Source organism: Kitasatospora sp. MAP5-34 (assembly GCF_029894335.1).
Classification (GTDB): Bacteria; Actinomycetota; Actinomycetes; order Streptomycetales; family Streptomycetaceae; genus Kitasatospora.
Genome location: NZ_JARXZC010000040.1, coordinates 1 through 57,671 on the forward strand (window position 1 = coordinate 1; position 57,671 = coordinate 57,671).

At 71.6% G+C, this 57,671-nt stretch carries 42 protein-coding genes and 1 pseudogene (1 of these 43 running past the window's edge); 10 read left to right on the forward strand and 33 right to left on the reverse strand.

Annotated features, from left to right (window positions below):
* Positions 1–306: 306 nt before the first annotated feature.
* The 9 genes from P3T29_RS26485 to eccD all read right to left on the reverse strand — a co-directional run bounded on the left by P3T29_RS26485 (position 307) and on the right by eccD (position 11,389).
* A complete protein-coding gene (locus P3T29_RS26485) occupies positions 307–1,992 on the reverse strand; it encodes a ribonuclease J (RefSeq protein ID WP_280719157.1) in 1,686 nt (561 codons plus the stop codon).
* Positions 1,993–2,160: 168 nt separating this feature from the next.
* Positions 2,161–3,060: a 4-hydroxy-tetrahydrodipicolinate synthase gene (gene dapA / locus P3T29_RS26490; RefSeq protein WP_280719158.1), complete on the reverse strand. Its 900-nt coding sequence runs from the start codon at positions 3,058–3,060 to the stop codon at positions 2,161–2,163.
* A 217-nt stretch (positions 3,061–3,277) separates the two neighbouring features.
* A complete protein-coding gene (gene thyX, locus P3T29_RS26495) occupies positions 3,278–4,027 on the reverse strand; it encodes an FAD-dependent thymidylate synthase (protein ID WP_280719159.1) in 750 nt (249 codons plus the stop codon).
* Between the two features lie 42 nt (positions 4,028–4,069).
* Entirely contained in the window at positions 4,070–4,531 is a 462-nt protein-coding gene (locus tag P3T29_RS26500) for a tetratricopeptide repeat protein (protein WP_280719160.1), read from the reverse strand.
* 7 nt (positions 4,532–4,538) lie between these two features.
* Complete coding sequence (gene dapB, locus P3T29_RS26505) at positions 4,539–5,282, reverse strand: 4-hydroxy-tetrahydrodipicolinate reductase (RefSeq protein WP_280719161.1); 744 nt, start codon at positions 5,280–5,282, stop codon at positions 4,539–4,541.
* 13 nt (positions 5,283–5,295) lie between these two features.
* Entirely contained in the window at positions 5,296–6,648 is a 1,353-nt protein-coding gene (locus P3T29_RS26510; protein ID WP_280719162.1) for a pitrilysin family protein, read from the reverse strand.
* 97 nt (positions 6,649–6,745) lie between these two features.
* The gene (locus P3T29_RS26515) at positions 6,746–8,953 is read right to left on the reverse strand and encodes a polyribonucleotide nucleotidyltransferase (protein ID WP_280719163.1); all 2,208 of its coding nucleotides are present in this window, start codon (positions 8,951–8,953) and stop codon (positions 6,746–6,748) included.
* A gap of 469 nt (positions 8,954–9,422) precedes the next feature.
* Complete coding sequence (rpsO, locus tag P3T29_RS26520) at positions 9,423–9,713, reverse strand: 30S ribosomal protein S15 (RefSeq protein WP_280719164.1); 291 nt, start codon at positions 9,711–9,713, stop codon at positions 9,423–9,425.
* Between the two features lie 212 nt (positions 9,714–9,925).
* A complete protein-coding gene (eccD, locus tag P3T29_RS26525; RefSeq protein WP_280719165.1) occupies positions 9,926–11,389 on the reverse strand; it encodes a type VII secretion integral membrane protein EccD in 1,464 nt (487 codons plus the stop codon).
* A gap of 433 nt (positions 11,390–11,822) precedes the next feature.
* On the opposite strand from eccD, the gene eccCa reads away from it, so the two are divergent.
* Both eccCa and P3T29_RS26535 read left to right on the forward strand, forming a co-directional pair.
* Positions 11,823–15,776, forward strand: coding sequence for a type VII secretion protein EccCa (gene eccCa / locus P3T29_RS26530; protein ID WP_280719166.1), 3,954 nt, complete (start codon positions 11,823–11,825; stop codon positions 15,774–15,776).
* A 472-nt stretch (positions 15,777–16,248) separates the two neighbouring features.
* Positions 16,249–17,661 (forward strand): APC family permease, encoded by a 1,413-nt coding sequence (locus tag P3T29_RS26535; protein WP_280719167.1) that lies wholly within the window; start codon positions 16,249–16,251, stop codon positions 17,659–17,661.
* Positions 17,662–17,724: 63 nt separating this feature from the next.
* Here P3T29_RS26535 and mycP read toward each other — a convergent pair whose 3' ends face one another.
* From mycP to P3T29_RS26555, 4 genes are all read right to left on the reverse strand, one after another.
* Positions 17,725–19,011 carry a type VII secretion-associated serine protease mycosin gene (gene mycP / locus P3T29_RS26540; RefSeq protein ID WP_280719168.1) on the reverse strand — a complete coding sequence of 429 codons (1,287 nt, stop codon included), beginning with the start codon at positions 19,009–19,011 and terminating at the stop codon, positions 17,725–17,727.
* A gap of 151 nt (positions 19,012–19,162) precedes the next feature.
* Positions 19,163–19,453 (reverse strand): WXG100 family type VII secretion target, encoded by a 291-nt coding sequence (locus P3T29_RS26545; RefSeq protein ID WP_280719169.1) that lies wholly within the window; start codon positions 19,451–19,453, stop codon positions 19,163–19,165.
* Between the two features lie 109 nt (positions 19,454–19,562).
* Entirely contained in the window at positions 19,563–19,874 is a 312-nt protein-coding gene (locus tag P3T29_RS26550) for a WXG100 family type VII secretion target (RefSeq protein ID WP_280719170.1), read from the reverse strand.
* A 227-nt stretch (positions 19,875–20,101) separates the two neighbouring features.
* Positions 20,102–21,676, reverse strand: a complete 1,575-nt coding sequence (locus tag P3T29_RS26555) for a type VII secretion protein EccB (protein WP_280719171.1) — start codon at positions 21,674–21,676, stop codon at positions 20,102–20,104.
* A gap of 451 nt (positions 21,677–22,127) precedes the next feature.
* Between P3T29_RS26555 and eccE the strand changes: the two genes are divergently transcribed.
* The 3 genes from eccE (at position 22,128) to P3T29_RS26570 (ending at position 26,411) form a co-directional block, all read left to right on the forward strand.
* Positions 22,128–23,396 carry a type VII secretion protein EccE gene (gene eccE, locus P3T29_RS26560; protein WP_280719172.1) on the forward strand — a complete coding sequence of 423 codons (1,269 nt, stop codon included), beginning with the start codon at positions 22,128–22,130 and terminating at the stop codon, positions 23,394–23,396.
* The gene (locus tag P3T29_RS26565) at positions 23,396–24,160 is read left to right on the forward strand and encodes a hypothetical protein (RefSeq protein WP_280719173.1); all 765 of its coding nucleotides are present in this window, start codon (positions 23,396–23,398) and stop codon (positions 24,158–24,160) included. The genes eccE and P3T29_RS26565 overlap by 1 nt, the downstream gene beginning before the upstream one ends.
* A 244-nt stretch (positions 24,161–24,404) precedes the next feature.
* A complete protein-coding gene (locus tag P3T29_RS26570; protein WP_280719174.1) occupies positions 24,405–26,411 on the forward strand; it encodes a MinD/ParA family protein in 2,007 nt (668 codons plus the stop codon).
* A 71-nt stretch (positions 26,412–26,482) separates the two neighbouring features.
* Here P3T29_RS26570 and P3T29_RS26575 read toward each other — a convergent pair whose 3' ends face one another.
* The 10 genes from P3T29_RS26575 to rimP all read right to left on the reverse strand — a co-directional run bounded on the left by P3T29_RS26575 (position 26,483) and on the right by rimP (position 39,597).
* On the reverse strand, positions 26,483–27,421 hold the full coding sequence (locus P3T29_RS26575) for a bifunctional riboflavin kinase/FAD synthetase (protein ID WP_280719175.1): 939 nt from the start codon (positions 27,419–27,421) through the stop codon (positions 26,483–26,485).
* A gap of 64 nt (positions 27,422–27,485) precedes the next feature.
* Positions 27,486–30,851, reverse strand: a complete 3,366-nt coding sequence (locus P3T29_RS26580) for a serine protease (protein ID WP_280719176.1) — start codon at positions 30,849–30,851, stop codon at positions 27,486–27,488.
* Between the two features lie 211 nt (positions 30,852–31,062).
* Positions 31,063–31,968 carry a tRNA pseudouridine(55) synthase TruB gene (gene truB, locus P3T29_RS26585; RefSeq protein WP_280719177.1) on the reverse strand — a complete coding sequence of 302 codons (906 nt, stop codon included), beginning with the start codon at positions 31,966–31,968 and terminating at the stop codon, positions 31,063–31,065.
* Positions 31,969–32,011: 43 nt separating this feature from the next.
* Entirely contained in the window at positions 32,012–33,097 is a 1,086-nt protein-coding gene (locus tag P3T29_RS26590; RefSeq protein WP_280719178.1) for a bifunctional oligoribonuclease/PAP phosphatase NrnA, read from the reverse strand.
* A 2-nt stretch (positions 33,098–33,099) separates the two neighbouring features.
* Entirely contained in the window at positions 33,100–33,540 is a 441-nt protein-coding gene (gene rbfA / locus P3T29_RS26595) for a 30S ribosome-binding factor RbfA (RefSeq protein WP_280719179.1), read from the reverse strand.
* A 150-nt stretch (positions 33,541–33,690) separates the two neighbouring features.
* Positions 33,691–33,987: a DUF503 domain-containing protein gene (locus P3T29_RS26600; protein ID WP_280719180.1), complete on the reverse strand. Its 297-nt coding sequence runs from the start codon at positions 33,985–33,987 to the stop codon at positions 33,691–33,693.
* Positions 33,988–34,134: 147 nt separating this feature from the next.
* Positions 34,135–37,356 carry a translation initiation factor IF-2 gene (infB, locus tag P3T29_RS26605; RefSeq protein ID WP_280719181.1) on the reverse strand — a complete coding sequence of 1,074 codons (3,222 nt, stop codon included), beginning with the start codon at positions 37,354–37,356 and terminating at the stop codon, positions 34,135–34,137.
* Between the two features lie 209 nt (positions 37,357–37,565).
* The gene (locus tag P3T29_RS26610; RefSeq protein WP_280719206.1) at positions 37,566–37,856 is read right to left on the reverse strand and encodes a YlxR family protein; all 291 of its coding nucleotides are present in this window, start codon (positions 37,854–37,856) and stop codon (positions 37,566–37,568) included.
* Between the two features lie 82 nt (positions 37,857–37,938).
* A complete protein-coding gene (gene nusA / locus P3T29_RS26615) occupies positions 37,939–38,949 on the reverse strand; it encodes a transcription termination factor NusA (RefSeq protein WP_280719182.1) in 1,011 nt (336 codons plus the stop codon).
* A gap of 57 nt (positions 38,950–39,006) precedes the next feature.
* Positions 39,007–39,597, reverse strand: coding sequence for a ribosome maturation factor RimP (rimP, locus tag P3T29_RS26620; RefSeq protein ID WP_280719183.1), 591 nt, complete (start codon positions 39,595–39,597; stop codon positions 39,007–39,009).
* Between the two features lie 376 nt (positions 39,598–39,973).
* On the opposite strand from rimP, the gene P3T29_RS26625 reads away from it, so the two are divergent.
* Entirely contained in the window at positions 39,974–41,158 is a 1,185-nt protein-coding gene (locus P3T29_RS26625; RefSeq protein ID WP_280719184.1) for a ferritin-like domain-containing protein, read from the forward strand.
* An 85-nt stretch (positions 41,159–41,243) separates the two neighbouring features.
* Positions 41,244–42,167, forward strand: a complete 924-nt coding sequence (locus P3T29_RS26630; protein WP_280719185.1) for an aminoglycoside phosphotransferase family protein — start codon at positions 41,244–41,246, stop codon at positions 42,165–42,167.
* An 87-nt stretch (positions 42,168–42,254) separates the two neighbouring features.
* On the opposite strand, the gene P3T29_RS26635 is transcribed toward P3T29_RS26630, so the two are convergent.
* The 8 genes from P3T29_RS26635 to P3T29_RS26670 form a co-directional block, all read right to left on the reverse strand.
* The gene (locus P3T29_RS26635; protein ID WP_280719186.1) at positions 42,255–42,806 is read right to left on the reverse strand and encodes a GNAT family N-acetyltransferase; all 552 of its coding nucleotides are present in this window, start codon (positions 42,804–42,806) and stop codon (positions 42,255–42,257) included.
* A gap of 111 nt (positions 42,807–42,917) precedes the next feature.
* Complete coding sequence (locus P3T29_RS26640; RefSeq protein ID WP_280719207.1) at positions 42,918–43,793, reverse strand: GNAT family N-acetyltransferase; 876 nt, start codon at positions 43,791–43,793, stop codon at positions 42,918–42,920.
* Positions 43,794–43,922: 129 nt separating this feature from the next.
* Entirely contained in the window at positions 43,923–45,083 is a 1,161-nt protein-coding gene (ispG, locus tag P3T29_RS26645; RefSeq protein ID WP_280719187.1) for a flavodoxin-dependent (E)-4-hydroxy-3-methylbut-2-enyl-diphosphate synthase, read from the reverse strand.
* Positions 45,084–45,247: 164 nt separating this feature from the next.
* Positions 45,248–46,561: a site-2 protease family protein gene (locus P3T29_RS26650; RefSeq protein WP_280719188.1), complete on the reverse strand. Its 1,314-nt coding sequence runs from the start codon at positions 46,559–46,561 to the stop codon at positions 45,248–45,250.
* A 73-nt stretch (positions 46,562–46,634) separates the two neighbouring features.
* Positions 46,635–47,864 carry a 1-deoxy-D-xylulose-5-phosphate reductoisomerase gene (gene dxr / locus P3T29_RS26655; RefSeq protein ID WP_280719189.1) on the reverse strand — a complete coding sequence of 410 codons (1,230 nt, stop codon included), beginning with the start codon at positions 47,862–47,864 and terminating at the stop codon, positions 46,635–46,637.
* A gap of 120 nt (positions 47,865–47,984) precedes the next feature.
* Positions 47,985–49,427: an aldehyde dehydrogenase family protein gene (locus P3T29_RS26660; RefSeq protein WP_280719190.1), complete on the reverse strand. Its 1,443-nt coding sequence runs from the start codon at positions 49,425–49,427 to the stop codon at positions 47,985–47,987.
* Between the two features lie 175 nt (positions 49,428–49,602).
* Complete coding sequence (locus tag P3T29_RS26665; RefSeq protein ID WP_280719191.1) at positions 49,603–51,168, reverse strand: PucR family transcriptional regulator; 1,566 nt, start codon at positions 51,166–51,168, stop codon at positions 49,603–49,605.
* 152 nt (positions 51,169–51,320) lie between these two features.
* Entirely contained in the window at positions 51,321–53,450 is a 2,130-nt protein-coding gene (locus P3T29_RS26670) for an ATP-binding protein (protein ID WP_280719192.1), read from the reverse strand.
* A gap of 242 nt (positions 53,451–53,692) precedes the next feature.
* Between P3T29_RS26670 and gabT the strand changes: the two genes are divergently transcribed.
* Together gabT and P3T29_RS26680 are read left to right on the forward strand one after the other, a co-directional pair.
* Positions 53,693–55,033 (forward strand): 4-aminobutyrate--2-oxoglutarate transaminase, encoded by a 1,341-nt coding sequence (gene gabT / locus P3T29_RS26675; protein WP_280719193.1) that lies wholly within the window; start codon positions 53,693–53,695, stop codon positions 55,031–55,033.
* 291 nt (positions 55,034–55,324) lie between these two features.
* Complete coding sequence (locus P3T29_RS26680) at positions 55,325–55,942, forward strand: phosphatase PAP2 family protein (protein WP_280719194.1); 618 nt, start codon at positions 55,325–55,327, stop codon at positions 55,940–55,942.
* A gap of 8 nt (positions 55,943–55,950) precedes the next feature.
* Here the strand turns inward: P3T29_RS26680 and P3T29_RS26685 are convergent, their stop codons facing one another.
* Positions 55,951–56,292 (reverse strand): DUF2218 domain-containing protein, encoded by a 342-nt coding sequence (locus P3T29_RS26685; RefSeq protein WP_280719195.1) that lies wholly within the window; start codon positions 56,290–56,292, stop codon positions 55,951–55,953.
* A gap of 328 nt (positions 56,293–56,620) precedes the next feature.
* Here P3T29_RS26685 and P3T29_RS26690 point away from each other — a divergent pair.
* Positions 56,621–56,851: pseudogene (locus tag P3T29_RS26690) on the forward strand (MarR family transcriptional regulator); the annotation flags it as partial.
* A 76-nt stretch (positions 56,852–56,927) separates the two neighbouring features.
* On the opposite strand, the gene P3T29_RS26695 reads toward P3T29_RS26690, so the two are convergent.
* On the reverse strand, positions 56,928–57,671 hold the 3' portion of the coding sequence (locus P3T29_RS26695; protein ID WP_280719208.1) for an EamA family transporter. Its footprint extends 237 nt past the window's final position; only the last 744 of its 981 coding nucleotides appear in the window; its start codon lies beyond the right edge, outside the window; it ends in the stop codon at positions 56,928–56,930.

Sequence of the window (57,671 nt, forward strand, 5' to 3'; positions counted from 1 at the left end):
ACATATCTGGCGTTGACTTTTGGCACGCTGTTGAGTTCTCAAGGAACGGACGCTTCCTTCAAGCCGCTCTCGCAAGCTCTCCGGGCGCTTCGTTCATTCTTTCGTGTTTCGAGCTTAGCAGATGATTTCCGCTCCGTTTTCCGGAGTTTCGTTTATCTGATTTGCTTTGGCCTTTCGGCGCTCCCGAACTCTAGCAGAGTTTCTCGGGGCTGCTTTTCCTTCTCAGAATTACATTCGGAGGAGGGGCAACCCGGAGAACATTACGCTCCGGGTTGCCCCACGTCAAACCGAGGGTCGGGCAGAGGATCAGACCTCGACGACGACCGGCAGGATCATCGGCCGGCGACGGTAGTTGTCCGCCACCCACTTGCCGATGGTGCGGCGCACCAGCTGCTGGACCTGGCGCACCTCCAGCACGCCGTCGTTGGCGGAGCGCGCGAGCGCCTCCTCCAGTTTGGCGACGACCGGGCCGAATGAGTTGTCGTCGATGCCGGAGCCACGGGCCTGGATGGTCGGGCCGCCGACCATCTTGCCGCTGTTGGAGTCGACCACGACGAAGACGGAGATGAAGCCCTCCTCGCCCAGGATGCGGCGGTCCTTCAGCGAGGCCTCGGTGACGTCGCCGACCGACGAGCCGTCGACGTAGACGTACCCGGCCTGGACCTTGCCGACGATCTTCGCGACGCCGTTCTCCAGGTCGACGACCACGCCGTCCTCGGCGATGACCGTGCGGTTCTTCGGGACACCGGTCTTGATGCCGAGGTCCGCGCAGGCCCGCAGGTGGCGCCACTCGCCGTGCACCGGCATGAGGTTGCGCGGCTTGCAGATGTTGAAGAAGTAGAGCAGCTCGCCCGCCGAGGCGTGCCCCGAGACGTGCACCTTGGCGTTGCCCTTGTGGACGACGTTGGCGCCCCAGCGGGTCAGGCCGTTGATGACGCGGTAGATCGCGGTCTCGTTGCCCGGGATCAGCGAGGACGCCATGATCACGGTGTCGCCCTCGACGATCCGGATCTGGTGGTCGCGGTTGGCCATCCGCGACAGTGCCGCCATCGGCTCACCCTGGGAGCCGGTGCAGACCAGCACGACCTCCTTGTCCGGGAGGTCGTCCAGCGTCTTCACGTCGACGATCAGGTTCCCCGGCACCTTGAGGTAGCCGAGGTCACGGGCGATGCCCATGTTGCGGACCATCGAGCGCCCGACGAAGGCGACCTTGCGCTTGTGCTCGTGCGCGGCGTCCAGCACCTGCTGGATGCGGTGCACGTGGCTGGCGAAGGAGGCGACGATGATGCGCTTGTCCGCGCTGGAGAAGACGTTGCGCAGCGCGGCCGAGATGTCCCGCTCGTGCGGGATGAAGCCGGGGACCTCGGCGTTGGTGGAGTCCACCAGCAGCAGGTCCATGCCCTCTTCGGCCAGCTTCGCGAAGGCGGGCAGGTCGGTGAGGCGGCCGTCCAGCGGGAGCTGGTCCATCTTGAAGTCGCCGGTGCAGACGACCATGCCGGCCGGGGTGCGGATGGCGACGGCCAGCGCGTCCGGGATGGAGTGGTTGACCGCGATGAACTCGCAGTCGAAGGGGCCGATGCGCTCGCGCTCGCCCTCCTTGACCTCGAGCACGTACGGGCGGATCCGGTGCTCGGCGAGCTTGGCCTCGATCAGCGCCAGGGTCAGCTTGGAGCCGATCAGCGGGATGTCCGGGTTCTCGCGGAGCAGGAACGGGACGGCGCCGATGTGGTCCTCGTGGCCGTGGGTCAGGACGATGCCGTCGATCTTGTCGAGGCGGTCCCGGATGGACGAGAAGTCCGGCAGGATCAGGTCGATGCCGGGCTGCTCCGCCTCGGGGAAGAGGACGCCGCAGTCGACGATGAGCAGCCGGCCGGCGTGCTCGAAGACCGTCATGTTGCGGCCGATCTCACCGAGGCCGCCGAGCGGAGTGATCCGGAGGGCGCCCTCCTTGAGTGCGGGCGGCGTGCCGAGTTCGGGATGCGGGTGGCTCAAAAGACTCTCCTCACGACGCACGCCATATGCCCGGGGGTCCTCCCCTGGAGACATATGGCGTGCGTGCTTCCGTTGGTTTCCTACTTACTAGGTCTCTCGCGCCTTCGTTCCGGTCCAGCGGCAGACCCGGGAGGGTCCGGCGAGCCGGGGCGCGCACGTCTTCGTCTGTTAGAGGTGTACCCCGCCTGCGGCGAGATCCTCCCTCAATTGTGCGATCTCATCCGCCGTGGCGGAGACCAGCGGCAGCCGCACCGGCCCCGCCGGGCGGCCCTGCAGGTTCAGTGCGGCCTTGCTCAGGATGACACCCTGGGTGCGGAACATCCCGGTGAACAGCGGCAGCAGGCTCTGGTGGATCGCGGCGGCCTTCGCGACGTCACCGGCGAGATACGCGTCGATCATGGCGCGCAGCTCGGCGGAGGCGACGTGACCCACCACGCTCACCGTACCGACCGCTCCGACCGACAGCAGCGGCAGGTTCAGGATGTCGTCGCCGGAGTACCAGGCGAGCCCGCTGCGCGCGATGGCCCAGGCGGCCGCGCCGAGGTCGCCCTTGGCGTCCTTGTTCGCGACGATCCGGGGGTGCTCGCCGAGCCGCACGAGGGTCTCGTGGCTCAGGGCGACACCGCTGCGGCCCGGGATGTCGTAGAGCATCACGGGGAGATCGGCGGCGTCCGCGATCTTCACGGTGTGCTGGTACAGCCCCTCCTGCGGGGGCTTGCTGTAGTACGGCGTGACGACGAGGAGGCCGTGCGCACCGGCGGCCTCGGCCTGCCGGGCGAGCTCGACGCTGTGGTGCGTGTCGTTGGTGCCGACGCCCGAGATGACGTGGGCCCTGTCCCCTACGGCCTCGACCACGGCGCGGACCAGCTGGGCCTTCTCGGCGTCGCTGGTGGTCGGGGATTCGCCGGTGGTGCCGTTGAGCACCAGTCCGTCGTTGCCGGAGTCCACGAGGTGGGTGGCAAGGCGCTGGGCGCCGTCGAGGTCGAGTCCGCCGTCGGCGGTGAACGGGGTCACCATCGCGGTCAGGACCCGGCCGAAGGGCGTCTGGGGGGTGGAGGTCGGAGCCATGCGTCCAAAACTACTCGTAGGCGGCTGGTGGGTACCCAGGCCGGTCCAGGGTTCGGACAGGTGGGCGGCGTACGGAGCCGGCCGGACATGGGATTCCGGTGCTGCTTGCTCGGGGGTTCAAGCAGCACCGGAAACCTGGTCCTGAGACTAGGGAGCGGCTGTTGAAGCCGCAATCCAGACATGCCAGGCAACCCGCCCATATGCCTGTCGGCCCAGGTCAGGGGGCGACGCGGCCGTGCGCGTTGAAGGCCGCATGGGTGAGCGGCATGAGCTCTGCCCAGGCCGCCTCCATCTGCTCGGCGACCATCTCGATCTCGCGCTGCGGGAAGGACGGGACGGTGGCCCGCTCGTCCTTGGTGCGCAGCGAGAGGAAGTGCATCAGCGAGCGGGCGTTGCAGGTGGCGTACATCGAGGAGAACAGCCCGACGGGCAGCACGGCGCGCGCCACCTCGCGGGCGACGCCGGCGGCCAGCATCTCCTGGTACGCCTCGTAGGAGGCCCGGTAGGAGGCTTCCATCGCCGCCGAGACGACCTTGGCCTGGTCGGCCGTGCCGTCCACGAACTCGTAGCGGCCGGGACGGCCCTGCTGGACGAGCTTGCGCTCCTCGCCCGGGACGTAGAAGACCGGCTGCAGCTCGCGGTAGCGGCCGGACTCCTCGTTGTAGGACCAGCCGCTGCGGTGCCGGTGGAACTCGCGGAAGACGAAGATCGGCGCGGTGATGAAGAAGGTCATCGAGTTGTGCTCGAAGGGCGTGCCGTGGCGGTCCCGCATCAGGTAGTTGATCAGGCCCTTGGACTTCTCCGGGTCCTGCTGGAGAGCCTCCAGGGACTGCTCCCCGGCCGTCGAGACCCGGGCTGCCCAGATGACGTCCGAGTCGGCCGCGGCGCTGCGGACCAGCTCCACGCCGACGTCGCTACGGAACTGCGGGGCAGGGGCCTGCGGGGCCGAACCCGCTTCGTCGCTCACGCGAGGATCCTCCAGAGGTAAGGCATTGTGACGGGCGACAGCCTAGCCCGCGAGTGCGGCCGCACCCGTCGTGGCGTGCAGCTTGATCGCGTGCTGCATGGTCTTGCGGGCGCGCGGGACGTCGCCCGCGTCGGCGTACGCCACGGCGAGGCGGAACCAGACCCGCCAGTCCCCCGGCGTGGCCTCGGCCTCGACCTGGCGGCGGGCGAAGACCGCGTCGGCGGAGGCGCGGTCGATCCGGCCGCCGGAGGTGCGCTCGAGCTCGTCCACCGGGAGGCCGCCCTCGGCCTCCAGCTCGCGGGAGAGCTGCTCGCTGGCGCGGCCGAAGCGGATGGTCTGGCGCAGGAACCAGACGCCGATGGGCGGGATGACGAAGGCGCAGATGCCGATGCCGATGCCCAGCGGCTTGCCGGTGGCGAGCAGTTGGACGCCCTCGCCGACGCAGATCAGCGAGACCAGCAGCAGGACGCCGGAGAGGATGAAGAAACCGGTTCGAGAGGTCATCCGAAGCTCACAGGTCCAGGAAGTGTTCGAGACCGAGGGTCAGGCCGGGCCGGGAGACGATCTTGCGCACGCCGAGCAGGATGCCCGGCATGAACGAGCTGTGGTGCAGCGAGTCATGACGGATCGTCAAGGTCTCGCCGGTGTCGCCGAGCAGGATCTCCTGGTGCGCGAGCAGGCCGCGCAGCCGGACCGAGTGGACCGGTACGCCGTCCACGTCCGCGCCGCGCGCGCCGGGCAGCCCGTGGGTGGTCGGGTCGGACTGCCGGGGCAGGCCGGCCGCGTCCCGGGCGGCGGCGATCAGCTGGGCGGTGCGGGTGGCGGTGCCGGAGGGGGCGTCGGCCTTGTTGTCGTGGTGCAGCTCGACGACCTCGACGGTCTCGAAGTACCGGGCCGCCTGCTGGGCGAACTGCATCGACAGCACCGCTCCGATGGAGAAGTTCGGCGCGATCAGCACGCCGACCTCGGCGGCAGCCAACCAGCCTTCCAGCGTGGCCAGCCGCTCGTCCGTCCACCCCGTGGTGCCGGTGACCACGTGGATGCCGTTGTGGACGCAGTAGTCGAGGTTCCCCATCACCGAGTCCGGGTGGGTCAGCTCGACGGCGACCTGGACACCGGCCTCGGTCAGGGTCTCCAGCTTGTCGGAGCGGCCCAGGGTGGCGACCAGTTCGAGATCCGGGGCGGCCTCGACGGCCTTGACCGCCTCAGAGCCGATCCGGCCGGTCGCGCCGATCACGGCAACGCGCAGCGTCATGGGAAGTGTCCTCTCAGACCAGGAGGTCGGCGAGCTTGGCGGCCCGCTTGTCGTTGATCGGCCCGATCAGCGCGAGCGACGGGCGGTGTGCGCCCAGCACATCACGTGCGACGGCCTGGACGTCGTCCAGGGTGACGGAGGCGATCTTCTCCAGCATGTCGTCGACCGACAGGTGGTGGCCGTAGCAGAGCTCGGCCTTGCCGATCCGGTTCATCAGCGAGCCGGTGTCCTCCATGCCGAGCACGGTCGAGCCGGAGATCTGCCCGATCGCGCGGGTCAGCTCCTCCTCGGTGATGCCGCCCTCGACCACCTTGGCGAGCTCCTCGCGGCAGATCTTGAGGACCTCCTCGACCCGCTTGGGCTGGCAGCCCGCGTAGATGCCGAACAGGCCGCTGTCCGCGTACGAGGAGGAGTACGAGTAGACCGAGTACGCCAGCCCGCGCTTCTCCCGGATCTCCTGGAAGAGCCGCGAGCTCATGCCGCCGCCGAGCGCCGCGTTGAGCACGCCCATCGCCCAGCGGCGCTCGTCGTGCCGGGGCACGCCGGGGACGCCGAGGACCAGGTGAGCCTGCTCGGTCGAGCGGTTGAGCACCTCGACCTTGCCGGCCGTACGCAGCGCCTTGACGCCCTGGCGGACGTCGGCCGGGTGGCCGGTGGACTTGGCCAGCACGCCCGCGAAGGCCCGCTCGACCATCCGTACGACCTTGGCGTGGTCGAGGTTGCCCGCCGCCGCGACGACCAGCTGCTCGGGCTTGTAGCGGCGCTTGAAGAAGCCGGCGATCTGGTCCCGGGTCAGGCCCTTGACCGTCTCCTGGGTGCCCAGGATCGGGCGGCCGAGCGGCGATTCGCCGTAGATGACCTTGGCGAAGAGGTCGTGCACCACGTCGCCCGGGTCGTCCTCGGCCATCGCCATCTCCTCGAGGATGACGCCGCGCTCGGCCTCCACGTCCTCGGGGCGGATCAGCGAGCCGGTGAGCATGTCGCAGACCACGTCGATGGCGAGCGGCAGGTCGGTGTCGAGCACCCGCGCGTAGTAGCAGGTGTTCTCCTTCGCGGTGAAGGCGTTCATCTCGCCGCCGACCGCGTCCAGGGCCGCCGAGATGTCCAGCGCGCTGCGCCGCTCGGTGCCCTTGAAGAGCAGGTGCTCCAGGTAGTGGGTGGCGCCGTTCAGAACCGGGGTCTCGTCCCGGGAACCAACGCCGACCCAGATGCCGAAGGTCGCCGAGCGGACCGTGGGAAGGGTCTCGGTGACGACCCGCAGGCCGCCGGGGAGGACGGTTCGGCGTACGGTGCCGGCGCCGTCGACGCCCTTGAGCAGGGTCCGGGTGGTGCCGGGACGCTGCTGTGCTGCCGAGACCTGAGCCACGGGGGGACCTCCATGAACATGAAACTGGGAAGACAACAGGGTGCGGCCCGCACGCTCCGGGAGGGAGCGTGCGGGCCGCGAGAGAGCTAGAGACGCGTCACTCGGACGCGGCCTCGCCGGCCTCTTCGCCCTCGACGACCGGGATCAGCGAGAGCTTGCCGCGCGGGTCGATCTCAGCGATCTCGACCTGCACCTTGGCGCCGACGGCGAGCACGTCCTCGACGTTCTCCACGCGCTTGCCACCGGCGAGCTTGCGGATCTGCGAGATGTGCAGCAGGCCGTCCTTGCCCGGCATGAGCGAAACGAACGCGCCGAACGTCGTGGTCTTCACCACGGTGCCCAGGTAGCGCTCCCCGACCTCCGGCATGGTCGGGTTGGCGATCTGGTTGATCGTCGTACGGGCAGCCTCCGCCGAGGGACCGTCGATGGCACCGATGTAGATGGTGCCGTCGTCCTCGATGGTGATGTCCGCGCCGGTGTCCTCCTGGATCTGGTTGATCATCTTGCCCTTCGGGCCGATGACCTCGCCGATCTTGTCCACCGGGATCTTGATGGTGATGATGCGCGGCGCGTTCGGCGACATCTCGTCGGGCGCGTCGATGGCCTCGTTCATCACATCGAGGATGTGCAGACGAGCGTCCTTGGCCTGCTTGAGCGCGGCGGCCAGGACGGAGGCCGGGATGCCGTTCAGCTTGGTGTCCAGCTGCAGGGCGGTGATGAAGTTGCGGGTACCGGCGACCTTGAAGTCCATGTCGCCGAACGCGTCCTCGGCGCCCAGGATGTCGGTCAGCGCGACGTAGTGCGTCTCACCGTCGATCTCCTGCGAGATCAGGCCCATGGCGATACCGGCGACGGCGGCCTTCAGCGGCACACCGGCGTTCAGCAGCGACATGGTCGAGGCGCAGACCGAGCCCATCGACGTCGAGCCGTTGGAGCTCAGCGCCTCGGAGACCTGGCGGATCGCGTAGGGGAACTCCTCGCGGGTCGGCAGCACGGGCAGGATCGCCCGCTCGGCCAGCGCGCCGTGGCCGATCTCGCGGCGCTTGGGCGAACCCACGCGGCCGGTCTCGCCGACCGAGTACGGCGGGAAGTTGTAGTTGTGCATGTAGCGGCGACGCGTCTCCGGGGAGAGCGTGTCGAGCTGCTGCTCCATGCGGAGCATGTTGAGGGTGGTGACGCCCAGGATCTGGGTCTCGCCACGCTCGAACAGGGCCGAACCGTGCACGCGCGGGATGGCCTCGACCTCGGCGGCCAGCGTACGGATGTCCGTGACGCCACGGCCGTCGATGCGGACCTTGTCCTTGATGACGCGCTCGCGGACGATCTTCTTGGTCAGCGCGTTGTACGCGGCGCTGATCTCCTTCTCGCGGCCCTCGAACTCCGGCAGGAGCTTCTCGGCGGCGATCGCCTTGACGCGGTCGATCTCCGCGTTGCGCTCCTGCTTGCCGGCGATGGTGAGCGCCTGGGCCAGCTCGTCCTTGACCGCGTTGGTCAGGGCGGCCAGCACGTCGTCCTGGTAGTCCAGGAAGACCGGGAACTCGCCGGTCGGCTTCGCGGCCTGGGCGGCGAGCTTGGACTGCGCGGCGCAGAGCACCTTGATGAACGGCTTCGCGGCGTCCAGACCGGCGGCGACGACGTCCTCGGTCGGCGCCTCGGCACCGTCCTCGACCAGCTTGATGGTCTTCGCGGTGGCCTCGGCCTCGACCATCATGATCGCGACGTCACCGTCGGCCAGGGTGCGACCGGCGACGACCATGTCGAAGACGGCGTCCTCCAGCTCGCTGTGGGTCGGGAACGCGACCCACTGACCCTTGATCAGCGCGACGCGGACGCCGCCGATCGGGCCGGAGAACGGCAGGCCGGCCAGCTGGGTGGACGCCGAGGCGGCGTTGATGGCCACCACGTCGTACAGGTGGTCGGGGTTGAGCGCCATGATCGTGCAGACGACCTGGACCTCGTTGCGCAGGCCCTTGACGAAGGACGGGCGCAGCGGGCGGTCGATCAGGCGGCAGGTGAGGATCGCGTCCTCGGAGGGCCGGCCCTCACGACGGAAGAACGAGCCGGGGATGCGGCCCGCAGCGTACATGCGCTCCTCGACGTCGACCGTCAGCGGGAAGAAGTCGAAGTGCTCCTTCGGCTGCTTGGACGCGCTGGTCGCGGACAGCACCATGGTGTCGTCGTCGAGGTAGGCCACGGCCGAGCCGGCGGCCTGACGGGCCAGCCGGCCGGTCTCGAAACGGATGGTACGGGTACCGAAGCTGCCATTGTCGATGACGGCCTCGGCGTAGAACACGTTCTCTTCCACCTGGAAGTTCTCCTCTTTCGTGCGTTTCCCGAGGAGCGCCCCTGCGCTTGCCCACCTGCGGCCCGGGCACATCTTGGGCCGGTCTTCGATCGAAGCCTCCGGGTCGTCCGCTTGACTGGGACTCCCGACGGCCACTACCGAGGACCGGCGCCTCTCGGCGGCCAGGTCGGCGGTCGCGTGTGGACGCTCCTCCGGACGCGGGCGGCTTCCGTTTGAAGCCAGCGGCCCGCTGGGTGATGTCGTGCTGCCTCGGTTACGTCCGCATCGTGCGGACGCCATGACCGGGCATGCCCCTCACCTTACAAATTCACACCCTACAGACGCTGCCATTGCCACGCGTGTGGAATGTGTCTGTGCGGATGCCCGCAGATGTCCGTACGGATACCCCTACGGATGTCCGTTCGGATGTCGGTGCGGATGCGACGAAGGGCGGCTCCCCGGGAAGGGGAGCCGCCCCCACGCGGCGGTCTTAGCGGGCGCCACCGGCGGCACCGCGACGGATGCCCAGGCGCTCGACGAGCGTACGGAAGCGCTCGATGTCCTTGGCGGCCAAGTACTTCAGCATCCGGCGACGCTGGCCGACGAGGATCAGCAGGCCACGACGGCTGTGGTGGTCGTGCTTGTGGAAGCGCAGGTGCTCGGTCAGGTCCGAGATGCGGCGGGACAGCATGGCGACCTGGACCTCGGGGGAGCCGGTGTCGCCCTCCTTCTGGCCGAACTCGGCGAAGATCTGCTTCTTGACAGCGGCGTCGAGAGCCACGGCAACTCCTTCAGAGATGATCCGAGCGATCCTGGTCTACGGCACAGGATCTGAGATGACTCGGTGTCGTACCTCGAGCGCGGTCGTCCGCGGCATCGGAACCGGGGCTCCGGGGCAGGACACGGCTGCGCTCAATGGCCAAGCGTACCAGTGCCCGCCGGCCTCCCCCGAAGCGGGGCGGCCGGCGGGCACCTGGACGACGACGGCGGGGATCAGCCGGTGCCGGTCGCACCCCGGACGAGCCCGTAGACGTCGAGCACCGCGAGCGCCAGCGGGACGAGCGAGATCAGCATGACCCCGTCGACGGTGTCCAGGATCCGGCCCCAGAACGGGGAGACGCCCAGCCGGGGAACGACCAGCGCGACGGCGGTCAGGATGACCGCGCCGAGCGCGATGGACGCGGCCAGCCAGATGGTGCGGATGTCGGTCGAGGTGGAGCTCGCCGCCTTCAGGATGTACATCGGCGTGTGCAGCGAGAGGCCCAGGATCAGCAGGCTCAGGCCGGCCAGGCCCGCGATGATCAGACTGAAGATCTGCGCGGTGTAGCGGAACAGCCGGGCGCGCAGCATGGTCGAGACGCCGAGGGACAGCGCCAGCAGCTCACCCCACATCTGGTCACTGAAGCCCAGCACGGTGCAGGCGCCGACGATGGTGGCGGAGCAGCCGCCGACCAGGCCGATCAGCACCTCGTGGCCCCGGCGGGCCTGGTGCGCGATCCGCTCGTACTGGACGGCCTCGGCGCGGCTGGCCTCCTCGCTGTAGCTGGTACCCCGGGTGCGGGTCTGGCCGGGGGCGCTGAAGCCGACGGGCAGCCGGGCGAAGCGGGCCGAGAGCGCGGGGAGGAAGCCGATCACCGAGACGCCGGCCACGCCGGTGACGGCGGCGATGTGGGTCGCGGGGGTGCCCGGGAGCAGTACGGCGGCGAAGGTGGCCAGGGTGCCGGCCGAGGCGAGGAAGGAGGCCGCGACGAACGGCGAGTCCTTCTCCGGGAGCAGGCCGACCAGCAGGATCGCGACCACCAGCACGGTCACGCTGCCGACCAGGAACTGCAGTCGGCCGGGCCCGCCGCCGGCGGTGGCGACCGGCAGGATGCCGGAGCCGGCGATCAGCGCGTGCGGCAGTGCGCCGAGGCCCAGCGCCAGCGCGGCGTCGTGGTCCCCGTAGACCCGGGCGCGGACGGCGGCGAAGGTGACGAGCGTGATCGCGGTGACGCCCGAGACGATGCCCGGCAGGCTGTGCATGTCGTGCCGCAGGTCGGAGAACCAGAGCGCGAAGCCGAGCAGCGTGAGCAGCACACCGGAGCCGATCAGGCCGAAGGCCCGCATCAACTCGGGGCTCCAGAAGCGGCGGTCGGTGTCCACCGCGCTGGCGATGGCGTCGGCCACGTCGTCGTAGACGGCGGGCGGCAGCGACTCGGCGAACGGGCGCAGGCTGAGCAGATCACCGTCTCGGACCTGCTGCGCGGAGAGCGGCAGGCCGCTGTCCAGCACGGTGCCGTCGCGGCGGACCAGGTGGAAGCCGGTCGGCGCACCGTCCACCTGGGTCTGCCCGGACAGCCGGAGCACCTCGGGGTAGACGTCCGCGAGCGGAACGTCCTCCGGAAGTGCGACATCGATCCGGCTGTCCGGTGCCACGACGGTGACCCGGCAGAATCCGGTCGTTGCGTTTGCGCTCACCGGCGCTTCCCCCTCGTTGACTGTGTTTGTTAGTCAGCTAGCGCGTTTTTGGCCGGTCCGGAACTGTCACGATCCGACCAAGACTTGGCGCGGCGTTACCCTACCGCGCACGCTTCGCCAGCAGGCAACCGGGCAACCGGAACAGGGACACGGGGAACTGCGCGAAGCGGCAGGTGCGGCACCGTCACTTCCGGTTTCGCGCAGTTCCCCGCGCCCCTGATGTGACTGACGGTCAGCTGTTCGGCGAAGCCAACCACGCCCCCGTGCTCGAACAGTCCGGGCAGACCAGTAGGATCTGCCCCTGCGCAAGGCGTACGGGGGCGGGTTAGCGCAGCCCCCGAGGACGCCTGCGGTCGGCGGAGCGGGGGCGGCGTCATCAAACACGGGGCGCCCTCACCCGTACGTATCCAGTTGCGTGAGGGCTGATGCCGTTGTGAGCGTGGTAACCGTCAAGCGTCCGGCCCGGGCATATCCGCCCGCGGTGCCGGACGAGCCGGTGGAGCTGGTACCTCCGCCCGAGCTGCCGCGTACGGGCAGCGAGGACTGGATGATGTCCCTGCTGCCGCTGCTCGGCATGGGTGGCTCGGCGGCGTTCTTCTTCTCCCCCGGTGCTCAGGGGCCGATGAAGATGATGGGCGTCCTGATGGTCGCCTCCACCGCCGGCATGGCGGTGGCTCAGATCGTCAAGGCCCGTAAGGGCGGCAACGCCGGGACCTCGGACGAGCGCCGGGACTACCTGAAGTACCTGCAGCAGATGCGGCGTCAGGTCCGGCGGACGGCCGAGCGCCAGCGTGGCGCGCAGCTCTTCCTGCACCCCGAGCCGGACCAGCTCTGGTCGATCGTGGCGGAGGGGCGCCGGCTCTGGGAGCGCAGGCCGAGCGATCCGGACTTCGGACAGATCAGGCTGGGGCGCGGGCCGCAGCAGCTGTCCACCCCGCTCGTGGCGCCGCAGACCGCGCCGATGGACGAGCTGGAGCCGCTGGCCGCCGAGGCGATGAAGAACTTCCTCACCTCGCACGGCACCCTGCAGGACCTGCCGCTGGCGGTCTCGCTGCGCGCCTTCTACCACATCACGGTGTGCGGCGACCCGGACACCGTGTACGGCAACGTCCGGGCGATGATCGCCCAGTTGGCGACGCTGCACTCGCCCGACGACCTGATGGTCGCGGTGGCCGCCGCGCCCGGCGCGGTGGACGAGTGGGAGTGGGCCAAGTGGCTGCCGCACACCCAGCACCGCAAGGAGAACGACGGCGCCGGCTCGCGCCGCCTGATCGCCACCGGCCTGGGTGAGTTGGAGTTCCTGCTCCAGAACGAGCTGGCCGGCCGCAAGGGCTTCGCCCGGGACGCCGTCCCCTCCCCCGACCAGCCGCACATCATCGTCGTCATGGACGGCGCCGCCGTGCCGCCCGACTCGATGCTGGCCGGCGCCGAGGGCGTCGAGGGCGTCACCATCATCGAGGTCGTCCCCGGCGACCTGGACGAGCCCAGCGGGCACCTGATCGTCACCGTCACGCCGGACGAGCTGCTGCTGGAGTCCGCCTCCGGTGCCTCGTACTCGGGCAAGCCGGACGTGCTGTCCTCCTGGCAGTCCGAGGCGCTGGCCCGCCAGCTCGCGCCGTTCCGCGCCTCGGTCGGCGGGGACGACGGCGACCCGTCGCTGATCTCGATGGACTTCACCGAGATGATGAGCACCGGCGACCCCGGTGCCTTCGACCCCGCCCGGCACTGGCGGCCCAAGCCCATCCGCGAGAAGCTCCGGGTCCCGCTCGGCGTCGGCACCAACGGTGAGTACGTCTGGCTGGACCTCAAGGAAGCCTCGCTGGAGGGCATGGGCCCGCACGGCATGTGCGTCGGCGCCACCGGCTCCGGTAAGTCCGAGGTGCTGCGCACCATCGTGCTGGCCCTGGCCGTCACGCACTCCTCCGAGGTGCTCAACCTCGTCCTCGCCGACTTCAAGGGTGGCGCGACCTTCGCCGGTATGGCGGAGATGCCCCACACCGCGGCCGTGATCACCAACCTGGAGGGTGAGGCCACCCTCATCGACCGGATGCGTGACTCGATCGAGGGCGAGATGAACCGCCGTCAGGAGCTGCTGCGCTCGGCGGGCAACTACGCCAACATCAACGAGTACGAGCGGGCCCGCACGGCCGGCGCCGCGCTGGACCCGCTGCCCTCGCTGCTGATGATCATCGATGAGTTCTCCGAACTGCTCACCGCCAAGCCGGACTTCATCGACCTGTTCATCCAGATCGGCCGGATCGGCCGTTCGCTGGGTATGCACATGCTGCTCGCCTCGCAGCGACTGGAGGAGGGCAAGCTCCGCGGCCTGGACACCTTCCTCTCCTACCGGCTGGGTCTGCGTACCTTCTCGGCCGCCGAGTCGCGGGCCGCGATCGGTGTGCCGGACGCCTACCACCTGCCGCCGATGCCGGGTGTCGGGTACCTGAAGTTCGGCTCCGACGTGATGGAGCGGTTCCGCGCCGCGTACGTCTCCGGTGCCTACCGTCCGCCGGGCCAGGTGGTGGTCAGCGGCGGCCGGACGGTCACCGCTCAGCCGGTGCTGTTCACGGCGGCCGAGGTCGAGGCCGTGGAGCCGGTGGTCGAGGAGATCGTGGAGGTCGCCGAGGAGATCGACGACTCCCTGCTCGACACCATGCTCGACACCTTCGTCGGCCGGATGATCGGCCAGGGCCCGCCCGCCCACCAGGTCTGGCTGCCGCCGCTGGACGCGGCGCCCAGCATCGACCAGTTGGTGCCGCCGCTGCAGGTCACCGCCGAGCGCGGTCTCACCTCGCCCGAATTCGGCGCGCTCGGCCGGCTCGTGGTGCCGGTCGGCATCGTCGACAAGCCGCGTGACCAGCGCCGCGACGTGCTCTACCAGGACTACGCGGGTTCGGCCGGTCACGGTCTCATCGTGGGTGGTCCGCGCTCCGGCAAGTCGACGCTGGTGCGCACGATGGTGGCGGGCTTCGCCGTCACCCACACCCCGGCCGAGGTCCAGTTCTACATGCTGGACTTCGGTGGCGGTGGCTTCCAGAGCCTGCAGGGCCTGCCGCACGTCGGCGGGGTCGCCGGGCGTCTGGACGTCGACCGGGTGCGCCGCACGATCAGCGAGGTCCAGGGTGTCCTGAACCGTCGCGAGGAGTTGTTCCGGGCGACCGGCATCGACACCATCGCCACCTACCGGACCAAGCGGGCGGCCGGCCAGCTGCCGGACGAGCAGTTCGGCGACGTCTTCCTGATCATCGACGGTTGGCTGACGTTCAAGCAGGACTTCGAGATGCTCGAACCGGCGATCGGCGACATCGCCCAGCGCGGTCTCGGCTACGGCGTGCACGTCATCCTGACGGCCGCCCGCTACGCCGAGGTCCGGCCGGCCATGAAGGACCTGCTGCTGAACCGCACCGAGCTGCGGCTCGGTGACGCGATGGAGTCCGAGATCGACCGCAAGGTCGCGCAGAACGTCCCGGCCGGCCAGCCCGGCCGAGGGCTTACGGCGGCCAAGCTGCACTTCCTCTCCGGTCTGCCCCGGCTCGACGGCTCCTCGGAGATCGAGGACATGCAGGACGGCGTGGCCGACCTCGTCCAGCAGGTCGACGCCGCCTGGACGGGCCCGCGCGCGCCGCAGGTCCGGATGCTGCCCGCAGTGCTCGACGGCAACTCGCTGCCCAAGGGCTTCGAGCACCCCGAGCGCGGTATCGCCTTCGGTGTGGACGAGGTCGAACTCGCGCCGATCTACCTCAACTTCGAGACCGACCCGCTGTTCATCGTCTTCGGTGGCAGCGAGTCGGGTAAGTCCGCGATGCTCCGGATGATCATCAAGCAGATCACCGAGCGGTACACCTCGGACCAGGCCGGCATCGTGATCGGTGACTTCCGCCGCTCGCTGCTGGGCACCGTCCCGCCGGAGTACCTGGTCGAGTACGCGGCGGCGGCACCCGCCATGTCCTCGATCGTCGAGATGCTCCGGGGCGCCTGCTCCCGTCGTCTGCCGGGCCCGGACGTCACGCCGCAGCAGCTGCGCGACCGCAGCTGGTACACCGGCAAGGACATGTTCGTCATCGTCGACGACTACGAGCTGGTCGCCACCCAGTCCGGCAACCCGCTCGCGCCGCTGGCCGAGTTCCTGCCGTTCGCCCGTGACATCGGCCTGCGCGTGATCATCGCCCGCAGCGCCGGTGGCGCCGGCCGTTCGCTCTTCGAGCCGATCATGCAGCGGATGCGGGAGCTCGGCGGTCAGGGTCTGATGCTCTCCGGCGACAAGAACGAGGGGGCGCTGCTCGGCACCGTCAAGCCGCAGGCGCTGCCGCCGGGCCGAGGCGTGTTCGTCTCGCGCAAGATCGCCAGCGGTCAGATGGTCCAGACGGGCTGGCTGCCGCCGCAGTAAACACCGTTCCATCAGTAACACAGAGTGATCGCAGAGAGGCCGGGTCCGGTGGACCCGGCCTTTCGGCGTCCCGGGTGCTGAAACGTTATGGAGTTTCTCCCGGCCCTGAGCTGCGGTTCTCGTTGTCGGCCCAGGCGGCCCGAACGCCCCGGAGGCCCCCTGGGCGAGCGCCGATCGCATCTACAGACGACCTTGGATTCATCGGCCGCAATCTGCCGTTCACCTTTGATTCAAGTGCGACATGCCGCCTGGAGCAAGACGGACAAATTTGACAATTACCGTACGCGATCATCGGATCGCATGTTTATGCGGCGCTACGCAACGGATTCCGCAGCAGATCGGCCATTGACGCAATCAATACGCACAAGGTTCCATGACGGACCGGGAGCGACAGACCAGGACCAGGCAACCGCTGTGGAGGCGATACCGCTCCCTCCCCCCCAGAACCGCACAGAGCCGATCGGAACCGTCCATGACCGACACGCTTCAGCCGCCACTCGCCGTAGCCCCCACTGCGACGATCGACGGCACCACCGAGGCCCCGCGAAAGCTGAGCCGCTCGCTCGGCGTCGTGGGCGGCACACTGCTCACGCTCTCCTGCGTGACCCCGGCCTCCTCGCTCTTCGTTCTGGTACCGACCCTCTTCGCCACCCTCGGCACGATGACCGCCCTGACCATCGCGATCGGCGCCGTGATCTGCGTCGCGGTGGCGTTCTGCTACTCCGAGCTCGGCACCCTCGTGCCGAGCGCCGGCGGCGAGTACGCCATGGTCGGCACCCTGGCCGGACGGTTCGCCGGGTGGCTGGTGTTCATCCAGTCGATCATCGTGGTGATGATCGTGCCGTCGGTCATCGCGATCGGTACGGCGGCCTACCTCGCCCCGATCGTCCACCTCAGCCCGGGCGTGGCCGGCGCGGCCGTGATGCTGGCGGCCACCGTCGCCGGTCTGCTCGACCTGCGCGCCAACGCCTGGATCACCGGTGTCTTCCTGGTCCTGGAGGTGATCGCGGCCGGTGTCGTCTCCGTCCTCGGCTTCGCGCACAGCCAGCGTGGCGTCAGCAGCCTGGTCCACGGTGTACTGGCCGACACGCACGGGGTCACCAGCACGGTGGGCATCGGGGCGATCTTCGCCGCGATGGGCACCGCGCTCTTCGTGACCCAGGGCTTCAGCACCGCGATCTACCTCTCCGAGGAGCTGGAGAACCCGCGCAAGAACGTCGCCCGTACGGTGCTCTGGACGCTGGCGCTCTCCGTGGTCGTCATCCTCGTCCCGGTCGTCGCGATCACCCTGGGCGCCCCGGACCTCGCCACCCTGACCGGCGGCGACATCTCCGGCATGGTGGCCGGCTGGAGCGACTCCGCGCTCGGCACCTTCATCAGCCTCTGCATCGCGCTGGCGATCATCAACGCCGGCATCGTGATGGTCATCCAGAACTCCCGGGTGCTGTTCGCCTCCGGCCGCGACAAGGCCTGGCCCGAGCCGGTCAACAAGGCCTTCGGCACCCTCAACAAGTTCAACGCCCCCTGGGTCGCCACCCTCGCGGTGGGCCTGCCGGGCGCGGCACTCTGCTTCGTCCCGGGCCTGCTGCTGACCAACATCACCGGTGTCGCCGTCGCCGCGCTCTACCTGCTGGTCGCCGTCGCCGCGCTGCTCTCCCGCCGGGGCGAGCACAAGAACGTCCCCGCCTGGCGCCAGCCGCTCTGGCCGGTCCTCCCCGCGCTGCTGATCGCGGCCCTGGCCTACGTGCTCACCCAGATGGACACCACCGCCCTCTGGTGGACCGGCGGGATCACCGCCGCCGCCACGCTCTACTGGGTCTTCTACCTCCGCCCCCGGCCGGACACCCGCTGGGTGATCACTGTCCCCGAGGACGACCAGGCCTGACCTGACCCACACGAAAGGAGGCCTGCTCCCCCTGGGGGAGCCGGCCTCCTTCGGCGTACTGCCTCAGGCCTCGTCGCGGCGACGGCGGTCCCGAAGGACGACGGAGCCGCCCGCGAGCCCGGCGACCAGCAGCGCGCCCAGTGCCATCACGTACATCGCACTGCGGCGGTCACGGTCGGCCTGGGTCTCGGCCAGGCCGAGCGGCTGGGCGACGATCCGCGCCGAGTCCAGCTGTACCGGCGGGTCGTCGTGCGCGGTGTCCGGCGGGTTGTCGACCCACTGCACGGCCTTGACCGGGTCGACCACACCCCAGCCGGTGAACTTGTTCCAACCCCGCTGGGTGCGCTGCGCGGTCTGCTCGATCCGGGCCCGGACCTGCTTGGCCGTCCAGTCCGGGTGCTCACCCTTCAGCAGCGCGGCGACGCCCGCCACGTACGGGGACGAGAAGCTGGTGCCGTTGTCCACGCACTGGCCCAATATGGGCGCGGTGGAGAGCATGTCGACACCGGGCGCGGCGACGCCGACGAAGTCGCCGTACTGGGAGAACGAGGCCCGCTCGTTGTTGCGGTCCGAGGCGCCCACCGCGAGGACGGTGTCGAACGCGGCGGGGTAGGTGGCCCCCTCCAGGCCGTCGTTCCCGGAGGACGCGACCACCACGATGCCGGCGTTCTCGGCCCGGGTGAGCGCCTTCTGCAGGTCGGCCTTGCCCACGAAGCCCTGGCCGGTGTCGTCGGTGCCCCGGACGTCCTGGGAGATGTTGATGACCTGGACGTTGTGGTCGACCGCCTCGTTGACCGCGTCCGTCAACTTCTGGACGCTGCCGTTCCCCTGGGCGTCGTTCTGCCGGATGGAGAAGATGTTGGCATCCGGCGCCAGGCCGACGAACCCGGTCTTGTCGTACACCCTGGCGGCGATGATGCCCGCCACCTTGGTGCCGTGGCCCACCGTGTCGGTGGTGCCGTTGCCCGGCACCGCCTGGCCGGTCGACTGGTCGACCAGGCTGGAGCCACCGTCGATGACCTTGCCCGCGAGCTGCGGGTTGGTGTTGTCCACACCGGTGTCGATCACCGCGACGGTGACACCCGCGCCGGTCGTCGTCGCCGTGCTCTGGGGCTTGTGCGGCGCCCAGAGCTGGCTGAGAACCACCCGCTGCAGTGCCCACGGCACGCTCACGACGTTCGTCGACGGGATCGCGCACTCCGCCGCGGCGGCGATCCCCATCGGCGTCCAACGCGTGGCGGCGGAGGGGCTCGGCGAATCCGCGTACGCGGGCGTCGCCGCCAGACCGCCGACCACCCCCAGCGCCACGAACGCCGCAGTGGCCCTGCGGTACGTACCCAACGACGGCACCTGACTTCCCCTCTGATCCACCCGATTGTCGTACTCGCGGCCGGCCGCTCGGGCTCCCCGCGCGCCAAGGGCGGGCACCCGACCAGGCGCCCGCCCTTCTGCTACTGCCGCAGCGCCCCGCTACTTGCTGCCGCACCACCCCGAAGGGTGATTACTGCCAGATGCCGGCGTTCTTCTGCTCGGTCTGCTGGTAGTTCTGCACGGCGTTGTCCAGCGTGGTCGCGATCTGGCCCAGCGCCTGCTGCAGGTCAGCGGCCTTCTGGTCCCACTGCGCCTGGCGGGCACGGTAGCCCTCCTGGGCCACGCCCTCCCAGCTGGACGCGATCCGCGCCACGCCGGCCTTGAGGTCGTCCAGCTGGGACTGGATGGCCGAGGAGGTCCGCTTGACCTCGGCGCTGGCGTTCTGGATGGTGGAGAAATTAACGAGAATGTGGTCGCTCATGGTGACTCCTTGTCGAGAGAATCAAGCCGGTCCGCCACGCGGCGGCCGAGCAGCGTCTGCGTGGTCTGAAGTCGCGGCGCACCGGGCCGCGGGATCCGGAACCGCAGTTTCAGCCGAGCGAACCGGCCGCACTGGTCATCGAGGAGTGCTGCTCCTGCTCAGTGGCGGCGTACTGCTTGGTCGTGGCCTCGATCGCCTGCTTGATCTCGTCAAGCACCTTGTTCAGCGCGGTGGCGTCCTGGTTGAAGCGATCCTGCAGCTGCTGGTAGGCGGTGGCCGCCGAGCCCTGCCAGCCGGCCTTGGTCTCGTCGACGAGGCTGTTGAGCTTCGCGATCTCCTGCTGGACCTGCTGGTTCACCTCACCGATGCGGTTGGCGAACTGGTTCATTTCCTCAGCGGTCGTCCTGAACTGACCAGACATGATCTACCGTCCCCCATGAGACAGAACTTCCTGACGGATAGTCCTGGCACGGCCTACCCGTCGAACACCACGGCGCGGTGTCCCTCTGCACAATAGTCGCCGCGCGCAAGTCGCCCAACACCGGGAGCCGGGCTAGTTACCAGATCATGACCTGGTAACCGGCCCGACTCATGACGATGCGTCAGATGTGTCGGATGCGTCGTGCGCGTCGGCTGATGCCGGTCGCGTCAGGCGTTCTGGGCCTGGAGCGCGGCGGCGGTGTTCAGCACCGGGCCGCCCGGCACCAGGTTGGCCCAGGCGCCCGGGACCGGCACCGGCTGGATCTTGTCGTACCCGAGCCGGGCCTGCGCCTCGTCCACCTGCGACTGCCCCGACTGCGGCGCCGGGGACGGCGTCGACGTCTTGGTGCCGTCGCTGTTGCTCTGCACCGAGTAGCGCAGACCGGTCTCGGTGATCAGGAAGTTGCTGCCCGAACCGCCCGCGCCCGCGTCCACCGAGCGGAACAACAGCCCTGCCCCGGGGGAGACATGGGCGCTGGAGGAACCGGTGTTGACCGGCGTCGGGTAGTTGGCGTCGGCCCAGACGGTCTGCTTGATGTTGCCGCTGTCGTCCATGCTCTGGAAGGTGCTGCAGAGCACCGTCCGCGCCTTGGCACCACTGTCGGCGTTCACCGCGCTGCCGCTCGGCTTCTCCTTCGGCGCGTTGCTGTCCGCCTTCAGCAGGGTGTTCTGGTCGATCTTCGGCCGCAGCGCCGCGTAGTCGCTCGGCGAGAGCTCGGCGAACTTCGGCGTCTGGCTCTTGTAGATCACCTTGAGGGCCGGGTTCTGCCGGATCAGTTCGGCCTGGAAGGCCGTCACCTCGTAGAGGCTGTCCTGGCCCATCACGTAGAAGCTCTTGCCCTGGTAGGAGAGCAACCGCCCGACGAACTGCTCGTCGGGCTGGCTGATCGGGACATTGGACGCCACCCGGTCCGTGTCCTTGAAGCCGGGGATGGTCGGGAAGGTGATCATGTTGCCGTCCTGCAGCGTGTTCAGCCACTCCTGGGTGACCTGCTGCGGCTGCGCGTCGGCCCCGAACAGTCCGGACTCCAGGCTGCTCCGGACGTCGGCGCTGGTGGTCGCCTGGCCGAGCGCGTGCTTGAACCCGTTCGAGTCGACCAGGTAGTCGCTGGCCCGGTTGCCCGAGAGCGGCGGGGCCTCGACGAACAGCCACTGGCCGCCGCCCAGCACCAGGCTGGGGTTGGCGAGCGCCTTGGCCTCCTTGCCGGCCGTCACGAACACCGCCTGGTTGATCGTCGCCTGGCTCTTGTCCTTGCCCGGACGGTCACAGACCGACCAGGTCTTGGCGACCCCGGCGTCCGCCGGATCGGGCAGCCGGTCCGGCGCGTACGGGATGCCGATGGTCGCCCCGTGGTTCTTGTACGCGTCGAGGACCGCGTCCGCGACGACCGTGACCTTGGCGCCGGCCGGCAGCACCAGCCGCGCCGAGGACATGTTGAGAACCTGGTGGAGCACCTTCTCCTTGGTGGTCGGATCGACCAGCACCACGTAGCGGGTGGTCGAGTCCTTGCCCTGGATGATGTTCTTGCCGTCGTCCCAACCCTGCGGCGCAGCGGGCTTGATGACGCCCAGCATGCCGAATCCCGCCACGATGACGGCGGCCACGACGACGCTGGGCAGCACGGCCCGGACCGGACGCGGCGCGTCCTCGTCGTTGCCGCCTCCGCTGGGCTGCAGGAAGGCGCCCACCATGCGCTTGCGCGCGAAGGTGTATGCGTTCAGCTCGTCCCGGCGTGATGCCATCCTCGTCGTCTCCCCTGTTTGACCGACAGCTCTGCTTGACCGACAGCTCTGCTTGACCGAATAGCTCTGTTTGACCGACGTCCGTACTGTGGTGGTGCCTGCGGTCGCGCCCGCCGGCACCAGCTGCTGCCGGACATCTGTGCGTACGTCAGCACGATTCGTCCGTGCGGAGTCTGCCACCCGCCGGACGGAGACCGCAGCCAACCCTCTACGATGCGGCAGCAGACGGTAAGTACGGTACGGGTACGGTTCGCCGACCAGCCAACCGGGCCGTGATATCTGATCAGAGAGGGTCACTCGGGGGATGCCAAGCCAGACCGCTCCAGAGCGACGCAGCACATCGCGCGGCCGACGCGCCAAGAACGGCGGGGGTGCCAACGGGGGATCCGGCGGGGCTTCCGGTCGCGGGACCCGGCGGGCGCAGCCCGTCCAGGCCGCTCCGACGGCTCCGGTGCCGCTGAAGCTCCACCCGCGCCCAGGGCTCCTCGGCAACCGGCTCCAGCTGCAGCAAGTCGTGCTGCTGGAGGTCGCGGTGGCGCTGCCGGCCGTCGGCTGGACGATCAACAAGGCGATGGCCGGGGTGTTCGCCCTGCCCGCCGTCCTGCTGGTGGTCATCGCGCTGCTGCCGCTGAACGGCCGCAGCGCGCCGGAGGGCCTGCGGGTCCGGATGGCGTTCAACGCCCGCCGCAAGCAGGCGCAGTTGAACGTGCCGCCGCCGGGCACCGACCCGGCCCTGGCGCCGGCCCTCGAGCTCGAACCCGCGCTGCACACGTACACCCACGCCACCGAGGCCGACCTCGGCAACGGGCGGCCGGTCCGCCGCGAGACCGGGATGGTCGGCGACGGCACGTTCCTGACCTCGGTACTGCTGGTGCAGGCCAAGGACCAGCCGCTGCGGCCCACCCGCACCAGCCTGCCGCTGCCGCTCGACGTGATCTGCTCGGCGCTCCAGGTGGACGACATCGCGCTGGAGTCGGTGCAGCTGGTGCAGCACACCCAGCCCGCGCCGGCCCCGCACCTGCCCGAGCAGTCGCTCGCCACCCGCGCCTACCACCAGCTGCCCGACGGCCTCTCCACCCCCGGCCTGCGGCTCACCTGGATCGCGCTGAAGCTCAGCCCCGAGCGGACCAGCACCGCCGTGCTGGCCCGTGGCGGCGGCGAGGAGGGCTCCCGCAAGGCCCTCCAGCGCGTCACCGACCAGCTGGCCGGACGCCTGAACAGCGCCGGCTTCACCGCGACCGCGCTCGACGAGCGCGAGCTGATCGCCGCACTGGCGATCTCCACCTGCGCCAACCCGATCGCCGTCGCGGGCCGTCAGGGCACCGGCGGGGGCGGCGGCAACGGCCGCCGGACGCAGGAGAGCCGCAAGTTCTGGCGGATCGACGACCGCTGGCACAGCACGTACTGGATCTCCAAGTGGCCGCAGCTCAGCCGCCCAGGCGGCGCTCCGGGCCGGATCGCCGCACCCGACCTGGTCAACCTGGTCACCGGCACCCCCGCGCTGGCCAGCACCTTCAGCCTGACCGTCAGTCAGGGCACCGGCGGTTCGGTGGCGATCAGCGGGCACGTCCGGGTCACCGGGCGCAGCGAGAGCGAGGTCGACCAGGTCGGCCGGCTGGTGGAGTCCCGCGCGCAGAGCGCCGGCGTGAGCCTCGCCCGGCTCGACCTCGAACAGGCACCCGGCCTGCTCGCCACACTGCCCCTGGGAGGGACTTCCTGATGGCCTATCAGACCTACCCCGCCCAGGCCCCCGAGCCCGGCGCCGAGCAGGCCCGAATGCTGCGGATCCGTCCCGGCTTCGGGCTGCGCGGCCCGAAGCGCGAACGGCACGTGCTCTCCCCCGAGGATCTCGGCGCGCTCTCCTTCCCGGTCGGCGACGACGGCGTGGTGATCGGTGTCGACCAGCAGCAACAGCCCTCCGTCCTGGGCCTGTTCCGGCCGACCTCGTACGAGGTGGTGCTGGTCGGCGGCATGTGGACGGCGCAGATCATCGCGCTGCGCGCCGCCGCCACCGGCGCCCGGATCGCCGTCGAGACCGGCCGCCCGCAGGCCTGGGCCCCGATGGCGCAGGCGGCCGGCGGCGGCCAGCCGTGCGTGACCATCCACCAGGCCGGACGGCTCGGCGCGCAGGGCGCCTCGGTCGCCTCGCCGGTGCTGGTCGTCCGTGACCTCGGCGCCCGCCCGCCGCGCAGCCGGCTCTCCGCCGCTCCGTGGCAGAGCACCCTCACCCTGCTGCCGTACCTCGGGCCGAACGCGCCTCGCGTACTCAACGCGGCCGACCTGGTGGGCATACAGCGGGTCTCGCCGCAGGAGACCGAGGTGCTGGCCCGCATCCTCTCGCTGGGCGAGCACGACATGGCCTCGCTTCCGACGCTGCCGGACAACATCACGCTCTGGGCGACCCGGATGCGGCGGCAGTACGTGATGACCAACCCCGGCGAGGCGGAGGGCCAGCTCCTGGGCGGCCCGCGCCGGATGGACTGACCGACCGGGAGGTACGGTTCGCGCTCGTACACGGTTACGGTGTGTACGAGCGCGAACCTCTTTCGGGTGGGCGGTGGGGTGAACAGCAGGTGAGGTGCACTCCAAAAGCGGTTGTCACAGGCCGACCGACGTCCACCGACCTCGGCGGCAGATGCGATACCGCCTTCAGTTGACCGTGAATCACGCCCTAGTCTTGTTGCCCGACGGCACCGCGAACAGCGGCGGCGAACACGAGGGAGCCCAAGTGAGCAGCGATCGGGACGGCGTCTACGTCGGCGACAACGCGGCAGAGGACGACGACGACTGGTCGGACGCCCCTGACTACTCTCCCCCGTCCTGGTACACCCAGAGCGCGGGCCCGCAGTCTGCGGCGCCGGCACCTGCACCTGCTCCGGCGCCCGCGCCTGTCCCGGCTCCCGCGCCTGCTCCGGCACCCGCGCCGGTGGCTCCGGCCGTGCCGCAGCCCGTGGTGGAGCAACCGGTCGCCGCGCAGCCCGCTCCCGCGCCGGTCCAGGCCGCACCGGCACCCGCTCCCGTTCCTGCGCCTGCTCCCGCGCCGGTCCAGGCTGCGCCGGCGCCCGTTCCTGCCCCGGCTCCTGCTCCCACCCCTGCCCCTGCCCCCGCGCAGCAGGCTCCGCCGCAGACGCTCTGGCCGACCCCCGAGCAGGCCCCGGTGCAGCCGCCCCAGCCCGCGCAGCCGCAGCCGCAGCAGTACCAGCAGCAGCCCCCGCCGCCGGGCCCGTGGCCCGTCCCGCAGCAGCAGCCCCAACAGCCGCAGCAGGCCGCGCCGGAGGCCGCGCCCGCGCCCGCTCCGCCGGTGGACCCGCGCCAGGGCGGCTGGCCGCAGCCCCCCGCCTTCCCGCAGCAGCCCCAGCAGCCCCAGCAGCAACTGCCGCCGCAACCGCAGCCGCAGGCGTACCCCCAGCAGTCCGGTTACCCGCAGCAGCAGGGCGTCCCGCAGGCTCCGGCGGCGTTCCAGCAGGGCGGCCAGCAGCAGGTGTCGCACGGCGCGGCGCTCGGCTACACCGCCGCCGTCGAGCTCTCCTCGGACCGGCTGCTGCGCGGCCAGCCCAAGCAGCAGCGCGAGTCGCGGTTCAAGTTCGGCGGCAAGGCGGCGGAGGCCGACCGGGCCCGCCGGCTGGAGGTCATCCGTACGCCGGTGATGAGCTGCTACCGGATCGCGGTGATCAGCCTCAAGGGCGGCGTCGGCAAGACCACGACCACCACCTCGCTCGGTGCCACCCTGGCCAGTGAGCGCCAGGACAAGGTGATCGCGATCGACGCCAACCCGGACGCCGGCACCCTCGGCCGCCGGGTGAAGCGCCAGACCGGCGCGACCATCCGCGACCTGGTGACGGCCATCCCGCACCTGCGCAGCTACATGGACGTCCGCCAGTTCACCTCGCAGGACCTGCACTCGGGTCTGGAGATCCTGGCGAACGACGTCGACCCGGCCGTCTCGACCACGTTCAACGACTCGGACTACCGCCAGGTCATCCAGGTGCTCGGCCAGCACTACCCGATCATCCTGACCGACTCGGGCACCGGCCTGCTGTACAGCGCGATGCGCGGGGTGCTGGACCTCGCCGACCAGCTGATCGTGGTCTCCACCCCCAGCGTGGACGGCGCCAGCAGCGCCAGCACCACGCTGGACTGGCTGTCCGCGCACGGCTACGCCGACCTGGTGCAGCGCAGCATCACGGTGGTCTCCGGGGTCCGCGAGACCAGCAAGATGATCAAGGTCGAGGACATCGTCGCGCACTTCCAGACCCGCTGCCGCGGCGTCGTGGTGGTGCCGTTCGACGAGAGCCTCGCGGCCGGCGCCGAGGTCAACCTCGCGATGATGCGGCCCAAGGTCCGGGACGCGTACTTCGAGCTCGCCACCCTGGTCGGCGAGGACATCGCGCGCGCCCAGCACGCGGCGGGCGGCGGCTGGCAGCAACAGCAGCAGTACCCGCCGCAGGGCTACCAGCAGCAGCCGTACCCGCCCCAGGGCGGCTACCAGCAGCAGCCGCAGGGCGGTTACCCCGGCCAGCCCGCCCCCGGCGCGCCGTGGGCCCCGCAGCCCGGCCAGACCCCGCCCCCCGGGTACGGGCAGCCGCAGCAGGGTGCACCCGGAGGGCAGCCGCTGCCGCCGGAGTGGCAGCAGCAGGGCCAGCAGCCCGGGTACGGCTACCCGCCGCCGCCCCAGCCCGACGGCCAGCAGCCGCCCCCGGCGGGTTACGGCTACCCGCCGCCTCCGCAGCAGTGAGCGAAGAGAGCCCCTGTCGACCAGTCTTAGGTTCCAGTGGTCGGCAGGGGCTCTCTCGGCACTCCGGTACTTCAGGACCCGTCGGTCAGCTCGCGGGCCTGCTTGACGTCGTCGGCCATCCGGTCGAGCAGCGCCTCGATGGAGTCGAACTTCTCCATCCCGCGCAGGTACACCAGGAAGTCGACGGCCACGTGCAGGTCGTAGAGGTCGAGCCCGACCCGGTCGATCGCGTAGGCCTCCACCGTGCGGGCGGTGCCGTCGAAGGTCGGGTTGGTACCGACCGAGATCGCGGCCGGCATCCGCTCGCCGCCCGCCGTCAGCCACCCCGCGTACACCCCGTCGGCCGGGACGGCGCTGTGCGGCACGGTGTTCACGTTGGCCGTCGGGAAGCCCAACTCCCGTCCGCGCTGGGCGCCGTGGACGACCACGCCCTCCACCCGGTGCGGGTGGCCGAGCACCTCGGCGGCCGCCGCCACGTCACCTTCGGCGACCAGTCGGCGCACCAGGGTCGAGGAGAACGGCTCGCCTGCGGCGCAGCGCAGTTGCAGGTCGACCACCTCGACCTCGAAGTCGGCCGTCCGCCCCAGCTCGGTGAGAAGCGTCACGTTCCCGGCGGCCTTGTGGCCGAAGCGGAAGTTCGGGCCCTCGATGACCAGCCGGGCGTGCAGGGCGTCCACCAGCACCTGCTGGACGAAGGTCTCCGGCGACTCCCGGGAGAACTCCGAGGTGAACGGCAGCACCAGGACGGCGTCCACGCCCAGCTCCGCCATCAGCTCCGCGCGGCGGGGCTGCGGCGCGAGCAGCGGCGGGTGGCTGCCCGGGCGGACGACCTCGCTGGGGTGCGGGTCGAAGGTGACCACGACGGCCTTGGTGCCCAACTCACGGGCGCGCTCCACCACCCGGCTGATGATCAGTTGGTGGCCGCGGTGCACACCGTCGAACGATCCGATGGTGACGACGCTGCGCCCCCAGTCCCCGGGGATCTCCTCCAGGCCATGCCAGCGTTGCACCCTGACCGCTCCTTGTTCCGTACGTGCGTACGCTCGGTACGCTCAAACGCTCCAACCCGAACCCCTATAGCGTGCCATGCGCCTGTCCCTGCTCGGGCACCGGAAGGCCCACTGCGCGCCGCGCCCGGCCCGTGGCCGCGCGCTCGGCCTCGGCGGCGGCGTACTGCGGGTCGCGCCCGGCCGCGACGAGCACGCGCATCCGCGCCAGCAGCGGGCCGCCGCGCAGCGCCGGACCGGCGGTCGGCCACTCGGCCAGCAGCCCGGCGAACGCGGCCCACCGGCCCGCGCAGCGGACCAGCGCGGCGTCCGTCTGCTCTCCCCCGACCCCCATCCCGACCGCCCGGACCAACTCCCTTACCCGGTCGGGCTCGTGCTCCTGGCAGGTCTCGGCGATCCGCTCCAGCACCGCCGTCAGGACCAGCGGATCACGCTCACCGGCCAGCAGTACGTCCAGCGCGGAAGCCCGGGTGGCCTGCCCCGGCCCGGCCAGCAGCACCGCGAAGACCCGGCGCACGGCGGCGGGCTGTCCCGCGACCTCGGCCAGCAGCGGACCGGCCGCCGCCGCACGGGCCAGCAGCCGGTCGAGGTACTCGGCGACCTGGGCGGCCCGTTCCGGCCAGTCGCGCAGCAGCCCGGTGGCCAGCTCCAGGCCCTGCCGGGCGGTCTCGGGGTCGGCGGCGTCCGCCAGCACCCGCAGCCCCTCCGCCACCGCTGCGCCAGGCAGAGCCAACCGCCGCCGCAGCGCCGCCAGCACCGGCCCCGGATCGCTCGCCAGGGCCGGCCCGAGCACCTCGGCGGTGACGAACGGGTCGTCGGCCGAGTACGCGGCCAGGGCCGCCGCCAGATGCCGCGCCCGGGTCTGCGGATCGAGTACCAGCAGCGCCAACGCCGCACCGTGCAGGCCGGGTTCGTCCTCCCGGGCGAGCAGCGTGAGCGCGGTGAACCGGAGCAGCCCGGGGCCCGGGCCGGTGGCGTACGGGGCGGTGCGCAGCGCGTGCACGGCCGCCGCGACGTGCCGTTCGGGCCTCGGGTCATGGCTCCACCGGTCCACGGCGCGGCAGAGCGCGGAGGGCTCCTCGACGGCGAGCAGCGAGAGCAGGGCGTCGGCCCTGGGGTGGGCCACCGTCACCAGGCACTCCGTCAGATCGTCCAGGGCCAGGCTGCGGTGCGCGTACAGCAGGTCGTGGGCGAGGTCGGCGACGGTGGACCCCGGGCGGGCGGGCAGCCGCCCGCCGTCCGCCAGCCAGCGGCAGAGCAGCGGCAGCACGGTGTGCGGGTCGGCGCCGAGCAGCTCGGCGGTGACGGCCCGGAAGTCCTGCGCGGCGCCGTCGGTGCGGACCAGGCGGCGGAGCAGCTCCAGCCTGGTGGCGGGGTCGAGCGGCAGTACGGCCCAGAAGGCGGGCCCGAACTCGCCGCCCTGCTCGCCGCGTTCGGCGAGCCACTCGAGCAGCGCCGAGTGGGCCGTGAGGTCCGGGCTCACGGCCACCGCTCCGGAGAGCAGGCGTCCGGCCCACCAGGCGGGCTCGCTGCCGGGCGGAGCGGCCTCCAGCGCCCGCCGGAGCCGGTGCAGCCACGGGTCCAGCGCCGGGGCGCCCCACGTCCGGCCGAGCCGCCGCAGCGCGGCCAGCACCAGGCCGATCCGGTGCCTGGGCACCCCGTGGGCCTGCTCGCAGGCGGCTCCCCCGGCTGCTGCCTCGTCCAGCAGTATCCGCAGCGCTCCGTCCAGGTCGAGGTGCAGGCCCTGCAGCCACTCCGCGAACTCCTCGTGGCCGGGCCGGTACCCGGCGCCCGCCGGTACGAACAGCCCCTCGGCGAGCACCGCCTGTGCCCAGCCGCCCTCCGCCGGGAACAGGGCGTCGAAGGCCGGCCGGCCGAGCCCACCGTGCCCGACCACCAGCAGCTGCCGGGCCGCCTCGTGCAGCCGGCCGGCCACCACGGCGGCCTGCCGCCGTACCTGGCCCGGGTCCTCCGCCGCCGGGCGCGGCGCACCCCTGCGGTGCGCGCCGGGGCGCCGGACCTCCGCTGCGGCCACCAGCCGGCGGCCGACCCGCAGGCAGCACAGGTCGAGGTAGGCCGCGAAGAGGTCGCTGCGCCGGGGGGCCGGGCCGCACACCCCGGCGGCGTGCAGCTCACCGGCCAGCCGCAGCGCGAGCGGGTGGGCCGCGTCCTCCGGGTGGGCGAGCCAGTCCGGCGGCAGGCCGTACCGCCGGGCGGCGCGGTCGGCGGCCTCCCCCGGCAGCGGGCCCAGGCCGCGCACCCGGGCCTCCGTCAGGGCTCCCTCGTACCGGCCCCACTCCTCCGGGCGGCAGGCCGTCAGCAGCCGGGCCCCGGCGGCGTCCAGCCACTGCGCGCTCGCCCGGTACCAGGACTCGGAGACCGCCGCCGGGGCCTCCTCGGGCGCGTCCAGCACCACCAGCAGCGGCCGCCGGGCCGCCGCGCAGAGCAGCCCGGCGGCCGTCGGGTCGGGGCTCTCCACGGCCAGCAGCCCGGCGGCCCGGGCCAGCTCCCGGCCGACGGCGGCGGCCAGCGAGGTGTCCGTGGCAGCCAGGTCGGCCCCGCGCAGCCAGAGCGTCGGCAGCGGGTCCGGGCCGCCCGCGCGGCGGACGGTCAGCGCCGCCAGTTCGGTGGTCCGGCCGCTGCCGGCCGCGCCGAGCAGGACGGTGACCAGGTCCGGCGGCTCCTCCCCCACCAGTCCGTCCGGACGGTCCACCCGGTCGGCGGCGAGATCGGCGATCCGCCCGGGGCCCGCGCCGGCCGTGCCGAGCTGCACGGAGGCCAGCTGCAGCACCCCGCCGAGGTTGAGCGCCCGCCCGTACGCGGGCACGGTGGCCGCGTTCCGGGCCAGCGCCTGGGCCAGTACCTCCGCCAGGGCCTCCCCGGCCAACGGCGCGGCGGCGACCCCGTCCTGCTGCCCACCGCGCAGCCTCGGGGCGACCACCGCGAGTACGGCGCCGGTCTCAGCGTCCAGCACGGGTGCTCCCGGGGTCGCCGGGCCGGCCAGCTGCGGCAGATCCAGCAGCAGGGCGCCCTCGATCAGGTGGAACACGTCGGCCCACGGGTACATCGCGGTACCGGTCGAGAGCACCCCGCCCTGGGCGGGCGTCGGCTCCTCGCTGCCGTTCCGCAGGTACGGCACGGCGACCAGCCGGCCGGTCGCGTCCATCGGCGCGACCGGCAGCGGCGGCACGGGCAGGCCGCCCACGGCGTCCGTCCGCAGCAGCGCGAGGCCGCAGGCCGGGAGCGGCTCGATGCTGTCCGGTCCGAGCACCCGGGTCTGGCCACCGGGGGTGTGCAGGACCAGCCGGGTCAGCCCGGCCACCGTCTCGTGCGCGGTCAGTACCGTGCCAAGCAGATCGACGACGAACCCCAGCCCCCGGACCCGCCCCGCCGGATCGCAGATCCGCAGCAGCGCCCGCTCCCCACCGGCCATCCGCACCCGCCCTCCCCGCCGGGCCGGCCGGTTCCCCCTACGGAGAGGCCCGTCGCGGCTGCCGTACACGCCGCCGGGAGCCTGCCCCGGAGCGCAGGCACCCCACCCCACCTGCGCCGTTCACCCCGCCCATTCACCTCGCGCGCTCCCTCGTCCGGGTGAACGCCCCCGCCGGGGGCTTTGAAAGCCTTCAAAACCCCCGGAGGGGCTCTCAGCCGACGAAGACCGCGACCGGCTTCGCGTGGCCACCCTTCTCCTCCACCAGGGCGAGGAATTTGCCCGTCGGGTCGAAGACGGCGATCGGGCCGTCCACCGCCAGGCCGGGGGCGGCCAGCTTGATGCCGTTGGAGAGCAGCTTCGCCTGCTCCTCGTCGATGTCCCAGCGGGGGAACGCCGCTGCGGCCGCCTCCGCGATCGGCAGGACTTCGAGCTTCTCCTCCAGCTGCTCCAGCGTCCGCGCCGACTCGACCGAGTACGGGCCGACCTTGGTGCGCCGCAGTGCGGTGAGGTGCCCGCCGACGCCGAGGTCCGCGCCGAGGTCGCGGGCGAGCGCGCGGATGTACGTACCGGAGGAGCACTCGACGGTGACGTCCAGGTCGAGCACCGGGGTGCCGTCCTCGGCGGTGGCGGCCCGCAGCTCGTGCACGGTGAAGGAGTGGATGGTGGTGGCGCGGGCCGGGATCTCGAAGTCCTCGCCCTCCCGGACCCGGTGGTAGGACCGCTTACCGTCGATCTTGATGGCGCTGACCTTGGACGGCACCTGCATGATCTCGCCGGTGAGCTTGGCGATCCCCGCGTCGATCGCGTCCCGCGTCACGGCCGAGGCGTCCGTCGAGGAGGTGACGTCCCCCTCGCGGTCGTCGGTGACGGTGTCCTGCCCGAGCCGGATCGTCGCCTCGTAGGTCTTGGCGGTGAGCATCAGGTGCCCGAGCAGCCGGGTGGCCCGCTCGACGCCGATGACCAGTACGCCGGTCGCCATCGGGTCCAGCGTGCCCGCGTGCCCGACCTTCCGCGTCCCGGCGAGCCATCGCAGCTTGGCGACCACCCCGTGCGAGGTGATGCCCTCCGGCTTGTCGACAATGACCAGGCCGTCGGGGCCGGTTCCCTTACGCTTCATCAGGTCTTCTCTGTGCAGGTGGAGGCGGGTGGATGCAGGTGGATCAGCAGGACGCCAGCGCCGCCCGGAACCGGGCGACCACCGCCGGTACGTCCTCGCGGGCGGCGAACCCGGCCGCGAACTTGTGCCCGCCGCCGCCCAGTTCGGCGCAGACGGCGGCGACGTCGACGGCTCCCTTGGCCCGGCAGGAGCCGCGCAGGGTGCCGTCCGGGTCCTGCTTCAGGACGAGGGCGACCTCGGCCTCGGCGGGGCGCCGCAGTACGTCGATCAGACCCTCGATCTCCTCGACCGTGACGCCGAAGAGCGCCAGGTCCTGGTACGGCACCCAGGTCCACACCAATCCGCGGCCGCCGGCCGCCTCGGGCTCGAACACGGCACGGTCCAGCGCGGCGGCGAGCACCTTGAGGTAGCCGAAGGAGGAGGTGTCCCACAGGGTGCGGGAGATCAGGTCGTGCCGGATGCCGGTGGCCAGCAGGCGGCCGGCCAGTTCGTGGGTGGCGGGGGTGGTGGCCGCGTACTTGAAGGAGCCGGTGTCGGTGGCGACGCCCGTGTAGAGGCAGGTGGCCAGGTCCTGGTCCAGCGGGACCCGCAGGCGGCGCAGCAGCTCGTCCACCAGGACGGCGGTGGCGGGCGCGCCCGGGTCGATCAGGCGGTGGGTGCCGAAGCCCGGGTTGGAGGCGTGGTGGTCGATCACGACCATCACCGGGGCCGCGAAGGCCTTGGCGTGCAGCAGCCCGAGCCGGCTCTCGGCGGCGACGTCGAAGCAGAGCACCAGTTCGGGGCGGTCGGGCACGGCCGAGGCCGGCACGATCAGCTCCTGGCCGGGGAGGAAGGCCAGCGACTCGGGGATCACCTGCGGGTCCTCGCCGAAGGAGACCCGCACCTCGTGCCCGAGCGAGCGCAGCGCGAGCCCGGCCGCCAGGGCGGAGCCGAGCGCGTCGCCGTCGGGGTTGATGTGGCAGATCAGGTCGATGGACGCGGTCCGCCCGATCGCCGCGACCACCCGCTGCCACTCCAGCTCGAAGCCGCCCGGCGACTCGGTGCGAGGCCCGGGAAGCACCGCGAGGGCACCCTCCACCGTGTCGGTGGAAGATGCCCCCTGGCCGGACTGAACCGGCTCGGCGGTCATGACTACTCGTCCTCGTCGTCGGCCTCGCCCGGCACGCGGTACGGGTCCGCGTCCCCGGCGAAGGTCGCCCCGGCGGCGGCCGTGCGAACGGCGGCGTCGGAGAGCCGAGCCCGGTCCAGCAGCTCGTCGATGTTCTTGGCGTTCTCCGGCAGGGCGTCCGCGACGAAGGTCAGCGACGGGGTGAAACGCACCCCGGTCTGCTTGCCGACCTCCGAGCGGAGCACGCCCTTGGCGCTCTCCAGCGCCTGCGCCGTGGCCTGACGCTCCAGGTCGTCGCCGTAGACCGTGTAGAAGACGGTGGCTTCCCGGAGGTCCCCGGTGACCCGGGTGTCGGTGATGGTCACATAACCCAGCCGGGGGTCCTTGATCCGCCGTTGCAGGGTCTCTGCCACGACCACCTGGATCCGGTCGGCGAGCTTGCGCGCCCTTGCTTTGTCGGTCACGTTGTCTCCTCGTGCGGTGAGCGCGATACCCGGGTCATGGACTCACCCGGTGGGGCCCAAACCCCAACGTACCTGCCCGCGCCCAGCCTTGTGGGCGCTGTCGGTCCTCGTCGGTGTGACGGTGGTGACTTCTCACCACCGCCCCCGCTCTCAGTCATCGTCGTCGCCGTGGTAGCGCCTCCTCGCGGAGAGCAGCTGTACTTCGGGGCGGCCGGCGACGAACCGCTCACAGCTGTCCAGGATCTCGGTGACGAACCCGGCTTCGCCGGACACCACCGCGACGCCGATCTCGGCCCTGCGGTGCAGATCCTGGTTCCCTACTTCCGCTGCGCACACGCTGTACTTGCGCTGCAGCTCGGCCACGATGGGCCGCACGATCGAACGCTTCTCCTTCAGCGAATGTACGTCGCCGAGGAGCAGGTCGAAGGTGAGTGTTCCTACGAACATGTGTGACAGGTCTCGCCGACCTGAAGGCCTCGTAACAGCCCCCGAACAGGGGGTCCGCCCCCGAACGGGGACTACGCAGACCCTACACAGCGAGACCGGGGCCGGTCGACGGGAATTACCCCGCCGACCGGCCCCGGCAGACCACGCTTACGCGCGCGGCTTCTCGCGCATCTCGTAGGTCTCGATGACGTCGTCGACCTTGATGTCGTTGAACGACCCCAGGGTCACACCGGCCTCGAAGCCCTCGCGGACCTCGGTCGCGTCGTCCTTGAAACGACGCAGACCCTCGATGGTGAGGCTCTCCGTGATGAGCTTGCCATCGCGGATGAGGCGGGCCTTGGCGTTGCGGCGCAGCAGGCCCTCGCGGACGATGACACCCGCGATGTTGCCGAACTTGGAGGAACGGAACACCTCGCGGATCTCTGCGGAACCGAGGCGGACCTCCTCGTACTCCGGCTTGAGCAGACCCTTGAGGGCTGCCTCGATCTCCTCGATGGCCTGGTAGATGACCGAGTAGTACCGGACATCCACGCCTTCCTTGTCGGCAGCCGTACGGGCGCGGCCTTCGGCGCGCACGTTGAAGCCGATGATGATGGCGTCCGAGCCCATCGCCAGGTCCACGTCGGACTCGGTGATCGCACCCACACCGCGGTGCAGGATCCGGAGCTCGACCTCGTTGCCCACGTCGAGCTTGACGAGTGCGTCCTCAAGGGCCTCCACGGAACCGGAGACATCGCCCTTGACGATGAGGTTGAGCTGCTGGATGTCGCCCGCCGCGATCGCCTGGTCCAGGTTCTCCAGGGAGACCCGCATCGGACGCTTGGCGAACATGGCGTTGCGGTCACGGGCCGAACGCTTCTCGGCGATCTGACGCGCGGTGCGGTCGTCGTCGACGACGATGAAGCTGTCGCCGGCGCGGGGCACCGAGGTGAGGCCGAGCAGCAGGACCGGACGGGACGGGCCCGCCTCGGCGACGTTGTTGCCGTTCTCGTCCAGCATGGCGCGGACGCGGCCGTGGGCGTCACCGACGGCGATCGAGTCGCCGACGCGGAGGGTACCGCGCTGGACGAGGACGGTCGCCATGGCACCGCGACCCTTGTCGAGGTGGGCCTCGATGGCGATACCCTGCGCGTCCTGCTCGGGGTTGGCCACCAGGTTGAGCGAGGCGTCGGCGGTGAGGACGACGGCCTCGAGCAGCTGGTCGATGTTCAGACCCTGGCGCGCGGAGATGTCGACGAACATGGTGTCGCCGCCGTACTCCTCGGCCACCAGACCGAACTCGGTCAGCTGACCACGCACCTTGACCGGGTCTGCACCCTCGGTGTCGATCTTGTTGACCGCGACCACGATCGGCACACCGGCGGCCTTGGCGTGGTTCAACGCCTCGACCGTCTGCGGCATGACACCGTCGTTGGCCGCGACCACCAGGATCGCGATGTCGGTGGACTTGGCACCACGGGCACGCATGGCGGAGAACGCCTCGTGACCCGGGGTGTCGAGGAAGGTGATCGGACGCTCTTCGTCGTTCACCGTCGCCGTGACCTGGTACGCACCGATGTGCTGGGTAATGCCACCGGCCTCGCCGGCCACCACGTTGGTCTTGCGGATGGCGTCCAGCAGGCGGGTCTTACCGTGGTCGACGTGACCCATGACGGTGACGACCGGCGGGCGAGGCATGAGCTCGTCCTCGTCGCCCTCGTCGGCACCGAAGTCGATGTCGAACGACTCCAGCAGCTCACGGTCCTCGTCGTCCCGGCTGACGATCTCGAGGATGAAGCCCATCTCCTGGGCCAGCATCTCGAGCGTCGCGTCGGAGACCGACTGGGTCGCGGTGACCATCTCACCGAGGTTGAACATCACCGAGACGAGCGCGGCCGGGTTGGCGTTGATCTTCTCCGCGAAGTCCATCAGCGAGGCGCCACGCGACAGGCGGACAGTCGCCCCGTTGCCACGGGGCAGCATCACACCGCCGACGGACGGAGCCTGCATCGACTCGTATTCCTGACGACGCTGGCGCTTCGACTTGCGGCCACGGGCCGGGCGACCGCCCGGGCCACGACCGAAGGCACCCTGCGTGCCACCACGGGCACCCGGGCCACCGGGACGGCCACTGAAGCCACCCGGACGGGGACCGCCGAAGCCACCGCCACCACCGGCGCCGCCACCCGGACGGGGACCGCCGAAGCCGCCACCACCGGCCGGGCGCGAGCCCGGACCGGCCGCGCGACCGGCGAAGCCGGGACGGGCGCCGCCACCGGCACCACCCGGACCACCGGGACGGGCACCGGGACCACCCGGACGGGCGCCGGGGCCACCGGGGCCACGGCCGCCGGGGCCCGGAGCCGGACGCTGCGGCATCATGCCCGGGTTCGGGCGGGGCATACCGGACGGGCTCGGGCCACCGGGGCGCGGGCCGGCCGGACGGGGCATGCCGTCGGGGCGCGAGGCACCGGCGGGACGCGGGCCACGGTCGGCGCCGGGAGCACCGGCCGGACGCGGACGGTCGCCACCGGGACGCGCGGCGCCACGGTCGGCACCGGGAGCACCAGCGGGACGCGGACGGTCGCCACCGGGACGCGGAGCGCCACGGTCGGCACCCGGCGCACCAGCGGGACGCGGACGGTCGCCACCGGGACGCGCGGCGCCACGGTCGGCACCCGGCGCACCAGCCGGACGCGCCGGACGGTCACCGGCACCGGCGGCAGCCGGACGGCGCTCGCCGGGACGGCCCATACCGGTCGCACTGCCGGAGGTGAAGGGGTTGTTACCCGGACGCGGGCCGGCCGGACGCGGGCCCGGACGGGCACCCGAGGACGGGGCGGCAGCAGCCGGACGCGCGGCCGGAGCGGCCGGCGGGGTGGCGGCAGCAGCAGCCGGACGGGCCGGTGCCGCAGCGTCACCGGCGGGAGCCGACGAGGAGAACTCGGCGGCGGGAGCCACCGGAGCCGGCGCAGCGGGACGCGCGGCCGGGCGCGGGCCCGGGGTCGCAGCGGCCGGCTTCGGTGCGGCGGGGGCGGCCGGAGCCACCGGAGCCGCAGCGGCGGCGGGAGCCGCTGCCGGGGTCGGACGGGGACCCGGGGTCGCGGCAGGGCGCGGACCCGGGGTGGGGGCACCCGGCTTGGGTGCGGCCGCACCGGCGGCAGCGCCACCGGCGGGCTGGGGCGCCGCGGGCTTCCGCGGGCCAGGCTTGGCAGCGGAACCACCCGTAGGTGCCACTCCAAGAGCGTCAGTCAACTTGCGCACGACCGGCGCCTCGATCGTCGAGGACGCCGAACGGACGAACTCACCCAGCTCGGTGAGCTTGGCCATCACAGCCTTGCTCTCCAAGCCAAGTTCCTTGGCGAGCTCGTATACCCGGACCTTAGCCACTTCACTCCAGTCTATGAGTCCGGGGCAATCGTCCGCCGGACTGTCGCTACTTCATGGGCGAACCCATCGCGTACTCATCGCGTACTCATCGAGGGGTGCTCATCGCAATCTCGACCTACTTCCAACTCGCGAGGTATTTGATGTGGCGCACAGCGCGCGACGATGCGCGAGCTGTGCTGTTTACGTGCGGTGGTGCCGCGCCTGAGAACTCAGGACGCCGGGGTGCCGGCCCTCTCCTCGACGTACTCACGCAGCGCGTCCGTGTCGAGCGTGCCCTGGAGCCGGAAGGCCCTGGGGAACGCCCTTCGGCGTACCGCGAGGTCGAGACAGGCCGAATCGGGGTGCAGATGTGCGCCCCGGCCCGGCAGTGCGCCGCGAGGATCGGGGACACATACGCCCTCGACCGCCACGACACGCAACAGCTGGTGCTTGGCCGCTCGCTTGCGGCAGCCCACGCAGGTGCGTTCAGGGCATGCGCGGACATGCGTCCGGCCAGACAACCTCAAGTCTACCCCTCCGAAGGGACATGGCGCCGCCCTGCCGGTTACTGCAGGACGGCACGCGGGCTTTCTGCTCGCCCTGTTAGTCGCGGGAGCGCTCGTCCCGGTCGCCCTCGGGGGCCTCGGTGTCCGGGCGGATGTCGATCCGCCAGCCCGTCAGGCGGGCGGCCAGGCGGGCGTTCTGGCCCTCCTTGCCGATCGCCAGCGACAGCTGGTAGTCCGGGACGATCACCCGTGCGGAGCGCTGGGCGTAGTCCACGATCTCGACCTTCGTCACCCGCGCGGGGGACAGTGCGGCGGCGACCATCTCGGCCGGGTCCTCGGACCAGTCCACGATGTCGATCTTCTCGCCGTGCAGCTCGGCCATCACGTTGCGCACCCGGCCGCCCATCGGGCCGATGCAGGCACCCTTGGCGTTCAGGCCCTGACGGCGCGACCAGACCGCGATCTTGGTGCGGTGACCGGCCTCACGGGCGATCGAGGCGATCTCGACGCTGCCGTCGGCGATCTCCGGGACCTCCAGCGCGAACAGCTTCTTCACCAGGCTGGGGTGGGTCCGCGACAGGGTGACGGACGCACCGCGCACGCCTCGGCGGACGGCGACCACGTAGCAGCGCAGGCGGGTGCCGTGGCGGTAGTCCTCGCCCGGGACCTGCTCCTGCGGCGGGAGGATGGCCTCCAGCTTGCCGATGTCGACCAGGATGTTCTTCGGGTCGTTGCCCTGCTGGACGACACCGGTGACGATGTCGCCCTCCTTGCCGGCGTACTCGCCGAAGGTCTGGTCGTCGGCGGCGTCACGCAGGCGCTGCAGGATCACCTGCTTGGCGGTGCTGGCGGCGATCCGGCCGAAGCCACCCGGGGTGTCGTCGAACTCCTTGGGCTCGACGCCCTCCTCCAGCTCGGAGGCGTCCTCCAGCGCCCACACCGTCACGTGCCCGGTCTTGCGGTCCAGCTCCACCCGCGCACGGCGGCGCGAGCCCTCGGTGCGGTGGTACGCGATGAGGAGGGCCGACTCGATCGACTCGACCAGCAGCTCGAACGGGATGTTCTTCTCGGTAACCAGCCCACGCAGGGCGCTCATGTCGATGTCCACGACTACGCCTCCTCTTCTGTCTTCACGTTCATGGTGCGGATTCGGACGGTCCGGCGCTCACTCATCGTCAGCCGCGTCCTCGTCGTCCAGGATGTCGTCGTCCGAAAGATCGTCGTCCAGGATGTTCTCGTCGTCCGGAATGTCCTCGGCCGCGTCGAGCAGCTCTTCGTCCTTGCGGTTGAACTCGACCTGCACCCGGGCGCGAGCGATCTCGGCGAACGCGAGACGGCGCTCCTTGGGCTTGCCGCGCCCCTTGACCGGCTGCACCTCGACCAGCACGCCGTCCTCGTCGATCTCCAGCAGCCGCGCGACGATCTCGCTGCCGTCCACCAGGTACGCCTTGACCAGGCGGCCCTCGGCCCGGCGCCAGTGGCGGGGCAGGGTGAGCGGCCGTTCGGCACCGGGCGAGCCGACCTCCAGGAGGTAGGGGGCCTCGCCCATCACGTCGGACTCGTCGAGCGCCTGGCTGACCTCGCGGCTGAACTCCGCGACCGCGTCGAGGTCGACCCCGCCGTCCGCGTCCACGTCGATCTGCACCTGGCGGCGGCTGCCGGTCTGGGTGACCTTGACCTCTTCGAGGTCGAACCCGAACTCGGCGGCCAGCGGCTCCAGCAGTTCACGCAGCCGGTCAGTGGGGGTGGTGCTCATCCGGGTGACTCCTCGGCCGCGTGTGCTGTTGTCGGAAGGTCGGGCTGCGAGGGCCCCCAACGCGACCGCCGCGTCCCCGGCGCCACCCCTCGGGAGTGGTTCGGATACGCGGATCGGTTGGAGCTCAATCGCAGCGGCTCGAGCCAAAGCCTATCCGGTCAACCCCCGAACCGCCGATTCCGGCCGGACGGACGGGGGTCACTCCGGACGGCCGCCACCACCGTACGTTCCCACGCCCGCCCGGCATCCACCGGTCGGCCGCCGCCCACCCCTGCGAGCAAGCTCACAGGGTTCGCGCCCCGGGATGCCCGATCCTGAAATGATGCACCGCAGCGGGGGGCCGGACGGCTCCCCATGACCTCTGCGGGAGCGTTCGATGCTGTCCCCCACCCGGCGGACCTTCCTGGCCCTCGGCACATTCGGCTGCGCCCAGCTGGTCTGCGGCTGTTCGGGCGGCAGCGGCAACGGCCAGAGCGGCGACCAACCGCACCCCGACCCAGACCAGGCACTGCGGGCCCGCGCGGTGACCGCCACCGACACCCTGCTCGCCGCGTACGACGCGCTGCTCGCCGGGCCGGGCAGCGCCCAGGCCGACCGGCTGAAGCCGCTCCGCGCCGACCTGGTCACCCACCGGGCGGCACTCGCCAAGGGACTGCCCTCGGCCTCGGCGTCGGCCTCCGCGTCCGTCTCCGTCTCGGCCTCCGCCGGCGCGACGAAGAGCGCGAGCAGGGGCGCGAGCCCCAGCCGTTCCGCCGCAGCCTCGGCTTCGGCTTCGGCTTCGGCTTCCGCGCCCACCCGGCCTCCCACGGTGGCGGCGCTGGCCGCCGCAGAACGGCAGACCGCCGGTGGCCGGCTCGGCGATCTCCTCGCCGCCTCCCCCGCGCTCGCCAAGCTGCTGGCCGCCGTCTCGGCCTCGGACGCCCTGCACGCGACGGCCCTCGGCGACACCGGCCCGATCGCCGTCCCGCTGCCCGCCCCCACCAGCTCGCCCTCCCCGTCGCCCTCCCCGTCGCCCTCACTGTCGCCCTCCCCGTCCCGGTCCCGGTCGGCCTCGGGTTCCGCCTCCCCCACCCCGTCTGCCACCGCGTCCACGTCCGCGTCCGCCACGAAGGCGCCGCTGCCCAGCTCCGCCGTCAACGCGCTGCAGGCCGCGCTCGCCGCCGAGCACGCCGCCGTCTACGGGTACGGAGTCATCGGCGGGCACCTGCCCGCCGGGCCGCAGCACGACGACGGCCGCGCCTCGTACACCGCGCACCAGGCCCGCCGGGACGCCTGGCAGCGGCTGCTCACCACCGACGGCGCCACCCCCGCCGCCGCCGCACCGGGCTACCAGCTGCCGTTCGCGGTGGCCACCCCCGCCTCGGCCGGTGATCTCGCGGTGCACATCGAGGCGCAGCTCACCGCCGTGTACGCCGACCTGGTCGAAGCCGCCACCGGCCCGCTCCGGTTGGACGCTGCGGCGGCCCTGCGGGAGGCCGCCCTGAACGCCCGCCACTGGGGTGGCAACCTCCCCGCTCTCCCGGGCCTGCCCGCTGCGGACAACGTCGTCCCGAGCGCCTGACCAGCGCCTTCGCCCCCATGGCCGACAATGGGCGAGCGGCAGCCCGGGGTACCCGGCCCGGGAAGGCTCCAACGGAAAGGCCAGCATGTCGGCAGCAGCAGGGCAGATCACCGTCCCCGACCGTCTCGCGGAGACCGTCCGCGCCTCGGCGGGAGAACGGGGATCCGCCTGGCTCGCCGCGCTCCCCACGACGGTCGCCGAGCACCTCGCGGGCTGGGATCTCACCCTGGAGCGGATCTGCCGACCGGGCGGCCGGCACAGTCTGATCGGCTACGTCCACCGCGCAGACCTGACCCCCGCCGTCCTCAAGGCCGGGCTCAGCATCCCGGCCATCGCCCAGGAGCACGCCGCGCTCGCGCACTGGGCAGGACGCGGAACGGTGCTGTTGTTGGCGGCCGACCCGGCGACGGGGGTCCTGCTGCTGGAACGGCTGTACGGCGACATCCCGCTGCGCTCGCTCGCCGAGTCCAAGGCGATGCTGGAGTCCACCAGTCTGCTCAGCCGCCTCTGGGTACCGCCGAACGACGGACACCCGTTCCCACTGGTCGCCGATCACGTCGCGGAACTCGCCGCCGGCCTGCGCCGCCGCCGGGAGCTGCCGGCCGCCGCCGAGGCCCGGCCGCTGATCGACGAGGCACTGGAAGCCGCCACCGGGCTGCTCGCCGACGAGCCCGAACTCCTGTTGCTGCACGGCGACTTCCACCACGGGAAGGTGCTGGCCGCCGACCGCGCCCCCTGGCTGGCGATCTCCCCCAGACCACTGGTCGGAGAACGCGCCTACGACCTCGCCTGGCTCGCCCGCGACCGGATGGACACCCTGGTCGGCTCACCCGGCCCACGCGGAGCGGCCCGCCGCCGACTCCACCAACTCGCCGACGCCGTCGACGTGAACCACGACCGCCTGCGCAACTGGACCCTCTTCCGCACCATCGAAGCCGGCCTCCGCAGCCTCGAGTCCGGCGACACCACCACCGCCGAACTCCACCTCGAATTCGCCGCCTGGCTGTAGTAGTCAGGGGCGCGAGGAACTGCGCGAATCGGAAGGCACCGACCCGCACCCTCCCACCTCGTTCAGCCCCGCACGCCCTGCTTGTGCCTACCGCCCGGCGGAGCCAAGCAGCGGCAGCTGAGCCCCCATCACCACATACGGTCGAACAGTGTTCGGAAACCGCACAGCCCGGGCCAGATCCCGGTAGCCGAGCGAGCGGTACAGCCGCCGGGCCGGGGTCTCCGCGTCGATCGCCGACAGGATGCTGCGCGGACGCCCGGATCGCTCACAGAGCGTCCTGATCAGTGAGCTGCCGAGACCGTACCCCTGGAACTCGGGCAGCACGTGCAGTTCGGTGATGGCGAAGACGTCGTCCAGCCAGTCCCCGTATCCCCGCGCCTCGAGGTGCGGCTCGATCACCGTGCTCCACCAGTGCTCCCGGTGGTTGGGCATGCCGTAACCGAAGCCCACCAGCTGTCCGCCGTGCATCGCCCCGAACGCGATCACCCCGGGCTGCAGCGCGTGCCGGCCGACGATCTGCAGGCGGACGGCCACCTCCTCCGGGCTCAGCCCGAAGGCGACCGTCTGGACGTCCAGGGCGTACGGCGCCCAGGCCGCGAGGTCGATGGCCTCGATCGTCACCTCGGTCAGCTGCTCCATGACCCCGGACGTTACTACTCCGCCACCCGATTGCTCCGGCGTTCCCGCCGATCAACGACAGAAGGCCACCCACAGAAGGCCACCGCAGATAGCAGCCGACGAGCCGTCCGGTCAGAACAGCACGCTCATGAACGCGCCGACCTCGCGGAAGCCCACCCGCTGGTACGCCGCCCGGGCGCGGACGTTGTAGTCGTTGACGTAGAGCGAGACGATCGGGGCGACGTCGCCCAGCACGAAGCCCAGTACGGCCGCCATGCCCGACTCGGAGAGCCGCCGGCCCCGGTGCTCCGGCGCCACCCAGACGCCCTGGATCTGGCACGCCCCGGAGGTGACTGCGCCGACCTCGGCCTTGAAGACCACCTGCCCGTGCTCATCGAAGCGGGCGAACGACCGTCCACCACCGACGAGTTCGGCGATCCGGGCCTGGTAGAGCAGACCGCCGTCCCCGGCCAGCGGGGAGATGCCCACCTCCTCGGTGAACATCGCGACGCAGGCCGGCATCAGGGCGTCGATCTCACTCCGCAGCACCCGCCGGACCAGCGGGTCGGGGGCCACCTCGGCGGACGGCGCGGCGGTCGCCAGCAGCGGCTGGTGCGCCCGCACCTCGCGCGCCGGTCCCCAGCTGCGCTCCAGCAGCGCCCAGAGGCCTGCCGTCGGCCCGGCGGGGCCGACGATGGAGGAGCAGCGACGGCCCTGCCTGCGGGCCCGCTCCGCGAACGCCCGGACGGCCTCCGGCCCGGCGTTGACCAGGACCAGGTTGGCTCCGGCGTAGCAGAGCGACTCCAGCTGCCCGTCCGCGTCGAACCAGCCCCACATCTCGCCGCCGAGTCGCCACGGGTCCAGCCCGACGGCCTCCACCCTGGTGGCGACGAAGGCGTTGGCCACCGGGTCGCGGTGCAGCACCTCCAGGGTGTCGGCGAGATCCGGGACGTCCAGGACCCGGGTGGTCGCCAGGGCGCGCGCAACCTGGAAGGGGCCGGGGAGCATCACACCTCGATCGAGCACAGACACCTCACCTATGGAAACTCTCGCCGCACCCTACTCCGGCTGCTTCCCGGGGCAAGGCTTCGGGGCCGTCCGTGAACGGACGACCCCGAATCACGCCAGGCTCTGAAGTCACTCGGCCGCGACGACGACCGGCGAGCCGGACTCCACGCCCTCGGCCTGCATCAGCTCGGCCAGCTTGAGGGCCTCCTCGATCAGGGTCTCGACGATCTTCGACTCGGGGACGGTCTTGATGACCTCGCCCTTCACGAAGATCTGCCCCTTGCCGTTGCCGGAGGCGACACCGAGGTCGGCCTCGCGGGCCTCGCCCGGGCCGTTGACGACGCAGCCCATGACGGCGACGCGCAGCGGTACCTCCATGCCCTCGAGACCGGCGGTGACCTCCTCGGCCAGCTTGTAGACGTCCACCTGGGCGCGGCCGCAGGACGGGCAGGAGACGATCTCCAGGCCGCGCTGGCGCAGGTTCAGCGACTCCAGGATCTGGTTGCCGACCTTGACCTCCTCGGCGGGCGGCGCCGAGAGCGAGACCCGGATGGTGTCGCCGATGCCCTCGGAGAGCAGCGCACCGAAGGCGACGGCCGACTTGATGGTGCCCTGGAAGGACGGGCCGGCCTCGGTGACGCCGAGGTGCAGCGGGTAGTCGCAGGCGGCGGCGAGCTGGCGGTACGCGTTGATCATCACGACCGGGTCGTTGTGCTTGACCGAGATCTTGATGTCGCGGAAGTCGTGCTCCTCGAAGAGCGAGCACTCCCAGAGCGCGGACTCGACTAGCGCCTCGGGGGTGGCACGGCCGTACTTCTCCAGCAGGCGCTTGTCGAGCGAGCCGGCGTTGACGCCGATCCGGATCGGGGTGCCGGCGTCCTTGGCCGCCTTGGCGATCTCGCCGACCTTGTCGTCGAACTGCTTGATGTTGCCGGGGTTCACCCGGACCGCCGCACAGCCGGCGTCGATCGCCGCGAAGACGTACTTCGGCTGGAAGTGGATGTCGGCGATCACCGGGATGCCGGACTTCCTGGCGATGGTCGGCAGCGCGTCCGCGTCGTCCTGGGTCGGCACCGCGACCCGGACGATCTGGCAGCCGGAGGCCGTCAGCTCCGCGATCTGCTGGAGCGTGGCGTTGATGTCGGCCGTCACCGTCGTCGTCATCGACTGGACGGAGACGGGGGCGTCACCGCCGACCAGGACGTTGCCGACCTTGATCTGCCGTGAGACGCGGCGGGTCGCCAGCGGCTTGAGCGGCAGGGACGGAATACCGAGCGAGATCGCGGTCATGTGCGCAGGGTTCCCCAGGTGAGGTGTGTGAGCCGGCCGGGTGACTCTGGCCGGACCGGGCCTCCCGACACAGGCAGACCCGAGATCCAACGGTACGGCACGGTCACGCACGCGGGCACACTCAGCCCGTCCGGCATGTGGAGGACAGGCTCGCCCGATCACCCTCAGTTGATCTTCACAGGGTTGACAATGTCCGCCACCATCACCAGAGCCGTGAAGCAGATGAAGATCCCGGCCACCACGTAGGCCACCGGCATCAGCTTCGCGACATCGAACGGACCCGGGTCGGAGCGGCGGAAGAGCCGGGCGGCGTGGCGGCGCAGCGACTCCCAGAGGGCGCCCGCGATGTGGCCGCCGTCCAGCGGCAGCAGCGGCAGCATGTTGAACAGGAAGAGCGAGAGGTTGATCCCGGCGAGCAGCTGGATCATGAAGGCGAGCTGCTGGGTGGCCGGGAGGTCCATCGAGAAGACGTCACCGCCGAGGCGCGCGGCGCCGACCATGCCCATCGGGGAGTCGGCCGGGCGGGGGTCGTGGCCCACGATCGCGTGCCAGAGGCCGGGGATCTTGCCGGGCAGGGCGGCCAGCGAGGAGATCCCGTGCCGGGCCATGTCGGTCATCTGGGTGACGCTCTCGCCGACGCCCAGATGGACCACACCGGTGGCCGGCGTGAAGCCGAGGAAGCCGGCGGTGACGGGCGCGGCGCCTTGGACGAAACGGCCGTTCTTGTCGACCGCGCTGACGGTGTTGCTGGTGATGTCGGCCTTGAGCGTCTGCTGCTGCCCCTTGCGCTCGACCACGATGGCCACGCTCTGACCGGGCGACTTCCGGATGTCGGCCTGCAGCTGGTTGTAGGAGCTGATCGAGTCGCCGTTGAACGAGACGATCCGGTCGCCCGCCTTGAGGCCCGCCAGGTTGGCCGGCGACTTGGTGGCGCCCGCCGGGCACTTGTCGGTCGTCGCGGCGACGGCGGCCGGCAGCACGCACTCGCTGACGGTGGACACCGTCTGTACAGGCATCTGCAGCCCGATGCCCATGAACCAGGCCAGGTAGAGCGCGACCGAGAGGATCAGGTTCATGAACGGGCCCGCGAACATCACGATGACGCGCTTCCACGGCTTACGGGTGTAGAACAGCCGGTGCTCGTCGCCGGGCTGGAGCTCCTCGTAGGAGGCCTCCCGGGCGTCCTCGATCATCGAGCGCCAGGGCGAACTGCTGCGCTTGGTTATCCGCCCGTCCGCGCCCGGCGGGAACATCCCGATCATGCGGATGTACCCGCCGAGCGGGATCGCCTTGAAGCCGTACTCGGTGTCGCCCTTGCGGCGGGACCAGATGGTCCGGCCGAAGCCGACCATGTACTGCGGGACCCGGATGCCGAAGAGCTTGGCCGTGGAGAGGTGGCCCAGCTCGTGCCAGGCGATCGAGAACAGCAGCCCGACCACGAACAGCAGGATGCCGAGCACCCACATCACGTCTGACACTGCTCGTCCTCCGTCATACCGCTCTGCTCGTACCTGCCGTCCGGCCGGTACGTACCGTTCAGCCGGCTACCGCTCAGCCCGCCGCCAGCTCCCGGGCCCGGGCCCGGGCCCAGTCCTCCGCGTGAAGGACGTCCTCCACCGTCAGGGAAGTTCCCGAAGCAGGGACGCCGTGCTCGCCGACGACCTTCGCCACAGTGTCCACGATCTGGGTGAAAGCGAGACCACCCTTGAGGAAAGCGTCGACACACTCCTCGTTGGCCGCGTTGAACACGGCCGGAGCCGTCCCGCCGAGCGTACCCACCTCGCGGGCGAGCGCCACGGCCGGGAACGCCACGTCGTCCAGCGGGAAGAACTCCCAGGTGGCGGCCTTCGTCCAGTCGCAGCCGGGCGCGGCGTCGGGCACCCGGTCGGGCCAGCCGAGGCCGAGCGCGATCGGCATCCGCATGTCCGGCGGGCTGGCCTGGGCCAGCGTCGAACCGTCGGTGAACTCCACCATCGAGTGGACGATCGACTGCGGGTGGACCACGACCTCGATCCGGTCGAACGGCACGTCGTAGAGCAGGTGCGCCTCGATCACCTCGAGGCCCTTGTTCACGAGCGTGGCGGAGTTGATCGTGATCACCGGGCCCATCGCCCAGGTGGGGTGCGCCAGCGCGTCCTGAACGGTGACACCGGCCAGCTGCTCCCTGGTACGGCCCCGGAAGGGGCCACCGCTCGCCGTCACCACCAGCTTGCGCACCTCGGCGTGGGTGCCACCGGCCAGCGCCTGGAAGATCGCGGTGTGCTCGGAGTCGACCGGGACGATCTGGCCGGGCTTGGCGACCGCCTTGACCAGCGGACCACCGACGATCAGCGACTCCTTGTTGGCCAGCACCAGCACCCGCCCGGCCCGCAGCGCGGCCAGCGTCGGGCGCAGGCCGATCGAGCCGGTGATGCCGTTGAGCACCGAGTGGCACTCCAGCCTGGCCAGCTCGGTGGCTGCCTCCGGGCCCGCGAGGATCTCCGGCAGCGCCCGCCCGGCCGCCTTCGCGGCCAGCGCCTCCCGCAGCGCGGGCACCGCGTCCGGGTCGGCGACCGCGACGGTGTGCACACCCAGCCGCAGCGCCTGCTCGGCGAGCAGCTGCACCCGCCCGCCGGCCGCCGACAGGGCGACCACCTTGAAACGGTCCGGGTTGCGCAGCACCACGTCGATGGCCTGGGTGCCGATCGAACCGGTGGAGCCGAGGATGACCAGCTCCCGGGGGCCGGCCGGGTCCTTGACGACGGGAGTGAAGCGCAGCTGAGGGGCGGCGAGCGAGTTCATGGGATCCATTGTGGCTTGCCCCGGGGACTGCGCCTCACCGGGCGGGGTGACGGATGTGCCGATGCCCCGCCACCGGCGTGCGGTGACGGGGCATCAGCGGGTACGCCCGGGAGGGGTGGCTCAGAGGTCGAGGCCGGTCAGCACCAGGACACGCTCGTAGGTGAAGTCGCCCATCGCGTACTTGACGCCCTCGCGGCCGACGCCGGAGTCCTTGACGCCGCCGTACGGCATCTGGTCGGCGCGGTAGGACGGGGCGTCGCCGATGATCACGCCGCCCACCTGCAGCTCGCTGTGCGCGCGGAAGGCGGTCTGCAGGTCGTGGGTGAAGACACCGGCCTGCAGGCCGTACTTCGAGTCGTTGACGGCGGCGAACGCCTCGTCGACGCCGTCCACCTTGTGCAGCGAGAGCACCGGGCCGAAGACCTCGGCGGTGGCCAGGATCGCGTCCCCGGGCAGCTCGGCGAGCACGGTCGGCGCGTACGCCGCGCCCGCCCGCACGCCGCCGGTGAGCACCTTGGCGCCCTTGGCCACGGCCTCGTCCACCCAGGACTCGACGCGCTTGGCGGCGTTCTCGTCCACCAGCGGGCCGACGTCGGTGGCCTCGTCGCTCGGGTCACCGGTGACCTGGGCCTGGACCTTGGCGACGATCTTCTCGACCAGCGCGTCGTAGACCGACGCGTCGGCGATCACGCGCTGCACCGCGATGCAGGACTGGCCGGCCGAGTAGTTGGAGAAGGTGGCGATGCGGGAGGCGGCCCACTCGATGTCGGCCTCGGAGGACCAGTCCGCGAGGACCACGGCCGCCGCGTTGCCGCCCAGCTCCAGGGTGACGTGCTTGCGCGGTACCGAGTCCATGATCTGGTAGCCGACCTTGTCCGAACCGGTGAACGAGATCACCGGCAGGCGCGGGTCCTGGACCAGGGCGGGCATCTTCTCGTTCGGGACCGGGAGGATGCTCCAGGAACCGGCCGGGAGGTCGGTCTCGGCCAGGATCTCGCCCAGCAGCAGGGCGGAGATCGGGGTGGCCGGGGCCGGCTTGAGGATGATCGGGGCGCCGACGGCGATCGCCGGGGCGACCTTGTGGGCGACCAGGTTCAGCGGGAAGTTGAACGGGGCGATGCCCAGGACGACACCCCTCGGGAACTTCCGGACCACCGCGAAGCGGCCCACGCCACCCGGGTCGGTGTCCAGCCGCATGGTCTCGCCGTTGGTGCGGCGGGCCTCCTCGGCCGCCCAGCGGAAGACCGAGATGGCCCGGCCGACCTCACCACGGGCCCACTTGACCGGCTTGCCGTTCTCGGCGGTGATCAGGCGGGCGATCTCCTCGGCCCGCTCGGTCATCCGCTTGACCACGTGGTCCAGGGCACCGGCCCGGACGTGTGCCGGGGTGGCGGCGAAGACCGGCGCGGCGGCGGCAGCGGCGGCCACCGCCTCCTCGACCTGGGCGTCGGTGGGGACGCTGACCTTGCCGACCAGGCTGTCGTCGAACGGGTGGCGGACCTCGAAGTCCGAGTCGCCGCTCGCCCGGCGGCCGGCCAGCCAGAAGTCATGAGTGGTGGTCACGGTCGCACCGGCCCTCTCGTCGTCGTCTGTGTGCCCCACGAACGTGAAGCTTGAGCCCAACGGTAGGGCGCGGCGGACGCGAACCGGATTGGCCACGGCGTAACGATCGGCCATTCGATTACTACAAGGCGGACAGCGGAAAGTGACAGAGAACGCGGCGGGGCAGACCGCCCCGCTACTCCTCGCCCGCCCGGAGGGCCAGCCAGAGCTCCATCCGGACGTCCGTGTCGTCCAGCGAGCGGCCGAGGAGTTCCTCGACGCGCCGCATCCGGTAGCGCAGGGTGTGCCGGTGGACGCCGAGGTCGGCGGCGGCGGCGTCCCACTGGCCGTGTCTGGACAGCCAGGCTCTGAGCGAGGCGACCAGGTCACCGCGCGAGGTGCGGTCGTGGTCGCGCAGCGGGCGGAGCAGGCCCTCGGCGAAGGCCGTCACGGCCTCCTCGCCGAGCAGCGGCAGCAGCGAGCCGGTGCCGACCTCCTCGTGGTCCACCGAGCGGCGCCCGCCGCGCAGCGCCACCGCGAGGGCCCGCTCGGCCTGGGCGGACGCGACACCCGCGTCCTCCAGGGCGCAGGGCGCCGAGACGCCCAGCGCCAGCCCCTCGTGCTCCTCGACCGCACCCAGGCAGGCCCGGTGCGCAGCGCCGTTGTCCAGTGCGAGCACCGTCAGGCGCGGCCCGTGCGGGCCGTCCTCGCGGGAGACCAACAGGCGTTCGCCGACCCGGCCGCCGGCCTGCTCGGCCCGGTCGGCGAGCTCGCCGAGCGCCTCGGTGGCCTCCACCGCCGGGGCCGCCCCCGCGACCAGCACCCGGACGGTGCCCTCCGGCAGCCCGCCGAACAGCCCGGCCGCGACCTGCCGGGCCGTCGCCACCTCACCGGCCAGCACCATGCCCAGCAGCGCCGCGCCCATCCGCTCCTCGGCCTGCCGCAGCTCGCGCGAGCGCTCCAGGGTGAGGGTGAGCAGCGCGACGGCGGCGTTCAGTACGTAGCGCTCGGTCGGGGTGATCCGGTCCTCGGTGCCGACGGCGAGGAAGCCCCGGGCCCGCCGGTCGGCACCCAGCGACTGGACCACCACGTAGTCCTCGTCGGCCGTGTCTATGCCCGGCGAGCGGCCCTGGAGCGCGGCGCTGGAGGGCGCGGGGCGGCGGCGCAGCCTGTCCACCTCGGCGGCCAGCCGGCCGGCCCGGCGGGCGGCCCAGTCCGGTGCGACCGCCGAGAGCGCGCCCGAACCGTCGTAGAGCGCGGCCCAGCCGCCGAGGCGGGCGGCGAGCTTGCGAACCACGGCGGTGGTGCCGTCCTTGCCGAGGGCGGCCCGGGTCAGCTCCTCCTGGGCCTCGAAACTGGTGGTCACGGCCTCGTACTGCTCGGCGGCGAGCGCGGCCGAGACGGACTTGCTGATCGCGATGAAGGGCGTCGCCTCCGGGACCCGGATCAGCGGCAGCCCGCGCTGCGCGGCGGCGTCCACCAGCGGCTGCGGCACCTCGGTGTGCGAGAGGCCGACCCCGAGACCGAGCCCGATGACCCCCGCGTCGGCCAGCCGGTGCACGTACGCCTGCAGACGCGCCGCGCTCTTGCCGAGCTTGATGCCGGTGGTGAGCAGCAGCTCGCCACCTTCGAGGAAGGGGGTGGGGTCGTCCAGCTCACTGGTGTGCACCCAGCGGACGGGCCGTTCGAGGTGGTCCGCGCCGGCCAGGAGGGTCAGGTGGAGCGAACTGTTGCGGACGACGGAGGCGAGTGTGGGGGGCATGGCACCTTCGGTGGTTCGACCCGCTGCGACATCGGCCGCTGAGCGGCAGGCACTGGGCGGCTGGCGCCGTTTGCGGTCGGCGAGGGGGAGGGCATCTCAACCCATTATGTACGCACCGGACAACCCACGCCGTCGAATCCTCCGCTGCGGAGTCAGGACCGGAGATCCACCAGGAGCGGGGGCACCTGTTCGCCGTCCACCGTGGTCAGCGAGATGACCGCGTGGCCGCTGGGCAGCGCGTGCGCGAGGTCGGAGGGCGACCAGCGGTGTCGTTCGACATCGCGGGTGGTGATGCTCTCGGTCTGCGCCGTGGTGCCCGAGAGCGCCTTGCGGACGGCCCGGCCGGCCCGGCGGGGCAGGCCGCCGGAGGTGTCGGGGGCGTGGGTGATCGCGGTCTCCTGGACCAGATGGGTACCCCACGCCTCCGAGAACAGCTTGCCGTCCCAGGGCGCGATACCGGGGAAGGCCATCCGGCAGCCGACCGCACCGAACAGCGGCGCCCGCAGTGCCTCGGGCAGGTCGACCAGCGTCCGCAGCAGCAGCACCGCACCCGCGTTGGCGCCGCGCATCCGCTGCAGCCCGCGCACGGTGTGCCCGTCCAGCGCCGCCGACGCGTCGTCGACCACCAGCCCGGCGAACAGCGTCCGCTCCTCCCGGACGACGGTCGCCTGCACGAACTGGCTCACCACCAGGCGGGAGAGCATCCGGGCGGCCTCGGGGTGGCTGCGCTCGGGGAGCTTGACCCGGACCCGCAGCGGGTGGTCCAGCGCCCGCATCGCGAAGGCGGGCTTGGCCGCGTCCGTATCGGGACCCTGCTCCACACCCTGCTCGACGCCCCGCCCGTCGCCGGGGAAGAACCCCGCGAAGGCCGGGCGGTCGAGCAGGGCGAGGCGGTCGGCGAGCAGGGCGCCGGGGTCGTCCGCCCGGCCGTGCTGGCGCTCGCGGTGCCGCAGGTCCGGCTCGTACACCGCGAGCCGGCCGCTCTCGCGCAGGGCCTTGCCGAGCGCGGCCCAGCTGTCCGGGTCACCGCCGAGCAGGGCGCGCAGCTCGCGCACCCCGGGGTAGCGCCGGTAGGCGGCGTGGAACGGGCCGACCGTCTGCTGCAGCGCGATCCGGGCGCTCTCGGCGCGGGCGGTGAGCTCGTCGGGGAGCAGCGCGTCGGCGAGCCGGGCGGCGGCCTCGTCCACGTCCTTGGCGGCACCGTACAGGTCCAGCCCGTACGGCGACCGGGGGTCGCCGGGGGCGATCACCACGTCGTACCACTCGTCCGGGCCGAGATCCGCGTCGGCCGCGCCGATCACCACCGCGCAGGCGGTACCGGCCAGCGCCTGCAGGCAGAGCGCCTCGGCGACCGGGCGGGCGAGGCGGGCGGTCTTGCCGGTGCCCGCCGGACCGACGGCCAGCAGTGAGGTGCCGAGCAGGGCCGGGTCCAGGGCGAACCCGGCCGAGCGGTGCTCGGCCGGGTTCTTGATCACGTCCTGGGCGGTGCCGAGCCGGACCTGACGGGTCAGCAGGTCGTGGCGGCCGCTGCGGCCGGGCAGGTCGCGGGCCTCCGAGGGGTGGGAGCAGGCGGCGGCGGCGCGCGCGGTGACCTGTTCGGTGAAGGCGGGCAGCAGCTCGGGGTCGCCCTGGACGGTCTGCCAGGCCCGCTGGATCCGGACGTAGTCCACGTCGCCGACGGCGGCGGCGGCCAGCTGCTGGGCGGCGGGAACGGCGCCGCCCACCCGCAGCGCGTGCCACGGGTCGGCGGGGTCCACCGGGCCGACCTGGTCGGCGGGCCGGCGGAGTTCGGCGGGCGTGGCGGGCGGCGCGGGCTCCTCGTGGGTGACGGTGCGGGCGAGCAGCGGCGAGATCCAGCGGCGCCAGACCTCGGGCCAACGGCCCATCCGGCCGAAGAGTTTGATCACTCCGGTCAGTACGACGGCGTGCACGAGCAGCAGGACCACCAGGGCCGGGGTCTCGGTCTGCGGCACCACGTCGAACAGGCCGGCCACGTAGTACACGAGTTGGACGGCGTAGATCTCGGCGAACCAGGCGACCAGCAGATTGAGCAGGGCGCGCAGCAGCAGCGCGCCCGCCGGGACACCCGCGTCCTTGGTCCGGGCCGGGTCGGCCGGCCGGTAGCCGTACCGGTAGATGCCGGGACCCGCCTCGGGGCGGGGCTCGTTCACCCAGCCCGCCAGATCGAAGTGGGCGCCGCGTTGCGCCGGGACGGCGGAAAGCTGATCAGCCTGGTAGACCGGTGGTGCGGCCTGCTGCCCGTGTGTGCCGTCCAGTCCCATTGCGGCCCCGCTCCCTACGCCCACCCGGCACGTCGTCAACTCGATGCGGCCATACCCATGCCGCCCGTAGCACGACACGCCCCCGCTCAATGTAGTGGAGCGAGGGCACCCGGTAGCCGATCCGCGCGCGCTGGCCGCGCCGGACAAGTCGGACAGCCCAGTGCTACCGAGTGGCGCATGCCCGGCCCCGCCGCACCGCCGTAGCCTGCGATTACCGCGCCTTGAGAACTTGGAGAATCACCATGAGCGCTTCAACGCCGCTCCCGCAGGAGCGCCGCCTGGTCACCGCGATCCCCGGCCCGAAGTCGCAGGAGCTGCATGCTCGCAAGCTCGGCGCGGTGGCCGCCGGTGTGGGCACCACGCTGCCGGTCTACGTCTCGCGCGCCGGTGGCGGCGTGCTGGAGGACGTGGACGGCAACTCGCTGATCGACTTCGGTTCCGGCATCGCCGTGACCAACGTGGGCAACAGTGCCGCTGCCGTGGTCGCCAAGGCCACCGCGCAGCTGGAGGCCTTCACCCACACCTGTTTCATGGTGACCCCGTACGAGGGCTACGTCGCCGTCGCCGAGCAGCTCAACGAGCTGACGCCCGGTGACCACGAGAAGCGCACCGCGCTCTTCAACTCGGGCGCCGAGGCCGTCGAGAACGCGGTGAAGATCGCCCGCGCCTACACCAAGCGCACGGCCATCGTGGTCTTCGACCACGGCTACCACGGCCGCACCAACCTCACCCTCGGCCTGACGGCGAAGAACATGCCGTACAAGCAGGGCTTCGGTCCGTTCGCCCCGGAGATCTACCGCGTCCCGGTCGCGTACCCGTACCGCTGGCTGACCGGTGCCGAGAACTGCGCCGCCGAGGCGGCCGCGCAGGCGATCGACATCATCAACAAGCAGATCGGCGCCGACAACGTCGCGGCGATCATCATCGAGCCGATCCAGGGCGAGGGCGGCTTCATCGAGCCGGCCAAGGGCTTCCTGCCCGCGATCGTCGAGTACGCGAAGGCGAACGGCATCGTCTTCGTCGCGGACGAGATCCAGACCGGCTTCTGCCGCACCGGCCAGTGGTTTGCGTGCGAGGACGAGGGCATCGTCCCGGACCTGATCACCACCGCCAAGGGCATCGCCGGCGGCCTGCCGCTGGCCGCCGTGACCGGCCGCGCCGAGATCATGGACGCTGCGGCCACGGGCGGCCTGGGTGGCACCTACGGTGGCAACCCGGTGGCCTGCGCCGCCGCGCTGGGCTCGATCGAGACCATGAAGGAGCTGGACCTCAACAGCAGGGCGCAGCGGATCGGCGAGATCATGCTCGGCCGCCTGCACGCCATGCAGGAGAAGTTCGACGTGATCGGCGAGGTCCGAGGTCGCGGCGCCATGGTCGCGATCGAGCTGGTCAAGCCGGGCACCAAGGACGCCAACCCCGAGATCACCACGGCCATCGCGAAGGCGTGCCACGCCGCGGGCCTGATCGTGCTGACCGCCGGGACCTACGGCAACGTGCTGCGCTTCCTGCCGCCGCTGGTGATCCCCGAGCACCTGCTCACCGAGGGCATGGACATCATCGAGGGTGCCTTCGCGGCGGTCTGACGCGTCGTCACACCTTCACCCGGGCGGCTCCACAGGGTGAAGATGCTGTGCGAGTACGCCGAAGCTCCTCGGCCCGACAGGGACACTGACGTAGGGTCGTCACAGATGGACAGCAAGCCGCGACCCTCAGCGACCCCGTCTGCCGCTCCGCCCGGGGTGGTGACGTCCGAGGACCGATCGACCGACCGTCCGGCCCACACCCCCCGGGGCGCGCGGAACGGCGATCACCCCAGCCGCCCTGGAGCTCTCCCCCCTGCTCCAGGGCGGCTCTCGCGCGTCCGGCTGCCACTGGTGCTGTCAGCGCTGCTGGTCGTCATCTCCTGGCAGGTAGCCGTCGGAGGCCCCCTGCTCCGGTTGGACCTCAGCGCCCGGCACGGCGTGCACGAGCTGCGCGGCTGGCTGGACAACCCGTGGATCGACTACGGCGGGCGCGGCCTGGCCGACCTCGGCGGCTCGATCCCGGCCATCCCCGTCCTGCTCGTCGGGGCCGCCCTGGCCGCTTGGCGGGAGTGGCGGGCGGGCGGGCGGCGCTGGTGGCTGCCGCTGCCGACGGCCGCGCTGACCGCGCTGCTCATCCCGCTGCTGGTGGTACCGGCCAAGACGTGGTTCGCCCGTCCCGGCCCGCTGGGCGAGACGGTCGGACCCGGCCAGTGGGGCTGGTACCCGTCGGGGCACACCGCCACCTCGGCGATCGCGTACGGGGCGGCGGCGCTGCTGATCAGCCGGACGACGGCGAGCCCGGTGGTCCGGCGGTGGCTGTACCCGGCGACCGCGCTGGTCTGCCTCGGCGTGGGCGTCGGCCTGGTCTGGAGCGACTACCACTGGCTGCTGGACGTGACGGCCAGCTGGTGCCTGGCCGGGGTGGTGCTGTGGGGCCTGCCCCGGGTACTCCCGAGCCCGGCCGACTGACCTGCTGGTCACTGAGGGTCTACGGGCTCCTCCTCGTTGCGGTGGACGAGACCGGGCTCACCGCTGTCACGGTGCCACTCGACCACCAGCTCGTCGCGGGCGCCGAAGCGCACCAGGTGACGGCCGACCACGTCCTCGAGGACCGCGAGGTTCTCGGCGGCCCCTTCGACGGCGAGCAGCAGGACACCCGGCTCGGCGACCAGAGTCGCGCTGCCGGCCTTGAAGGTCAGCTCACCCCGGCCGGTCTCCTCGGACCACCGGGCCTCGACCTTGCGCCCCAGGTGGGCGGCCAGCTGCTTGCCGTAGCGGGCGGGACGGTCGGTGCTCACACGGGCTTCGGAACGGGACATCCGCACTCCAGGGTTACGGGGGCACGCTGTGGACGGCGCCCCATCGACCGACACGCTAGCCTGAATACTGAGTCTGGCTCAAGGTGTTATTGGATCCATATCTCGAGCCCTCCGGGCCGCTAGTCCCGGCCGCTCATCCGAGCCGCTCAGCCCGGCCGCCCGTCCGGACCGTCCGAACGGGCCGGTAGCCTGACCCCACCCTCCCCCAGCCTCCGGGCCGGGGCACGCCCATCCCGGGAGCCCGCCGATGACCACCCCGCCGACCGACACCGCTGCGGAACTCGCCGACGCGCTGACCCGGGCGATGAAGCGGATCCGGCGGCAGAGCATGCGGCAACTGGAACCGCACGGCATCACCCCTGGCCAGGCCCGCGCACTCCGCACCCTCGCGCACGCCCCGGGCTGCGAGGGCCGGGAGGCGATGCGGCTCAGCGACCTGGCCGACCGGCTGCACATCGCCCCGCGCTCGGCGACCACCGTGGTGGACGCCCTGGAGGAGGCCGGCCTGGTCGAGCGGACCCCGGACCCGGCGGACCGGCGCGCCGTCCGGCTCGTCCTGACGGCGGCCGGGCACTCGGCCCTGGAGCGGATCGGGCAGGTCAGACACGAAGTCGCGCAGGAGTACTTCGGACCGGTCAGTCAGGCCGACCAGGACGCGCTGCTGCAGGCACTACGGGTCGCCGAGGCCGCGTACGAGAGCCGGTTCCACGCGTCGGCTCCGGCGGTGCCGACAGCTGCGACCGCTGCGACCACCGAGGCCCACGCAGGGCGGTGAGGCCGATCCCGACGATCACCAGCACCGCCGCCCCGGTCGTCACCGCACTGATCCGCTCGCCGAGCAGCAGCCAGGACGAGGACATCCCGAAGACCGGCACGAGCAGCGAGTACGGCGCGACGGCGGACGCCTCGTAGGTCCGGAGCAGGAAGCTCCAGGCGACGAAGCCGAACAGGGTGGACAGCAGCCCGACATAGGCGAGCGCGCCGACGCCCGTCGCGGTGATGCCGGTCAGCGCGTGCAGATCGGCCGTCGGCCCTTCGACCAGCAGCGAGAGCCCGAGCAGCGGCAGCGGCGGGACGACACTGATCCAGACCATCCAGCGCAGCGCGTCCGGCGGCGCCGCCTTCCGGGTCAGCACGTTGGACAGCCCCCAGAACACCGCCGCGCCGATCACCAGGGCGAACGCCCCGATCGGCCCGGCCGCACCGCCCGCACCCTGGTCGACGGCTGCCAGGCAGATCCCGGCGAAGGCCGTCGCGAGACCCACGAGCCGACGTCCGGCCAGCCGCTCGCGCAGCATGACGGTGGCGAACAGGGCGGTGAAGATCGCCTGGCTCTGCAGCACCAGCGAGGACAGCCCGGCCGGCATCCCGGCGTGCAT

Coding starts and splice junctions, on each gene's coding strand:
- dapA (WP_280719158.1), bottom strand. CDS start 3,060: ATGGCTCCGACCTCCACCCCCCAGACGCCCTTCGGCCGGGTCCTGACC.
- P3T29_RS26500 (WP_280719160.1), bottom strand. CDS start 4,531: ATGACCTCTCGAACCGGTTTCTTCATCCTCTCCGGCGTCCTGCTGCTG.
- dapB (WP_280719161.1), bottom strand. CDS start 5,282: ATGACGCTGCGCGTTGCCGTGATCGGCGCGACCGGCCGGATCGGCTCT.
- P3T29_RS26535 (WP_280719167.1), top strand. CDS start 16,249: ATGACCGACACGCTTCAGCCGCCACTCGCCGTAGCCCCCACTGCGACG.
- P3T29_RS26545 (WP_280719169.1), bottom strand. CDS start 19,453: ATGAGCGACCACATTCTCGTTAATTTCTCCACCATCCAGAACGCCAGC.
- P3T29_RS26550 (WP_280719170.1), bottom strand. CDS start 19,874: ATGTCTGGTCAGTTCAGGACGACCGCTGAGGAAATGAACCAGTTCGCC.
- P3T29_RS26555 (WP_280719171.1), bottom strand. CDS start 21,676: ATGGCATCACGCCGGGACGAGCTGAACGCATACACCTTCGCGCGCAAG.
- P3T29_RS26565 (WP_280719173.1), top strand. CDS start 23,396: ATGGCCTATCAGACCTACCCCGCCCAGGCCCCCGAGCCCGGCGCCGAG.
- P3T29_RS26580 (WP_280719176.1), bottom strand. CDS start 30,851: ATGGCCGGTGGGGAGCGGGCGCTGCTGCGGATCTGCGATCCGGCGGGG.
- truB (WP_280719177.1), bottom strand. CDS start 31,968: ATGAAGCGTAAGGGAACCGGCCCCGACGGCCTGGTCATTGTCGACAAG.
- P3T29_RS26590 (WP_280719178.1), bottom strand. CDS start 33,097: ATGACCGCCGAGCCGGTTCAGTCCGGCCAGGGGGCATCTTCCACCGAC.
- P3T29_RS26600 (WP_280719180.1), bottom strand. CDS start 33,987: ATGTTCGTAGGAACACTCACCTTCGACCTGCTCCTCGGCGACGTACAT.
- rimP (WP_280719183.1), bottom strand. CDS start 39,597: ATGAGCACCACCCCCACTGACCGGCTGCGTGAACTGCTGGAGCCGCTG.
- P3T29_RS26625 (WP_280719184.1), top strand. CDS start 39,974: ATGCTGTCCCCCACCCGGCGGACCTTCCTGGCCCTCGGCACATTCGGC.
- P3T29_RS26630 (WP_280719185.1), top strand. CDS start 41,244: ATGTCGGCAGCAGCAGGGCAGATCACCGTCCCCGACCGTCTCGCGGAG.
- P3T29_RS26635 (WP_280719186.1), bottom strand. CDS start 42,806: ATGGAGCAGCTGACCGAGGTGACGATCGAGGCCATCGACCTCGCGGCC.
- P3T29_RS26640 (WP_280719207.1), bottom strand. CDS start 43,793: ATGCTCCCCGGCCCCTTCCAGGTTGCGCGCGCCCTGGCGACCACCCGG.
- ispG (WP_280719187.1), bottom strand. CDS start 45,083: ATGACCGCGATCTCGCTCGGTATTCCGTCCCTGCCGCTCAAGCCGCTG.
- dxr (WP_280719189.1), bottom strand. CDS start 47,864: ATGAACTCGCTCGCCGCCCCTCAGCTGCGCTTCACTCCCGTCGTCAAG.
- P3T29_RS26665 (WP_280719191.1), bottom strand. CDS start 51,168: ATGCCCCCCACACTCGCCTCCGTCGTCCGCAACAGTTCGCTCCACCTG.
- P3T29_RS26670 (WP_280719192.1), bottom strand. CDS start 53,450: ATGGGACTGGACGGCACACACGGGCAGCAGGCCGCACCACCGGTCTAC.
- gabT (WP_280719193.1), top strand. CDS start 53,693: ATGAGCGCTTCAACGCCGCTCCCGCAGGAGCGCCGCCTGGTCACCGCG.
- P3T29_RS26685 (WP_280719195.1), bottom strand. CDS start 56,292: ATGTCCCGTTCCGAAGCCCGTGTGAGCACCGACCGTCCCGCCCGCTAC.